The organism is Thauera sp. 28, assembly GCF_000310145.2.
GTDB lineage: Bacteria > Pseudomonadota > Gammaproteobacteria > Burkholderiales > Rhodocyclaceae > Thauera > Thauera mechernichensis.
In genome coordinates this window covers 112951-167268 of the sequence record NZ_AMXA01000006.1, presented here as the reverse complement: position 1 = coordinate 167268, position 54318 = coordinate 112951, and the positions used below count along the sequence as shown (strand labels likewise).

Sequence of the window (54318 nt, the reverse complement as noted above, 5' to 3'; positions counted from 1 at the left end):
TTGCGGGGGCTCCCGAAAGGCTCGCGGCGGGCGCCGCTCCTACAGCGGCGGATGCGGCGGATTCGAGCTTGATCAGCACGGTGCCTTCGGCAACCTTGTCGCCGATGCCGACGAGGATTTCCTTGACCACGCCTGCGGCGGACGACGGCACATCCATCGTGGCCTTGTCGGACTCCAGTGTGGCGATCGCGTCATCGATGGCGATGGTGTCACCGACCTTCACGAACAGTTCGATCACCGGCACAGCGTCGAAGTCGCCGATATCCGGGACCTTCACTTCAATGAGTTGGCTCATGTTCTTGTCTCCTTGCGCGCTCAGACCGACATCGGGTTCGGCTTGGACGGGTCGAGGTTGTACTTGACCATCGCCGCGGCGACCTTGTCGCGGCCGATCACGCCGTCATCGGCCAGCGCCTTCAGCGCAGCCAGCGTGACCCAGTGGCGATCCACCTCGAAGAAGTGGCGCAACTGCTCGCGGGTGTCGGAGCGGCCGAAGCCGTCCGTGCCCAGCGTGACGTAGCTGCGGTCGAACTGCGAGCGGATCTGCTCGGGGAACATGCGGATGTAGTCGGTGGCGGCGATGACCGGGCCTTCGAAGCCGGCCAGCTTCTGTTGCACGTGGGTCTTCTTCGGCTCTTCCATCGGGTGCAGCAGGTTCCAGCGCTCGATGTCGTGGCCGTTGCGGGCCAGTTCGTTGAAGCTGGGCGCACCCCAGATGTCGGCTTCGACGCCCCAGTCGGCCTTGAGCAGCTCGGCGGCGGCGATCACCTCGCGGAAGATCGTGCCCGAACCCATCAGCTGCACGCGCGGTGCCTTGGCTTCGGCGCCCTTGCGGAACAGGTACAGGCCCTTGAGGATGTCGCTTTCGGCGCCGGCGGGCATCTCGGGATGTTCGTAGTTCTCGTTCATCACCGTGATGTAGTAATAGATGTCCTCCTGCTCGGCGAACATCCGGCGCATGCCGTCCTGCACGACCACCGCGACCTCGTACTGGAAGGTCGGGTCGTAGCTGATGCAGTTCGGGATCATGTTGGCCATCAACAGGCTGTGGCCGTCCTCGTGCTGCAGGCCTTCGCCGTTCAGCGTGGTGCGACCGGCGGTACCGCCGATCATGAAGCCGCGGGTGCGCTGGTCGGCTGCCGCCCAGCACAGGTCCATGGTGCGCTGCAGGCCGAACATCGAATAGAAGATGTAGAACGGCACCATCTGCACGCCATGCACGCTGTAGGCGGTGCCGGCGGCGATCCAGTCAGCCATGGCGCCGGCTTCGTTGATGCCTTCCTGCAGCACCTGGCCGGTCTGGCTTTCCTTGTAGAACATGAGCTGGTCATGGTCTTCCGGCACGTACTTCTGGCCTTCCTGGTTCCAGATGCCGTACTGGCGGAACATGCCTTCCATGCCGAAGGTGCGGCTTTCGTCCGGCACGATCGGCACGATGTGCTTGCCGATCTGCTTGTCCTTGAGCAGCGTGTTCATGATGCGCACGATGGCCATCGTGGTCGACAGCTCGCGGCCTTCGCCCGAGGCCTTCAGCAGCGCGGCAAAGGCATCCAGCGCGGGCACGGCCAGCGGCGCGGCCTTGGTGCGGCGCTGCGGCAGGAAGCCGCCCAGGTCCATGCGGCGCTGCATCATGTACTTGTATTCGGGCGAGCCTTCCTCGAACTTCAGGTAGGGCAGCTCTTCGAGCTTGTCGTCCGGCACAGGCAGGCCGAAGCGGTCGCGGAAGCGGCGGATGGCGTCGACGTCCATCTTCTTCTGCTGGTGCGAGATGTTCATCGCCTCGCCGGCCTGACCCATGCCGAAGCCCTTGATGGTCTTGGCCAGGATCAGCGTGGGCTGGCCCTTGTGCTCGGAGGCGGCCTTGTAGGCGGAGAAGATCTTGAACAGGTCGTGGCCGCCACGGTTCAGGTTCCACACCTGGTCGTCGGTCCAGTCGGCGACCAGGGCGCGCAGCTCGGGGGTGTTGAAGAAGTGCTCGCGCACGTAGGCGCCGTCCTTGGCCTTGAAGGTCTGATACTCGCCGTCGCACAACTCCATCATGCGCTGCTTGAGGATGCCCTTCTTGTCGCGCGCAAAGAGCGCATCCCAGGCCGTGCCCCAGATCACCTTGATGACGTTCCAGCCCGCACCGCGGAAGCCCGATTCGAGCTCCTGGATGATCTTGCCGTTGCCACGTACCGGGCCGTCGAGGCGCTGCAGGTTGCAGTTGATGACGAACACGAGGTTGTCGAGCTTCTCGCGGCCGGCCATGCCGATCGCGCCCAGCGACTCGACCTCGTCGGTCTCGCCGTCACCGAGGAAGGCCCACACCTTGCGCTGCTCGGCGCGCGTGGCGTCGATCATGCCGCGGCTGGCCATGTACTTCATGAAGCGCGCCTGATAGATCGCGCACAGCGGGCCCAGGCCCATCGATACGGTGGGGAACTGCCAGAAGTCGGGCATCAGCCAGGGGTGCGGATAGGACGAGATGCCCTTGCCGCCCACTTCCTGGCGGAAGCTGTCCATCTGCTCTTCGCTCAGGCGACCGAGCATGAAGGCGCGTGCGTACACACCGGGGACCGAGTGGCCCTGGAAGAAGATCATGTCGCCGTCGTGCTGCTCGGAGGGCGCATGCCAGAAGTGCGAGAAACCGACGTCGTAGAGTGCGGCGGCCGAGGCGAACGAGGCGATGTGGCCGCCGACGTTGGTGTTCTTGTTCGCGCGCACGACCATCGCCATCGCGTTCCAGCGGATGTAGGAGTGCAGCTTGATCTCCATGTCCGGATCGCCCGGGTAGGGCGGCTGCTGCTCGGCGGGAATGGTGTTGATGTACTCGGTGGTGGCCGAGTAGGGGATGTTCACCCCTTCCTGGCGCGCGGTGGCGATCAGGGTCTCGATCAGGTAGTGGGCACGCTGCGGGCCTTCGTGTTCGACGACGGCCGCGAGCGCTTCCAGCCATTCCCGCGTTTCCTGGGCATCCGTGTCGGGTTGCTGGAGCGCGTTGCTGATTCCGGTCATGGTTTGTCTCCTCATGACGTTCGGTTGGCGATGACTGCCTGGTAAGGCAGGACGATTTTGCTTGCGAGCGAGACCATGCCGATTGCCGCACGGCCATCTTTTCGAACTATAAAACGGTATTTCGCAATGTGCAATATGATTTCAGAAATTCGGTGAATCAGGCGGTGGCTCCTCATGCTTCGGTTGGAGGGGGCACAATCCGGGGCGCAGCAGGTGGCTCGATTGCCTGCACCACCCGCCCGCCGCGCACCTCGCCGAGCAGGATCTGTCGCGCTGTGTGCAGCGATTCGTGGTTGTCGCGCGAGAACGGTGTGCGGTAGGTCATGACCACGCCGTCGATCTCCTCCCGCAGCGTTTCCAGGGCGGTGCGGATGGATGGCCCCTCAAGGTTGCCGGCCTGCCGGATCGCAGCGGCCAGCAGCAGCATCGAGTCGTAGCCCTGCGCGGCGGCTGGCGGTACGGGAATGCGGTCGCTGCCTGTCGCCTGCACCCAGGCATCGAGAAATGCTTGCTGGCGTGGTGTGCGTGCGCCCTGGATGAAGGTCTGCGGCATGCGCGCCCCCTCTGCATTGCGGCCGGCGATCTCGATGAAGTTCGACATCGCCAGTGTCCAGCTGCCGATGATCGGCACCGGCCAGTGCATGTCTGCGCGACCGTTTGCGATATGGGCGAGTTCGGGGCCGATGCCGTAGGTGAGCAGGGCCTGGGCGCCGGCGGCGCGGGCGCGCTCCAGCATGGGTTTCATGTCCGTCTGCCGCAACTGGAAGCGTTCCAGCGCCACCGCTGCGATCCCGCGTTGCGCGAGCGCGGCCACCAGGTCCTGGCTGCCGAGCACGCCGTAGTTGGTGGCGTCATGCAGGATGGCGAGGCGGGTCAGGCCGCGGCGCAGCACGGCCTCCTCGACGATGACCTGAGCCTGTAGCGTGTCGTTGGCCGAGACACGGAAAACGTAGTTGTCCGGGTGTTCCGGGGGCAGGAACTGGCGGGTGATCAGCGAGCCGGTTGCCACCGAGGTGATGACCGGCACGCGTGCAAGCTGGTAGTGGCGCTGACAGGCAAGCGCGACGCCGGTGTTGACGATGCCAAGTCCGGCGACGATGCGGTCGCGGTTGATGAACTCGCGCACGATGCGTGCGCCGAGCGCGTTGCTTGCTTCGTCGTCGCCCTCCAGGAGCTGGATGCGGCGCCCCAGGATGCCCCCCGTGGCGTTGAGCTCGGCTGCGGCGATACGGATGCCGGTGCGCATCGACAGGCCCATTGGTGCGGAGGGGCCGGTAAAGGGGCCTGAGACGCCGATGCGGACGGGTTCGCGCTCACCTCCCGGGGTGCTGCGCAGGGGCGCCGCGGGCGCGGCGGCCAGGCAAGCGCCGACGCCCGCCCGACCGAGCGAAAGCAGGACTAGTGCACGGGCGAGAAGGGCGCGCCGCTTTTGCGCGATCGGCAAACTCATGAACTCACTGTAGGCAGTGCGCATCGGCGGACAAATTGGCGAAAACCCGGACGGTGGCGGCGCAGTCGCGATCCGCCTTGGCGGTTGCAGTGGTGGGCGCAGCGTGGGTAAGGGTTAGACCGGATGACCACTGGGGCGCCAATCGACAAGAATGCAGGATTCATCCCACGTGCGTTGCACCCGTCCAGTCCCATGCATGCTCCGCCGTCCGACCCCGCGCCGCCACGCTGGTACTGGGCTGTCCCCTATGTTGTCGTGACGCTGTTCGCGGTATCGATGCTCGCGCTCGTGTGGTTGCTGCAGCAGCGCGAGTCCGATGTCGAACGCGGTGCGTTGGCACGCGACCTGCAATGGACGGAGCAGGCCATCCGTCGGGTGGTGCTCGGGACGGAGGAGTTCCTGGGACAGCTGGCACGAGACATGGCAGCCGGCACGCTTGAGCACGACGGCTTCCAGCAGCGCGCGAACGAACATCTGGCGGTCAACCCTGCGCTCACCAACATCGCCTGGGTGGGCCGTGACCAGGCGGTGAGGTGGACGGCGCCGTTCGACGCGCTCGACTGGCTTGCCGGTGACACGCTGCTCGGGCCGCAGGTGCAGGGCTTTCAGCACAGTGCGCTGTCGTCGCGGCTGACCTACGGGGCGGCGTATCGGAACGCGCGCGGGGACGCCGTGCTCGAGGTCTTCGTGCCCGTGCATCGCCAGGGCGAGTTCTTCGGCGCTCTGGTTGCGGCCTACTCGGTCGAGCGCATGATCAGCCGGCTGGTGCCGGACTGGTTCACCGAGAAGTACCGGCTCGCCGTGCTCGATACCGATGGTGTTGCGCTGGCACTCAGTTCTGCGTTGCCGGATCGCGAGCATCATCTTGCGCTCGAGCTCGTCCTCGAGCCGCCACGCAACGGCATGCGCTTGCAGGCCATGGCCTTCAGGCCGGGTGGCGACGTGATGCACGCCTTGCCCGCGGTCATCATCGTTGGCCTGTCGCTGCTTGTGCTCTGGGGTCTCTGGATGCTGCGCGGCCATATGCAGCGCCGCGTCCAGGTGGAGCGCGAGCGCGACCGCTTGTTCAACCTGTCGCTCGATCTGTTGTGCATCGTCGATCTCGAGGGGCGCTTTCGCCGCTGCAATCCGGCTTTCGAGCGCGTGCTCGGGCATGATCCGGCGACGCTGCCCGGCGCCCTGATGATCGATTTCGTGCATGCCGAGGACGTGGCGTCCACACTCGACAACATGCGCCGGCTTGCAGGAGGCGAGCCGGTGAGCTTCGAGAACCGTTGCCGTTGTGCGGACGGCAGCTACAAGTGGCTGGCGTGGAGCGTGAACCCGGTACGTGGCGAGGGCCTGGTATATGCGGTGGCCCACGACGTGACCGGCCGCAAGGCGGCCGAGGATGCGCTGCGGGCCGAGTCGGCGTTCCGCAAGGCGATGGAGGACTCGGTCGTCACGGGCTTGCGCGCCATCGATCTGAGCGGGCGCATCATCTACGTGAACTCGGCGTTCTGCCGCATGGTCGGCTTCGCGGAGAGCGAACTGGTCGGCACGGTGGCGCCGTTCCCGTACTGGCCGCCCGAGCAGCTGGCGATCTGCGAGCGCAACCTGGCGATGACGCTGTCCGGGCAGGCGCCGCGCAGCGGTTTCGAGATGCGCATCCAGCGCAAGAATGGCGAGCGCTTCGATGCCCGCTTCTACCTGTCGCCGCTGATCGACCTGACGGGCCGGCAGACCGGCTGGATGGCATCGATCACCGACATTACCGAGCCCAAGCGCGTACGCGCCGCGCTCGAGGCCGCGCATGAGCGCTTCGAGGCGGTGCTCGATGGCCTGGATGCGGCGGTGTTCGTTGCCGATGCCCGCACCGACGAGATCCTGTTCGCCAACCTTGCCTTCAAGCGTATCCACGGTTTCGACGCCGTGGGCCGCACGGTGCGCGGAGTGGCAGTGCCGCAGCCCGAGCGCGGTGACTACCGTGTCGATCCGCGCAACCTGGCGCCGGCCGACTTGCCGCGCGAACTCTTCGACGGCGAACTGCAGCACCCGCTGTCGGGGCGCTGGTACCACGTGCGCGAGCAGGCCACGCGCTGGGTCGATGGGCGGGTGGTGCGCATGGGCATTGCCACCGACATCACCGACCGCAAGCAGACGGCGGAGGTGGCCCGTCAGCAGGAAGAGCGCCTGCAGCGCACCTCGCGCCTGATCACCATGGGGGAAATGGCGTCGACGCTGGCGCACGAGCTCAACCAGCCGCTATCGGCGATCGCAAATTACTGCGCCGGTTCGGTGACCCGCCTGCAAGCGGGCAATGCGAAGCAGGAGGACATCCTGGCGGCAATGCAGAAGGCCAGCTTCCAGGCCGAGCGCGCGGGCAAGATCATCCGCCGCGTGCGCGAGTTCGTTAAGAAGAGCGAGCCGCGGCGCGCGGCCGTGAGCATCGTCGATATCCTCGAAGACGCCATCGGCTTTGCCGATATCGATGCCCGCCGCACCGGCATCCGAATCGTGACGGCTGTCGAACCCGGCCTGCCCGCGGTGTACGCCGATCGGATCATGATCGAGCAGGTGCTGCTCAATCTTGTCCGCAACGGCATCGATGCGATGGCTGACGCGCTGCCCGAACGCCGCGTGCTGACGGTGCGCGTGCGTGGTTGCGGGCCGGGGCAGGTCGAAGTGGCCGTCATCGACCAGGGCCACGGCATCAGCGAGGAGGGGCGCAGCCGCTTGTTTACCCCCTTCTACACGACCAAGGCCGAGGGCATGGGCATGGGGCTGAACATCTGCCGGTCGATCGTCGAGTTCCACGATGGCCGCTTGATTGTCGACGACAACCCCGAAGGCGGTACCATATTCTCCTTTATCCTGCCCACGGAGATCGCGAGTGAGCGAGTTGCCCGCAGCGCCTGACCAGATTGTCCACATCGTCGATGACGACGAGGCCTTGCGCGATTCGCTCGTCTGGATGCTCGAGGCCAATGGCTACCACGTGGTCGCCTACGAGTCGGCCGAGTCCTTCCTTGCGGCATGCGACCCCGACATGACCGGCTGCATCGTGCTGGACGTGCGCATGCCAGGCATGAGCGGCCTGGAACTGTTCGAGGAACTGGGGCGTCGCCGCTGTGGCTTGCCGGTGGTGTTCATCACCGGCCATGGCGACGTGCCGATGGCGGTGTCGGCGCTCAAGAAGGGGGCAGTCGATTTCATCGAGAAGCCCTTCGGCGAGCGCGACATGCTGCGTCTGGTCGAGCAGTGCCTGCAGCTCGAGCGCGACAGCCGCGGCAAGCGCCGTCTCGAGGCCGATACCTCGCGTCGGCTGCAGCACCTGACTCAGCGCGAGCGCGAGGTGCTCGAGCTGATCATCGTCGGCAAGCTCAACAAGCAGATCGCCGACGTGCTCGGGATCAGCATCAAGACGGTCGAGGTCCATCGCGCGCGCGTGATGGAAAAGATGGGGGTCAACTCGCTCGCCGAGCTTGTCCAGCACGTTGTCTCGGTAGATTCTTTAGCTCCGCGCTGAACTCTGCGTTGAGAGGCTGCTCAAAGCAGCCCCCGAGATGGTGCGCATAATGACATGCGAGTGATGTCTGCGGCTCGCTGGCCGTAGCCTCTTGGCCGACCCCCATACATAACTTAACCACTGGCTGTCCGAATGACCGGCATCAACGCACTCTTCCTGCTCACCGGCCTGCTGCTGTTCATCAGCGTTCTGGCCAGCACCGTGTCGGCTCGCCTCGGCCTGCCGCTGCTGCTGCTGTTCCTGGGGGTGGGGATGCTGGCCGGCGAGGATGGGCCGGGCGGGATCGTCTTCGAGGACTTCTTCTTTGCGTCGATGATCGGACAGGCGGCGCTTGCCGTCATCCTGCTCGATGGCGGCCTGCGCACGCGGGTCAGCAGTTTCCGGGTCGCGCTCAAGCCGGCGGCGGTGCTGGCGACCTGGGGGGTGGTTGGCACGGCGGCACTGCTTGGCGTCTTCGCGACCTGGCTGCTCGATGTGGATTGGCGCCTGGGTTTGCTGCTTGCGGCCATCGTGGGTTCGACCGATGCGGCTGCGGTGTTCGCGTTGCTGCGCAATAGCGGCGTACGCCTCAACGAACGCGTGCAGGCAACGCTCGAGATCGAGTCCGGTGCCAATGATCCGATGGCGATCCTGCTCGTGACCGCCCTGGTCGGCATGTTGCTGCAGCCGGAGTCGGCCAGCGTCGGTGGTTTCGCCTGGTTGCTGACGACCCAGCTTGGGCTCGGCGCGGTACTGGGTCTGGCCGGGGGCTGGGTGCTGTCGCGCTTGATGGCTCGACTCAGTCTCCCCGAGGGGCTGTATGCGCTGCTGATCCTGTCTGGCGGCATGCTCGTCTTTGCGGCGACCAACCTGCTCAACGGCAGCGGCTTCCTGGCTGTCTATCTCGCCGGGGTCGTGGTCGGCAATCGGCGCAGCCACGCTACCGAGCACGTGCTGCGTGTCATGGACGGCCTGGCCTGGCTCGCGCAGGCGGGCATGTTCGTGGTGCTGGGAATGCTGGTGGTGCCGTCCGAACTGCTCGATCACGCATGGGAGTCGGTGGCAATGGCCGTCTTCCTGATGCTGGTGGCGCGCCCGCTGGCGGTTGCCATTGGTTTGTGGCCGTTCCGTTACAAGCGCAACGAGCTTGCGTATGTAAGCTGGGTTGGCCTGCGCGGTGCGGTGCCGGTCGTGCTGGCGATCTTCCCTGTGGTGATGGGGGTGCCGGATTCGCGCCTGCTGTTCGATGTCGCCTTTGCGGTCGTGTTGCTGTCATTGCTGGTGCAGGGGGCGACGGTGCCGATGGCGGCGCGCTGGCTCAAGGTGGAAGTGCCGCCGCGCGATGAGCCGCGCGACAAGCGCGAGGTGTGGGTCGATGAGGAGGCTGCAGTCGACCTGCTGGAGTACCGCGTCGCTGCAGGCTCGCGTGCCGAGGGTAGGCATCCGGACGAGGTCGCCGACGACTTCGAGGGCATCGGTGTGCGCTGCGTTGCACTCGTGCGCAGCGGGCATCTGCACCGGCTCACCCTGGATACGCGCATGATCCCGGGTGATTCCGTGTGGTTCGTCGCACCCGACGAACTGGCCGAGCGCATCGCCAGGGTGTTCGGGGGCACGGGCGGCGAACTGTCGGCCAATGCCAGCTTCTTCGGCGAGTTCGTCGTCGATCCGTCCTGCCTGGCGAGCGATCTGGCCGATGCCTATGGGCTCGACATCGGCGCCGACGAGCGCGTGAAACCGGTGGGCACTTTGCTCGAACACCGCCTTGGCCGCGCCGCCGTGGTCGGCGACCGGGTGCAGATCGGCGCCTTCACACTGACCGTGCGCGAGATGACGGACAAGGGCGTGATCACCGCAATCGGCCTCAAATGCCCCGCGCTGGGCCTGATACGCTGAGAAGTCAGCGCACTCGCCAGTCCGAAGACGCTGGGCAGGCGAGCGCGGGCGGCGCGTGATGCTGTAAAATCCCCGGTTTTTTAGGGGCTCTACCGATGACCGCTCGCATCATCGACGGCAACGCGCTCTCGGCGCAGGTTCGTGGCGAAATCGCTGAACGCGCTGCAGCATTGACGGCGCGTGGTGTGCAACCTTGCCTGGCGGTCATTCTGGTAGGAGGGGATCCGGCCTCCGCAGTCTATGTGCGTAACAAGGTTGCGGGTTGCGAGAAGGCCGGCATCCGCTCGCTGCGCTTCGATTACCCCGAAACGGCCGCCCAGGACGAGGTGATGGCCAGGCTCGCCGAACTCAACGCCGACCCGTCGGTGCACGGCATTCTCGTGCAGCTGCCGCTGCCCAAGCATCTGGATGAGACTGCCGTGCTCGAAGCGATCGATATCAAGAAGGATGTCGATGGCTTCCATGCGGAGAACGTTGGCCGCCTGTCGCAGAACCGCGAAGCCTTCATTCCCTGCACGCCGCATGGCGTCATGAAGATGCTCGAGAGCACCGGCACGCCGGTGCAGGGCGCAGAGGCCGTGGTGATCGGACGTTCGAACATCGTCGGCAAGCCGATGGCGATGCTGCTGACCAACGCTGGTGCCACTGTCACCGTCTGCCACTCGAAGACGAAGGATCTGGACTTCCACTCCCGCCGCGCCGACATCCTGGTCGCGGCCATCGGCAAGCCGCGCTTCGTCACTGGCGACATGGTCAAGCCTGGCGCCACCGTCATCGACGTCGGCATCAATCGCCTGCAGGACGGCCCCGACGCCGGCAAGCTGTGCGGCGACGTGGATTTCGACTCGGCCAAGACCGTGGCCGGTGCCATCACCCCGGTGCCGGGCGGCGTGGGCCCGATGACGATCACCATGCTGCTCGAGAACACCGTGATTTCCGCCGAGCGCGCCGCTGGCAAATAAGGACAGTGAGATGAGCGAAACCAAACCCGTCGTCGGCATCATCATGGGCTCCAACTCCGACTGGCCCACGATGAAGGCGGCTGCAAAGATGCTGGAAGACTTCGGCGTGGCCTACGAGGCCAAGGTCGTCTCCGCCCACCGCACGCCCGACCTGATGTTCGAGTACGCCGAGGCCGCGCGCGGCCGCGGGCTCAAGGCCATCATCGCCGGCGCGGGCGGCGCGGCCCACCTGCCGGGCATGGTTGCGGCCAAGACCACGCTGCCGGTGCTCGGTGTGCCGGTGCAGTCGAAGGCGCTGTCGGGGCAGGATTCGCTGCTCTCCATCGTGCAGATGCCCAAGGGCATCCCGGTCGCCACCTTCGCCATCGGCGAGGCGGGCGCAGCCAATGCCGGTCTGTTCGCGGTGGCGCTGCTCGCGGTCGAGGACGCCGTGCTGGCGCAGAAACTTGCCGACTTCCGTGCCCGCCAGACCCAGGCGGTGCTCGACATGACCCTGGATTGAGAGTCGCATCATGATCCTCCCGCCTGCCACCCTTGGCATGCTCGGCGGCGGCCAGCTCGGCCGCTTTTTCGTTTCGGCCGCGCACGAGCTGGGCTACAAGGTCTGGGTGCTCGACCCCGACCCTCACAGCCCGGCCGGCCTCATCGCCGACCGCCACCTGGTCGCCGCCTACGACGACTACGTCGCGCTCGACACGCTGGGCAGCGAATGCGCCGCGGTGACCACCGAGTTTGAGAACGTCCCCGCCGACACCCTGGACTACCTGACCAAGTTCATCCCGGTGCACCCGGCGGCGAGCGCGGTGGCGGTATGCCAGAACCGCATCGCCGAGAAGAGCTTCCTCGCCGACACCGGCCTGCCACATGGTCCCTTCGCCGCCATCCGCAGCGAGGACGACATCCGCAACGCCAACGCCGGGCTGTTCCCGGCCGTGCTCAAGGTGGCGCGCTTCGGCTACGACGGCAAGGGCCAGGCCCGCGTCGCCGACCGCGACGAGGCGGTGGCCGCCTTCCAGCACTTCAAGGGCGAGCCCTGCGTGCTGGAGAAGATGCTGACACTGGACTTTGAGGTGTCGGTGGTGCTGGCGCGCGACGAGGCGGGTAACGTGCGCTGCTTCCCGACCGGCGAGAACCGCCACCGCAACGGCATCCTCGACGTCACCATCGCGCCGGCGCAGGCGTCGGCCTGTCTGAGGGACAACGCCCAGGAAATCGCCGAGCGCATCGCCGACAAGCTCGGTTACGTCGGCACGCTCGGGGTGGAGTTCTTCGTTTGCCGCGGCGAACTGTTCGTCAACGAGATGGCGCCGCGCCCGCACAACAGCGGCCACCACACCATCGACGCCTGTGATGTCAGCCAGTACGAGCAACAGGTGAGGGCGCTGTGCGGCTTGCCGCTGGCCGCGCCGCGCCAGCATTCCGCGGCGGTCATGGTCAATCTGCTTGGCGAGCTGTGGTACGAGGATGGCAAGGGCCACGGCACCTACCGCGAGCCCGACTGGTCGGTGCTGCATGCCGTGCCCGGCCTGCGCCTGCACCTGTATGGCAAGCATCATGCCCGCCCGGGGCGCAAGATGGGCCACTTCGTGGTGACGGGGGCCAATACCGAGGCCGTACTCGGGCACGCCCTCGCCGCACGTGCCGCGATCGGCATCCGCGACGAGTGAGCACGGGCCGATGACCACGTCCGGGGCTGGGCCGCGCGGCCGTATCGAGTCCGCCACGGCGGCGTCGATTGCCGAGGCTGTCGCGCTGCTGCGCGCAGGTGACATCGTCGGCATGCCGACGGAAACCGTCTATGGCCTGGCGGCCGATGCGCTCGACGTGCAGGCCGTCGGCAGGATCTTCGCCGCCAAGGGACGCCCCGCCGATCATCCGCTGATCGTGCATCTGCCCTCGGCCGATCACCTGCCGCAATGGGCTGCCGCGATCCCCAAGGACGCGCTCGCGCTCGCGCGTGCCTTCTGGCCCGGCCCGCTGACCTTGATCCTCAAGCGTTCGCCGGACGTGCCCGATGAGGTCACTGGTGGTCAGGGCACGGTCGGCCTGCGTGTACCCTCGCACCCTGTGGCGCTTGCGCTGCTGCGTGCTTTCGACGGCGGTTTGGCTGCGCCCAGCGCCAACCGTTTCGGCCGCATCAGTCCGACCACCGCGGCACATGTGCGCGAAGAGCTGGGCGAACGTGTGGCCATGATCCTAGACGGTGGCGCCTGCGAGGTCGGCATCGAATCCACCATTCTGGACTTCTCGCGCGATGTGCCGGAGATCCTGCGCCCAGGGGCGATCGGCCCCGAGGATATCGCGCGCGTCATCGGCCGCCGGCCGCGGGTGCGGGGTGAGGCCCTACCGGAGGCCGATGAGACGGCTGCCGGGCATGAACGTGCAGGTGCTGTAGCTGTCGTGGGCAATGACGTGGTTGCGCCTGCCTCAGCCGATGCCGCCAAGCCCGCCCCGCGAGTCTCTGGCGCGCTCGCCGCCCACTACGCTCCGCGCACCCCGCTGCGCCTGGTCGAACCCGCGCTGCTCGCCGACGAAGCCGCCGCACTCGCCGGCGAGGGTAGTCGCGTCGCCGTGCTCGCCCACTCCACGCTCGACCCGCGCGATGCCCGCCTGACCTGGCGCAGCCTGCCGGTCGAACCTGCCGCCTACGCCCAGGGCCTGTACGCCAGCCTGCGCGCGCTCGACGCCGTCGGCGCCGATTTCATCCTGATCGAGGCGCTGCCCGGCGGTCCCGGGTGGCGCGCTGTCGCCGACCGCCTTGGCCGCGCGGCAGTTGGCTCTGGCGGCGCCGAGACGTAGGCGCGAGCCCGCTCCGCAGGTCGCGGCGGAAAGGTCGTGGAGCCCCCATGGGAAGCAGGGATGGGGCTTCCATTTCGATCGTCCGCTCTCTATAATGCCGGCTCTTCTAGGGCCGATAGCTCAGCTGGGAGAGCGCTGCGTTCGCAATGCAGAGGTCGGGAGTTCGATCCTCCTTCGGTCCACCAAAATTCAGCGCCCAACTGTTCTCAGTTGGGCGTTTTCATTGTGCGCCCAGCATGGGCGCACTCCTGCGGGTGCAAGTCCCGCCGTGAGTTGATCACAGCGAACGAAGTGAAGCGCAACTGCGTGAGGGCGACCGAGCGTGGGAAGGAAGCGTGGAGCATAAGCTGCGAGCCGATGAACAAGAACCGGATAGAAGGCGCTGCCGAGCAGGGCGAGCGGGCAGTGAACCGCGAAGCTCTCGTGATCAAGGCGAAGTGGCGTAAATTCGGCGGTTGTGCAGCGAAGGAGTGCGTTCTTACCTGGGGAGATCTCGCCTAGTGCCTGAAAGGGCGACGGTGTTGAGCTGGAGCGAGAAGTCAGCAGAGGCCGTAGTAGTTGGGGCTGGGCCGGCGAGACCGAACCCCCCGATGAAGGGCCGAACGAGTAGGAGGGCCGAAGGCCGTGTCGCTCGGAGGTGCAGTGCATCAGAAGCCTGGGAAGCTGGGGCGCAACGCGGGAGGGCGAGGTGAAGCCGAGCCCAAGGCGGTGCGTGATGAAGCACGGACGGCGCGTCATGCAACTGGAAGCCCGGGGCGAGAGGACCTGCTTGCGCAGGCGCTCGCGAGCGCGAACATGGAGGCGGCGTGGAAACGCGTCAAATCCAATCGCGGCAGTGCTGGGGTGGATGGGTTGTCGATTGCCGGGACGGCGGACTACCTGAGAACGCACTGGCCTCGGATTCGGGAGTCCTTGCTGGATGGCAGCTACCGGCCCCTGCCGGTGCGCCGCGTCCAGATTCCGAAGCCCGACGGCGGGGTGCGCGAACTGGGGATTCCGACGGTGACGGATCGGCTGATCCAGCAAGCCCTGCTGCAAGTCTTGCAGCGCAGAATTGATCCGACGTTCTCCGACCATAGTTATGGCTTCCGACCGGGACGCCGTGCGCATGACGCGGTGCTCGATGCACAGCGGTTTGTGCAGGACGGTTACCGGGTGGTGGTCGATGTGGATCTGGAGAAGTTCTTCGACCGGGTCAATCACGACATTCTGATGGAACGGCTGGCGAGGCGAATTGACGATAAGGCCGTGTTACGGCTGATCCGTCGTTACCTTGTGGCCGGTATCATGGATGGCGGTGTGGTCATGGCGCGCTACGAGGGGACGCCGCAAGGTGGTCCGCTGTCGCCGCTGCTGGCCAATGTGCTACTCGACGAGGTGGATCGGGAACTGGAGCGACGGGGCCACCGCTTTGTTCGTTACGCGGACGACTGCAACGTATATGTGCGCAGCCGCCGGGCGGGTGAAAGGGTGCTGGCGGGCCTGACCAAGCTCTACGAACGACTCCATCTGAAGGTCAACGAGGTCAAGACGGCAGTGGCATCGGCGACCGGTCGCAAGTTCCTGGGCTACGAGTTGTGGCGCAGCGCAGGTGACCGGATCAAGTGTGCGGTGGCCCGAAAGGCCTTGGACACCTTCAAACAACGCATCCGACAAATGACACGTCGCTCGGGTGGGCGTAGCCTACCGGAGATTGCCGAACGACTGCGGACTTACATGCCGGGCTGGAAGGCGTACTTCCAGCTTGCGCAGACGCCCAAGGTGTTCCGTGAGCTTGACGAGTGGCTGCGTCACCGGCTGCGTGCGGTGCAGCTCAAGCACTGGCGTCGGGGAACGACGATGTACCGCGAGTTGAAAGCGATGGGTGCCTCGGAGGCGGATGCCCGTAAGGTGGCCGCGAACAGTCGGTGCTGGTGGCGTAACAGCCGTATGCGACTGAACCGGGTCATGCCTATCGCCTACTTCGACCGGCTCGGCGTACCCCGGCTCTCATAACCTCAACTGCTCGAACCGCCCGGTGCGGACCCGCATGCCGGGTGGTGTGGGAGGGGTCGGTCAGGTAAGCTGACCGCCCCTATCCCGATTGTGCTGCCCGCATGACCGAGCTACCTAGCAGCCTGTCGGACTTGAAGCCGGCGGACGGCGTACCGGCAGGCGGGTTTTCATGATGTGAAAAATAATCGGCATTTCAGAGCCGAAAGCGCCTTTTTCGCGTGAAATCGCCATGCTCCTGTCGTTTCTTCTCACTGCAGACGCAATACGGCCATGCGCTTGAAGTTCCACGCGAGGCAGACCAGCGTCCATTCGTTGCGCACGTTGCCAACACCGCGCAGCAGGAACTGACGGAAACCCATCACGGACTTGATGATGCCGAACACCGGCTCGACGGTCTGTTTGCGCAGCGCGTAGGCGGCGCGACCGGTCTGGGTCTTGAGGGCGTGCTTCATCTGCTCGACGTGGGAGGTGGGCGTCTCGAGCGGTGCGGGCTCCTCGAAGCGGCTGCGCCAATCCGGATGATGCGCATCGCGCCCCACTGCGATCAGCGGCTCGACCCCGGCGTCGTGGCAGTGCTGGACGTTGCGTTCGCTGTAAAAGCCGGTGTCGGCCAGCAGCCGCGCGGGTTGATTGAGCCCATCGGGCAGTGCCTGGATGCACTCGAGCATCGGCGCGACCTGCTCCTTGTCGTTACCGGCGGTGGTGATGTGGGGCGCCACCACCAGCATCGATTCGGTATCGACCACAGCTTGCGCGTTGTAGCACTGCTCGAAACCACCGCCCGCCACCTTCATGATGCGCGAGTCTTCATCGGTCAGATTTATCTGATCCTCGGCCTGTGGCCCCGTCTGCGGGGGCTTGGGGGGCTTGCCACCGGGCTTCTTGCCCGTGCTCGCCTGCTTGGCCTTGCGCTTGGCCATCTTCGCCTCGTACTCGGCTTGCTCGCGCTCGAAACGTTCCTTCGCGCGGGCCTCGATCTTGGCTTTGGCCGTCGCGATGGCCGCCAGACGGTCTTCGCGCCGCTTGATCTCCGCCGGCAAATCCACCCCCTCAGGCACATTGCCTTGATCGGCGGCCTCGGCCAGCTTGAGCATCTCCTGCACCTCGGCTTTGAGCTGCGCTTCGATCTTCTGCGCGTGCCCGTAAGACAGCGCACTGTGCCGGGAGGCGTTGGCGTGCAGCTTGGTGCCGTCCAGGCTGACCGTGCCAAAGCGTGAGAGCTGGTTCTCGCGTGCGACCTGCAGCACTTGCACGAAGAGCTCGGCGAACTGTTCGCCGAAGCGGCGCCGGAAACTCGCCAGGGTGTCGTGGTCCGGGTGCTGGTTGCAGGCGATGAACCGAAACGCCAGCGAATCGTATGTCGCCCGCTCGATCCGGCGGCTCGAATGCGTCCCCGTCGCGTAGCCGTAGATCAGCAGCGACAGCAGCATCGCCGGGTGGTAGGCATCGCTCCCACGCCCCGCATACGCCCGCTCCAGCGCCGACAGGTCCAGCGCCTCGACCACGTCGACCACATAGCGCGCCAGGTGCGTTTCGGGCAGCCACTCCTGTACCGAGGGCGGCAGCAGGTAGTCCGTCTGGCGGTCGATCGGGCGGAAGCGGCTCATGCTCTTAGGATCCGGGGGCGATGGGGCATTTTACAGGGGGTAGTCCGACAGGCTGCTAGTATGGGTTCGGTGAGCTAAAGCGTGACGTACGGGGACACGGAGTGCGGCTACATTTTCTTTCCCTCGCGTTTTGAAGTGATTTCAGCGTCCTGACGAACCTGTGGCCTTGATGGTGATTGCAATGATTGCGGTGCTCGCTAAAATGCGCGCATTGCAATCATCAGGAGAGCGCGATGGCGACTAATCTTGTCGTTCGTAACATCGAACCTTCGGTCGCGCAGGCTTTGAAAGAGGCTGCGGCGCGGCACGGTCGAAGCGCTGAGGCGGAGCATCGGGAAATCCTGCGGGCAGCGCTTGCGCGACCTGCGCGGCGGACCTTCAAAGACGTTCTGGCCAGCATGCCGGACGTGGGTGCCGATGAAGACTTCAACCTCAGGCAGGGCTGATGTACCTGCTCGACACCAACATCATCAGCGAGCTGCGAAAAGGTGGGCGTGCCAATCCGGGCGTGACCGCCTTTTTCGCCACCCTGGCCGCGGAGGACATCTATCTGTCGGTCCTGACAATCGGTGAGATTCGCCGGGGCCTAGAGAACATCCGTAACCGCGGTGACCGCGAGCAGGCCGCGCGACTCGAAGCCTGGCTGGATATGGTGGTCGCTGACTATGGAGACCGTATTCTGGGCTTTGACCTCGACTGTGCTCAGCTCTGGGGCCGACTGATTTCACCGAGTCCTCAGCATCCCATCGACAAGCAGATTGCAGCCATCGCCCTCATCTACGACCTAACCGTCGTTACGCGCAACACGGAAGACTTCAAGTCGACCGGGGTGCGGTGCATCAATCCGTTTAGCCCGCCCTTGGTGACCTGAGAGGCGAGCGGCCGCGTTCCACTAGCCTCGGTGCCTAGCCTCAGGAGCGCCGAGAGTCGGGAACCTTGCTCGTCGGCAGACCTTCGGGAGTGGTGTCTCATGCCACCGAGTGCCGAAAACGGCAAAAAGTGCCTGAGGTTCCGCGAGATTCTTTTGGCCACGAATTGCTTTATTTCGTGCTGTTTGGCCAAGAAATGCTTTTCTGGCTGCAGCGGACGGCTGGAAGAGGCGTCCGTACGAACAGGCGTGATTGCCGAAGCGGATACCTGCCGCGAGTCGTCACACCCTGGCTGATCGAGGCGGGTTGGGGGGAGCGGCTCCTCATGTGATCGGCGAGTAGCGGACCTTCACCAACGGCCGCATCGTCGTGGCGGGCGGCAAGGCGCAGCGAGGCGAACAGAAGCGGGCCGACTACCTGCCGTACTTCTGTCGCGATTTTCCGCTTGCCGTGGTCGAGGCAAAGGCCGCAGGGCTGCCCGCGGAGACAGGGGTGCAGCAGGCGCGTGAATACGCGGAGATCCTCGGGCTTAAGTTCGCGTCGTTGCGCCTGTCGCCGATCGGAATCATGATGCTTCGGATCTGCAGCGACTGCCTTCCGAATGCCCTTATCCTGCCCGAGCGATGACCTCCCGCTTCCCCCTTTCTCCTGACGAGATCGAGATCACCGCGATTCGCGCGCAAGGCGCGGGCGGACAGAACGTCAACAAGGTGTCGAACGCCGTGCATTTGCGCTTCGACATCACTGCATCGAGCCTTCCGGAGGACATCCGCGCGCGACTGCTCGCCCTGCACGACCATCGGATCAGCAAGGAAGGCGTGGTGATCATCAAGGCGCAGAAGTTTCGCAGCCTGGAGAAGAACCGCACCGAGGCGCTGCGCCGGCTGGAAGAGTTGATCGAGCGTGTCGCGGCGCCCCCAAAGGCGCGCCGTGCGACCCGGCCGACGCGTGCGTCGGTCACCCGCAGGCTGGAGGGGAAGGCGCAGCGGGCGTTGATCAAGGCCGCGCGCGGAAGGGTGAGCGACTGATCGGCTTGTCCCGTCGAGGCTCAGTCAGTGTCCCGCATCAATCAGCGTCCAGCACGCGTGCGCACTCGCCCATCATCGAGCGCGCCAATTCCAACGCCGGCTTGCTTTTCGGCATCACCGATGCAAACGCGGCGCTTCAGGCTGGCGTGAGAGCCCTGGCCTCCGCGTCGCAGGGGTCGCCCCCGTCAGTCCCTTGCCCCACGGGGGTGAAGTCCTCCCGTTCGGCGATGAAGTTGGGACGTGGCTCCAGTCCGCAGAAGGGGGCGACTGGCGTGTTGTTCACGCTGTTGAACACCATGAACAGGTTGCTGCGCGGCAAGGGGGTGATGTTCGAGCTGGATCCGTGCATCACGTTGCACTCGAAGAAGGTGACCGCGCCCGCTGGGCCGGTCGGCGCGACGATGCCGAAGTCCTCGACCAGCCGACTCAGGCTGGTCTCGTCCGGCACGCCGATGTCCTGCTGCCTGAGCGAGGCCTTGTAGTGGTTCTCGGGCGTGGCGCCCACGCAGCGCACATAGCGATGGTGGGAGCCGGGGATGATCATCAGCGGGCCGTTGTGCGGCGTGTTGGCCGTGAGCGCGATCGAGCAGCTCACCATGCGCATGGCAGGGATGCCATCCTCCACGTGCCAGGTCTCGAAGTCGGAATGCCAGTAGAATTCCTTGCCCCGAAAGCCGCCCTTGTAGTTCACGCGCGACTGGTGGATGTACACCTTGCTGCCGAGCAGCTGCTCGGCGATCGCAACCAGCCTGGGATGGTTGGCCAGGCGTGCGAGCACTGCGCTGCTGCGATGCACGGCGAAGATCGAGCGCAACTCCCGGCTGCCGGGCTCGATCACCGCTTCATCGCGGCCCTTGACCGACTCGTCGGTGCGCAGGCGCGCAAGCTCATTCAGGCAGTCCTGCACCTCGCCGGCATCGAGCAATTGATCGAAGTGCAGATAGCCGTTCTCTTCGTAGAAACGCAGCTCTTCGGCGTTCAGCGGCCCCGCAGTGGCATGCGGGTAGGCCACCGGATCCAGGCGCGGGCCGATCTGCGGCTCGGGGTCGAAGCGCGAGGGGTAGCGGTCATCTGCGCGCGGACGCGTCAGCGCGGGGCGGGCGGCGTTCATGCCGGTCATGCTCATCATGGCCTTGCCCATCCACTCAGTCGGCGAGCGCGTAAGCGCCGGTCTGGTCATGCACCTCGCGCCCGGTCAGCGGCGGATTGAACACGCACACCATGCGCATGTGGCTGCCCTTGTTGGCGCGCAGGACGTGGCGGTCGTGCTGGTTCAGGCAGTACAGGGTGCCGGGGCGGATGGCGTGGGTCACGCCAGTGGCAAGGTCGATGATCTCGCCTTCGCCTTCGATGCAGTACACCGTCTCGAAGTGGTTCCGGTACTCGAACTCATGCTCGGTGCCGGGCTTGATGATGGTGTCGTTGATGGAATAGCCGACACCAGCATCCTTGTAGATCAGGCGACGGCTGTTCCAGCCTTCGGTATCCACGTCAGCGGCTGTGCCGATGACGTCGTCCAGGTGCTTCACGATCATTGGGGTGTCCTCGCATGTAGGGTGCGCCCCGCCTTTTAACGGGGCGCGGGAGGTGAAAGAAGGGGGCAGGGCTGCCGGTAGCCTCAGGCCGCGGCTTCGATCGCCGGCGAGGCGTTGTCGACGCTCAGGGCTTCGCGCAAGCCGGCTTCGATCACATCCAGACCGTGGCGCAGTTCTTCCTCGGCGATGGTCAGGCTTGGGAGCAGCTTGAGCACCTGGTCGTCGATGCCCGCAGTCTCGATGATCAGCCCGCGCTTGAAGCACGCCTGCGAGATGCGCGCCGCCAGTTGGGTGTCATCGAACTCGATGCCCCAGATCAGCCCGCGCCCGCGCACCCGCGCACCGGGAGCATGCTTTGCGACGATGTCGGTCAGGCGCTTCTCGACCAGCCCGGCCTTGCGTGCCACATCCTCTGCGAGCAAGCCGTCCTGCCAGAACCTGAGCGCGGCAGTGGCGGTGACGAAGGCCGGGTTGTGTCCGCGGAAGGTGCCGTTGTGCTCGCCCGGCGCCCATTGGTCGAGTTCGGGCTTGATCAGCACCAGCGCCAGCGGCAGGCCATAGCCCGACAAGGACTTGGACAGCGTGACGATGTCAGGCACGATCCCTGCCTCCTCGAAGCTGAAGAAGGCTCCGGTGCGGCCGCAGCCGACCTGGATGTCGTCGACGATGAGCAGAACGCCATGTTCTTCGGTGATGCGGCGCAGACGCTGAAGCCACTCGACGCTGGCGACGTTCACGCCACCCTCGGCCTGCACGGTCTCAACGATGACCGCGGCAGGCTTGTCCATCCCGCTGCCCTCGTCCTTGAGCAGCGCCTCGAAGTAGTCGAGCGTGTCCGTGCCTTCGCCAAGATAGCCATCGAACGGAACGGAGGCGGTGTGGCCGAGCGGCACGCCGGCACCGGCGCGCTTGAACCCGTTTCCGGTCACCGCCAGCGCGCCCAGCGTCATGCCGTGGAAGGCATTGGTGAAGCCGACCACCTGCTCGCGTCCGGTCACCTTGCGCGCCAGCTTGAGCGCAGCTTCGACCGCATTGGTGCCGGTCGGTCCGGGAAACTGGAACTTGTAGCGCAGGCCCCGCGGTTGCAGGATGACGTCGTTGAAGCGGGCGATGAAGGCTTGCTTCGCCTCGGTGTACATGTCCAGCGAGTGCGTAATGCCGTCGCGCATCAGGTAGGCCAGCAGGGCCTGCTTGATCTTGTCGGGGTTGTGACCGTAGTTCAGCACGCCCGCGCCGCAGAAGAAGTCGAGATAGCGGCGGCCCTCGGCGTCTATCATCCACGCGCCCTTGGCGCTGGTGAACATCGCGGGAAAGCTGCGGCAGTAGCCGCGGACTTCGGATTCGTACTGTTCGAATGTGTTCATCATGAGATAACTCCTCTGGTCGAAATGGGCGGGTCTGCGCTCGATATAGGACGAGCGATATCCGGGCGCTCGCGCCTGCGAGTGCCCTGTACGGCACGAAGCCGGTCAGACCGGAATGGGGTTCTCGAGCTGGGACTGAACGCCGCGGGCGGGCGTATGGCGCGCAATCGGACCCACGCGCAGCATCGGCTCGGCGGGGTGGCCTGATGGAAACAGGTCGGCGGTGAAGTGGGGGGTCACCTGGCAGCCGGTGTCATGTTCGCGCGCCAGTCGTTGGAACAGGGCACGCGAGGCCTTGTTGTCGTCCGCTACCGTGGCTGTCACCCAGCAGCAGCGGGCGTTGGCCGGCAGGCTCAACCATTGCTGCAGCAGCTGCAGGCCGAGGCCCTGGCCGCGCTGCTCGGGCAGCACCCCCACCTGCCAGACGAAGGCGGTGTCGGCCTCGCGCGGCGGATGAAAGCCGATGACGGCGCCGACGATGCGGCCGTTCTGCTCGGCCACAAGGCAGGTGTCGCCGAAGTCGGCGGCGAACAGAACGTAGAAATAGACCGAATTCGGCTCCAGCGTGCCGGTGGACTGGACGAATTGCCAGAGAGCGGTGCCATCGCTCGGGCGCGTGCTACGGAAACGGATGCGGGATTGGGGGGCGGAGCGGATGGGCGAAGGCGTGTCGGTACGGTTCATGTCGTGGGTTGTTCTGGTGGCATGCCGCACCCACAGCGGGGTGAAGTGCGACATGTCAGACCACGTCAGCGCCTTGGGGCGGGCACCGCGGTCGGTCGGCCCAAGTGAGGGCCCTCAAAAAACTCAAGCGACGCATTGGCCGTTGAACGATCGCCCGCTGCACGGCATGAATGGCCGATCAATCGGCCCCTTGAGCAGCGGGAGGGATTTAGTGCATTTGCGCAAATCCTTTTTTACCTTACCTGAGCATCCCGTTCACATCAAGCCTGCGATGTCGGGCGAATGCAGTCGTTGGACCAGAGCATGGAATCGGTGGCCGTCGGCTTCGAATATCGGCCTGTCCGTGGCAAGTGATGCCCGCAAGCTCCGTCCGAGCCTGTCGCGCTTGTCCCCAGCCGATGGGGACAGGGTTGTGGGAGGAGTTGTGGATAACCCGGCTGAGCCCTTGAAACTCGGCCTGATTCGAGCGCTGCCCAATTTTTGAGCGACACCCGAGATCGAGGCCCGTCGAGGTCGGCGGTGTCGTGCCTGCGGCTGATTCCGAGCGTGATCAACCGCCGTTTCGCCACGGCAGGGGCGGTGCAACGAGTCGCGGTGCCTGGCCGTCGCCGATCATTCCGAATCGGACGGCTCCTTGTTCCCACTCGGTCTGTGCCTGCGCGATGTCTTCCTTGCTGAAGCCCACAAAATTCCACCACATCAGCACTGGTTCCTCGAACGGCTCGCCCCCCAGGAACAGCACCCGAGCGCCTGCGGGTAGCGCAAGCTGAAGTTCGCTGCGTCCCTTGCCGAGGTAGGCGAGTTCGTCGGCGCTGATGGTTTCGCCGTCGACCATTGCGTCGCCCACGAGGGGCATCAGGCCGTACTCGAAACCGGGGTCCAGTTGGAGCGTGATGCTGCTGGTGCTGTCGCAGGCGATGTCGATGCCGACCAGCGGGGAGTGGATGCGCGCCGGTGCGGTTCGCTCACCGTAGCGGCCGGCGAGTAGGGTCAGTTCTGCGCTGTCTTCGCGCCAGTGCGGCAGTTCGGCGTAGTGATCGAAGGCGGGCGGGCAATCCTTATGCTCCGGCGGCAGGGCGATCCACAGTTGTGCCGCGTGCAGCCGCTCGCCGTCGTGCAGCGAATCCTCGGTGTGGGCGATGCCATGTCCAGCGGTCATCAGATTGACCTGGCCAGGGCGGATGATCTGCTCGTTGCCCAGGCTGTCGCGGTGCAGGACCTCGCCCTCGATGAGCCAGGTGAAGGTCTGCAGGCCGATGTGCGGGTGCGCGCCGACGTGCATGCCCTTGCCGGGCTCGAACCGCACGGGGCCGGCGTGGTCGAGGAAGCACCACGCGCCAACCATGCGCTGCTGGCGATTGGGGAGCGCACGGCGCACGAGCATGCCATCGCCGAGGTCGGCGCTGCGCGGTTGGATGCGGACGATCGGATTCATGGTCGGTGTCCTTGATGGTGAGCCTGCCGAGCGCTGGCGAAAATTCTAACCGCTGAAGTGATGCCGGCGCTTGGCTGATGCGCGAGTCGATGCAATGTGCTGTCTTGGCGGGTTGCGCTGGACAGCTCCGGCAGTGCTTACTCTGCCTATAATCCGGCCCGGTCGCCAAGGTGCGCATGCCCTCATGCGCCACGGCCTGAAAAGGTGCTGAGCATGGAAGCGGTGGCAGTGATTGATTTCGAGACCACGGGGTTGTCGCCCGCACAGGGTGACCGCGCAACGGAGGTCGCAGCGGTCATCGTGGAGGATGGGCGTGTGGTCGATCGCTACCAGAGCCTGATGAACGCGGGAGTCCGGATTCCGGCCTACATCGAGGCGCTGACCGGCATCACGAACGCGATGATCCGCAGCGCGCCGGCGGCGGGCGAGGTCATGCGCGAGGTGTCCGATTTCGTCGGCAACATGCCGATCGTCGCCCACAACGCCTCGTTCGACGCCAAGTTCTGGGATGCGGAGCTGGCGCGCATCGAGCGCAGCAGGGGGCAGGACTTCGTATGCTCGCTACTGCTGTCGCGGCGCCTTCTGCCCGCTGCGCCCAGCCATAAGTTGGGCGTGCTGGTCGAGTACGCCAATTTGCCGGTTGCGGGGCGTTACCACCGTGCGCTGGCCGATGCCGAGATGGCGGCGAGCCTGCTGCTTAGGCTGGAGGATGAACTGCGGCTTCGCCATCAGGTGCCAAGGGTGTCGGTCGATCTGCTGCGGCAGATCCAGCGCACGTCGAAGGCGCAACTGCCTAGATGCCTGGCGGCTGCACGCGGCAAGGCCAGCGGCTGACGGGCGGTGCTGGCGCTGGCTGGAGAGCGGGCGGCTCGAGCAGGCTGCCATGACCTAGCGGTCGGCGCATGCGCGCGCGGCTGCGGCCAAGAGCCCTCGCGACTGCTCGGCCCGCCTCCCCAGGCGATGCAAACCTTGATACGATGCAGCCATGCTCCGCAGCAATCTCGTTTCCCGCGTTCGTTATTACGGCTACCGCTTACCACGGCGGTAGCGGCGCGCGCGCCCAGTCCGCCCGAGGCGGACTGGTTGAGCTGATTGGCGGTCTCCCTCGGGCTATTTGCCCCGTCCTCATCAGGAGACCCCATGCATCACGATACTTTCGACGTCTTCCACCTTCTGGAAGAGCGCGGTTTCATCCATCAATGCACCGACGCCGACGGCCTGCGTAGAACGCTGGCCAGTGGGGCGCGCAGCATCTATCTCGGGTTCGACGGTACCGCAGACAGCCTGCACGTCGGCCATCTGCAGGGCCTGATGCTGATGCGCTGGATGCAGCGCGCAGGGCATCGGCCAATACTGTTGATGGGCGGTGCCACGACTCGTATCGGCGATCCGAGCTTCAGGGACACGAGCCGGCCGATGCTCGACGCGGCGACCATTGCGGCCAATTTTCGCGGTATCAGCACGGCCTTCACCCGGTACTTGCGGATGGACGACAGCGCCGACGGCGCGCTCGTGGTCGACAACACGGAATGGCTCGATGGGCTCGGCTACCTGGATTTTCTTGGCCGAGTGGGGCGGCATTTCAGCGTGAATCGGCTGTTGAGCTTCGACGCGGTGCGTACTCGCCTGGCGCATTCGCTGAGCTTCCAGGAGTTCGGCTATACCTTGCTGCAGGCGTTCGACTTCACTCAGTTGGCTGAACGCTACGGCTGCACGATCCAGGTCGGTGGCGCCGACCAGTGGGCGAACATCATCAACGGTGTAGAGCTCTCACGGCGGCAAGGCGGAGGCGAACTGTTCGGGCTGACGATGCCGTTGCTGGTGACTGCGGACGGACGCAAGATGGGCAAGTCCGCCGCGGGTGCGGTGTGGCTCAACGCTGACCGGCTGGCACCGTTCGAGTTCTGGCAGTTCTGGCGCAATGTGGATGACCGCGATGTTGGCCGCTTCCTCGCGCTGTTCACCGAGCTCCCCATGACCGAGGTTCGACGCCTGGGGGGGCTGCAGGGTGCAGAACTGAATGAGGCGAAAGTCCTTCTCGCCACGGAGGCGACGCGGCTTGCGCACGGCGATGGTGCTGCCGAGCGCGCCGCAAGGACCGCTGCGGGGCTTTTTGGTGGCGGTAAAAGCGACGACGGGCTCGCTACCCTGGTCGTCGATCCGGTCCGCGTCAGCGCTGGGCTCACCCTTGCCGAGCTTGCGGTGGAGGGTGGGCTGACGCCGTCCCGCAGTGCTGCCCGGAGACTGGCGGTTGGAGGCGGTTTGCGCCTGGACGGCATCCAGGTCATGAATGCGGACCTGCCTTTGCCCTTGACCGCAGGTGAGTGGCGCCTGGCCGCCGGACGCAAGCAGCACCTGCGTATCGTCGTGTCTGCCTAGCAGACGGGGTCGAGCCTGTCCTTGGTTGTTGCGTGCGGCGCTGAGGACGGGCTTGAGCTGTCGCAAGTTGCTGACGCGGTGGTCGGTGCATGATGCGGGAACAACGAGGTTTGCGAATGAGGTCGTCTATGAAACGCGTGGCAGTCATCGTGCTTGGCATTTGGGTTTGCCTGTCGGCGGGCGTTGCCCGGGCAGAGACCCCGCCGGAGCCCGCGGCAAGGACAAGCGAGCAGGTGCCCGTTCAACAGAATGGGCAAGAGGCCAAGGATGGCGCGGGTGCGATGCAGGCTAGCCCGGACAATCGGGCCTCCTTGTTGTCGATCGTGCTCGTTGCCGGGGTGATGATCGTGGTGGGAAGAGCGGCCATCGCCTTCGCCAAGAACAAGATGGACGCGGAGTTGCTGGCTGCCAAGGCACAGGCCGATCTCGACCAGGCGGACCGGGACGCGCAGGCAAAGGGGTGACTGGCGCTGTGCCTGGATGCACGAGTGATACCCGGCCCGGCGCGCCTATAATGCGCCCCCTGTCATGAATACAGTGATGCCGCCATGCGCCACAACCTGAAGGTTCCGTTCGCAGAGAAGGACGAGGCGAAGAAGCTGGGCGCGCGCTGGGATGCTGCGCGCAAGCTCTGGTACCTTGGCGACGGCGTCGATGTGGCGCCGTTCTCGCGCTGGCAGCCGACGCCCCACGACGCATCGTCTCCGCCACCGTCGCCTGTGCCGCGCCGTGATCCGGCTTCATCTCGGACGCAGGAGGGCAAGGTGCAGGTAGGCAGCCGCTATGTTGCGCTGCCGCGGGTGTGTGACTGCCTGCCTTGGGACGACTGCGAGAAGTGCCGCTTGCAGACGTGGCCCGAACCCCAGCGCGGGCGTTGAGCGGGACAAGGCTGTTGCGTCGCCGAGTACGCGTGCAGCGGCGATAGACGCTTGCGCGGGGTGGATCAATGGCTACCGCCGCGGTTCGCCGCTGACCCTGCGAACCGGCTTGATCCGCAGCGCGGACAGGACGCCGGCGAGGACGAGGCCGATGCCGGTCAGCGTCAGGGCGTCCGGCCACTGCTCCTTCCAGATGAATGCATAGGTCAGTGCCGCGAGCATCTCGAAGACGATGAGTTGCCCCACCACTGCGGTCGGCATGCGCTGGCTGGCTTCGTTCCAGCACAGGGTGCCGAGCCAGGATGCGAACAGGCCGATGCTCACCATCAGGCCAATGAACACTTCCGGACGTGGGCCGAAGGGCATGGGCATGGGGTTGCCATCGATGATGAGCCAGGTCCAGAAGCCGATGTATCCGGTCAAGGCCAGCGGCAGGGTGACGAGGCCCTGCGCCGTTGCCCAAGCGCGCGGGTTGCGATCCGGATGCGCACGTAGCCAGTCGGCGTTACGCAGCGGGTACCAGGTCCAGCAGGCGACGGCGCCGATGGCAAGCGCGGCGCCGCTCAGGTAGCGCGTGTTGCCGTCGCTGCCTTGCGCGGTGAGCGCGGACATTTCCACTTGATTCACACAAGCCAGGCCTAGGGCGATGAGGATGAGCGCTGGCGCAAGCCGCGGCCAGGGCAGCATGCCGTCGCGCTCGCGGTTGCGCCAGTTGGCGCTGATGGCGATGACCACCGGCAGGGTGCCGATGATCATGGTGGGCAGGGGGGCGCCTGCACGCTGGATGGCACTTGCAAGAAACAGGTAATAGAGCAGGTTGCCGATGAGTGCGAGCTTGAGCGCCTCGATCCAGTCGCTGCGGTGGAGACGGCCCAGTTCGCCGCGGTCGAGCCAGGCCAGGGGCAGGGCGATCAGCCCGAAGGCGAGGTAGCGCCCGAACGACTGCAGGGCCGCCGGATAGTCGGGCAACAGCAGTGGGCCGACGAACACCAGACCCCAAAGCATGCCCGCCGCAAGCGCGAATCCGATACCCACCCACATGAAACGTGCTCCCGATGACGATGCGGGAGTTTCATCGCCCGCCCTGATGCGTGTCTTGTACCATCTTGCGCCTGCCGGGGGCTCAGGACCGGACCTGGCGCTGGTAACGTGCGGGGGTGACACCGTAGCGGCGCGCGAAGGCGCGTGTCAGGTGGGCCTGATCGGCGAGGCCGACGTCAGCCGCCACCTCGGCAGGTGCTTTGCCGGCAGCCAGGCCTTGCTTGGCCTCGAACAGGCGGAGTGCCATCAACATCTGCTGCGGGGTGACATGGTGCTGATCCCGGAAGCAGCGCAGGAAATGAAAAGGGCTGAGTCCGGCGACGCTTGCGAGCGCCTCGAGCGTTATGCGCTCGCCCAGATGCGCGCGCATGTAGTCGATGACGCGGTTGAAGCAGTGGGCTTTTTCGGCGCGCGCCGGCGCAGGTGAGCGGGCATGGGGCTGCAGCTCGCGTACGAGCAGCAGCAGCAGGCTGTCGATGGCGAGCGGGTCGGCCTCCCGCCACAGTGCATGAAGCAGTGCGGTGAGGCGACGCGCGCGTACAGGGTCGTCGTCCACGACGGCACTCGAGAACCACCACTGCGTGTCGCCGCTTGCTCGCGTTAGAAGGTCCGGATCGATGTAGATCATGCTGTAGGCCCAACCCTGCTCGGTCTCGGCGCGGCCCGTGTGCAGTGCGTCGGGGTTCATCAGCACAATGGAGCCGGGAGCCGCGAGGTGATCCGAGCCGGCGAGACGAAAGCGCTCGACCCCATGCTCGATGACGCCGAAGCCATACGCCTCATGGGTATGGGCGTCGAAGTGGTGGCGAACGATATGGGCGCGATACAGCTCGATGCCCGCTCTGCCCGGTGGACGGCGGAACTCGGCCTTGTCGGTGATGTGTTCGAAGTGTTCGGGGACGCCTTGCATGGGAGTCGTCAGGGCCGGGAGGCACGGGCCTGAAGTCTAGCCGCATGCCCCGTGTTTGCGGGGGGGGGTGGATGGTGGCGCGGTGGGCCGCGGCTGACTGCTGCGGGGTCCGATGCGATTGGGCGCGGTAACCCACTGCCCGAGAACGGGGTGCGCCGAGTATGATGGCGACCCCGTCTTCCGAAGAGCTTTCCAATGTCGATCGACCTGACCGAGCACTCCCTGCAAGAGTTGGAGGCCATGCTTGTCGAGGTCTGCAATGAGATCTCGGTTCGCGAGGAGCGTGCCCGGTGCGATGAAGCCGTCGTGGAGGTCGTGCCTGAGCCTGTCGTGCCGCCCGAGCCGACCCAGGGGGCCGAGGCGCTTGCTTCACCCGCACAGCCAGCCAGCGTCGCCGAAGAGGTGACGATTCGCTATGTGCATCCGGCCAGTCGTTCCCTGTGCTGGTCCGGCGAGGGCGCGGCGCCGGAGTGGGTAACGGCCTATCTCGCGCATGGCGGATCCTGGAGTGCGATGGAGAACGCGGCCGAGCAGCTGCTGCGCAGCCGGCTGAGACGAAAGTTCTGAACTAATGGTGCTGAGGTAGAGGAGCTGGGGCAGGGGCGCTGAGGCGACCCGGCGGGTACGCGCTCAACTCCCCGTGATTTCTTTTTCGGTGGGCGCCGGCGCTACCACGACGCGATTGCGACCTGCCTGCTTGGCTTGGTACATGGCGCCGTCGGCGCGATCGAGCGCGACCTCGAATGCTTCTCCCGGCAAGAGCGGGGTCACGCCGGCGCTGAAAGTGATGACGACCTTCTGGTGGTCGGCCATGAAGAACTCCCGCGTCAGTTCGCGCTGCAGGCGCACGAGCGCCTGATAGGCCTCATCGTCCGAGGTTTCCGGGAGCAGGATGACGAACTCCTCGCCGCCGAAGCGCGCGAGCACGTCCTGCGGGCGCAGGTGCTGTCTGACGATGCGCGACAGGTGGACGAGGGCGTCGTCGCCTACCTTGTGGCCGAGGCTGTCATTGAGCTTCTTGAAGTGATCGATGTCGAGCAGGGCCACGGCTAGTCGCGTGCCACGGCGCACTGCCCGTGCGGCCTCCTTCTGGAACATCTCGTCCAGGCCTCGGCGGTTGAGGGCACCGGTGAGCTGGTCGTGGCGCATGAGCCGGCTCGACTCATCGAGTTCGGCCTGCAGGGCGGTGATACGCGCCTGTGCGGCGCTGGCCTCCTCGCGTGCGGCGAGCAGTTCGCTGCGTGATCGGCGCGCCTCGTCCTGCATGCTGCGGGTTTCCTGCATGACCTCGTCGAGCAAGGGGCCGATCTCCGCGATACTGCCAGCTTGGGCGATGCGTTGGGCGCAGGTGCCGATGCGGTCGTGGTAGGTGCCTGTGCTCTCGGAGAAGCGCGCCAGCTGGTCGACGAAGCCCGCCAGCATGTCGCGCAGGTGGCGTTGGCTGGCAACCAGGTTGCTCTTGAGCTGGCCTTGCTTGGAGATCAGTTCGCGCAGACGCTGTCCTGCGTCGTCTATCTTGCGGGCGTCGGGTTTGCTCTCGGTGATCTCGCGCAGCATCTCGACCTGGCCGCTGAGCCAGGTGTCGTCGAGGACGAGGTCGTCGATGTTGCGAAGGAGCAGGCGGAGCAATTCGAGCAGGCCGCTGCGCACTTCGGCGTCGTCGGCGGCGGTGATCTCGATCTCGTGCGTGAGCTTGCGCAGACGGTCGCGCAGTTGGGTGAGTGCTGGGGTATCGAGCTGTTCGCCGAGTTCTGATGCGATCGATCTCGCCTCGGCGGCCAGATCGGCGTGTTCGGTCAGCAGGGCGGGGATGGCCTGGTGCAGGCTCAGCTCGAGCAACTCGCGTACAGCGTCCAGGTGTCCATGTCTGGACTCGTCGTGGGCCGATACGGGGTCCGCCTGCTCGAGCGGATATGGTGCGTTCGCCGCTGGGATTGATGCGAGGGGGCGAGCCGAGGGGCGCTCCTGGGCAAACGCGTCCTGAGTGCCGTGCATGCTGTCAGCGTCGGAGTCGGTTCCGGCCTGGGTCCAGCCGCGCAGAAGCCCCTGCAGGCGGCTGTAAAGCGTGGCGGCGTCCGAGGCGTTGAGTACCCGGTCCAGGGCCTCGCGCTTGCGTGCAGTCGTCCAGCCGTTCTGGCGCGCTTCCCACTGGCGGACCAGATTTGCGATGACCTCGTTCCAGGCCGGTTGCTCGGACTGCTTCAGGCCGTCCAGGTAGCGCTCCAGGGCCGCGTCTGCCGCCTTGGCGTCATTCTCCGCGAGCGCCTGATCGAGCTGGCGCAGATGTCGCTGGCGTTCTGGCGTATCCCGTGGGAGGCGACGGGCGATCCTGCGCAGATCGGACTCGGGGGGGGCATCCTCCGAGGTGCTGGTGCCTGCGATTTCGTGATAGAGCTTGCGGTAGTTGTCTGGCGTCGGAGCAACGCGCCGCATCGCCAGCTGGCGTAGAGTCTCACGGGCGATTTCGGACGGGTTGCCATTCGTGGTCATGTCGAGGAGGGCCTGAGCTGCGCAAGGATGCAGCCCGATTATAGGCTCGCCCGGATATCACGAGCGAGCTGGTGGTGAGCCTCTTTCGAGCGCGAGCAGGCTTTTGTCTGTTTCCTGTGTTTCGGGGCCTCAGCGTGGGTGGTTCTCGTCTGGAAGGTCGTATCGGTCTGCGATATACGCCGGTCCCTTCATGACGAAGACGATGGTGCACCCAATGGCTAGGGTGAGCATGACCGTCCAGTGCAGCACGACTGCCGCGATCACCCAGATGTCGATCATCTGCAAGGCACGGGCGGTTTCGATGCTGGTGTCACCCCACCACAACAGCCTGGCCAGCAGGGATGCGGCGATACAGCCCATCGTTCCGGCAAGCGTAACCATGGGTAGCCGGCGCAGTATGGCGCGCTCTACGCCGGCAGGGGCAGTCTGCGAGCCGGGCAACCGTTTCCAGCGCTTGAGCGTCATGATGGTGGTCCTCGCGGTGATGGTGGTCCAGCTGTTGCAAATGCGTCGCAGGGGCAGGTCGATGCAGCGGGCGGGCGGACTGCTTCAATCGCGACGCGTTAGAATGCAAGCTTTGCGGTGTGAAGCGGGCCTGACGTCGGCTCACTCCGCTCCGCTTACCTGCACGCGTGTATAGACGCGTGCCGCTTATTCCGAGTTCTCAAGCTGATGACTTCTGCGCAAACACCCCCCGCCACCACGATGCCCGAGACCGGGCTGGACGCCACGCCCGCCCAAGCGAAGCCCGGCATCGAGCCACGTGCGATGATCAAGCGCCTCGAGGCGGAGTGTGCCGCATTTCGTGACTGCAAGCCGCTCGCGCTGCGCATTGACAACGCGATTCTCGAGCGTTTCCCTGAGTTCGAACGCAAGGTGCTGCGTGTCGCGTTGAGGATGCATACGGCCTCGACGCGTTACCTCAAGGCGGTTGAGCGCAGCGCACAGCGCTTCGATCTGGATGGCAACCCGGCGGGCGAGGTCACCGACGAGCAGCGCGCGCACGCTGCGCAATTGCTCAAGGAGCGGTTTGCGGCGGTTGCCAAGCAGCAGCGCGAGAAGCGCGAGGCTGAGGAGGCTGAGCGGCGCAAACAGGAAAAGCTGCAGCAACTGATGAGCAAGTTTGGCCGTTGAGTGTGCCGCCCAGGCCTAGCCTGGGTCGTGGTCGGCAGTGCCAGCTCGTGCGAGCCAGGCCGCCGCAGTCGCCGCAACCGACACGGCGAGCCCGCCGCCGATGTGACCAGTGCCGATCATCAGTCCCGAGATCAAGCCGAGGGCCAAGAGTGCGCGCGTACCAATCGTTGCCATGATCCATGCTCCTCGTTGTTTGTTTTGAGGACTGTATATTTAAACAGTTATTGGCGCAAGCGCCCAACAGCAGCGTTGCGGCTGCGCTTGGGCTATAATCCGCGTCCGTTGCCGGCATAGCTCAGTTGGTAGAGCAGCTGATTTGTAATCAGAAGGTCGTGGGTTCGATTCCTATTGCCGGCACCAAGTCTTTCCTGCAGTCGCGGCTTACACGGTCAGAAGTTTTGCAGTGCAAAAAACTTTGACTTTCCCGCTGCGATTGTTTATAGTTCTGTTTCTCCGACGCGGGGTGGAGCAGTCTGGCAGCTCGTCGGGCTCATAACCCGAAGGTCGCAGGTTCAAATCCTGCCCCCGCAACCAAACAAACGAAAAGGCCCACGTCCGCGTGGGCCTTTTCGTTTGTGTTTCCGATATCAGGGGCCGGCATACAAGCCGGCCAAGCCATTCATGCTGTCCGCTGCCTACATCGGCTTGTTCGTTGCCGCCTTTGGCGCGGCCACACTGTTACCGCTGCAATCCGAGGCGGTGCTCGTCGGCTTGTTGGTCAATGCGGCTCATCCGCCGTGGGCGCTGGTTATCGTTGCCAGTGCTGGCAATGTCCTGGGCTCTGTCGTCAACTGGCTGCTGGGTCGCTACCTCGAGCGCTGGCGTGCGTATCGCTGGTTTCCGGTGCGTTCAGATCAGCTCGAGAAGGCCCAGGCGCGCTACCATCGCTATGGGCGCTGGTCGCTGCTCCTGAGTTGGGTTCCTGTCATCGGGGACCCGCTTACAGTGCTCGCCGGGGTAATGCGAGAGCCGCTGTGGAGCTTCGTTCTCATCGTCGCCGTGGCGAAGGCGGGGCGCTATATCTTTATCGCCGCGCTTACGTTGGGTTTGCGGTGAGCGTTGGCGAGTACGCTTGACGGACGATGTAACACGCAGGAGGTTGGCCAGCGATGGCTGGGTACTTGCGGCAACCAGAACATGTGTCCCGCGCGCTCGGCGAGCGTATCGAGATCGTGCCTTACGATCCCGGCTGGCTGCGCGCGTTCGAGGAGGAGGCTGCGCGGCTGCGGGCCTGCCTGCCACCAGGCATGATTGGGCGTATCGAGCATTTCGGCAGCACCGCGGTGCCGGGGCTGCATGCCAAGCCTATCGTCGATATGCTGGTGGAGGTGCGTTCGATGAGCGACGTTGCGCAGCATATTGCGCCGCTATTGCAGGCGCAGGGTTGCGAGTTCTTCTGGCGGGCGAGCCAGCCGGGTTTGCCCGGCATCGAGTACGCATGGTTCATTCGCCGTGACGCCAGCGGACGGCGCACGCACCACATCCACTTCCTTGAGAGGGGGTCTTCGGAATGGGAGCGCCTGCTGTTTCGCGACTACCTGCGCGCGCATCCCGAGGCTGCGAGGGAGTACGGTGCGCTCAAATGCCGCATCGCTGCCGCCTGCCCGGACGATCGCAGGGCTTACGCGCAAGCCAAGGGTGATTTCATCGCCCGCATCATGCGTGCGGCGAGGGCGGGGCGGGAGGACTGAATCGATACCGGCAGAGGGCGCGCTGTCGTGCCCTCTGCCGGTGTGGTCTTACATCCCCTGGTAGATCGGTCCTTCGCCGCCCTGCGGCACGACCCAGTTGATGTTCTGGGTCGGGTCCTTGATGTCGCAGGTCTTGCAGTGCACACAGTTCTGGGCGTTGATCTGCAGGCGCGGCCCGGCCTCCTCATTGACGATCTCATACACCCCGGCCGGGCAGTAGCGCTGCTCGGGGGCGTCGTACTTGGCCAGGTTGATTGCGATCGGCACCGCGCCGTCCTTCAACTGCAGGTGGCAGGGCTGCTCTTCCTCGTGGTTGGTGTTGGACAGGAACACCGAGGACAGGCGATCGAAGGTGAGCACGCCGTCGGGCTTGGGGTAATTGATCTTCGCGCATTCGGCCGCCGGCTTGAGCTTGTCATGGTCGGCGCTGTTGCGCAGCGTCCACGGCGCCTTGCCGCGGAACACCACCTGGTCGATGCCGAACAGCAGCGAACCCAGGTACAGGCCCTTCTTCATGTAGGGCTTGAAGTTGCGCGTCTTGTGCAACTCGGCGTACAGCCAGGAGTCGCGGAAGGCGGCCGGGTAGGCGGTGAGCGCGTCGCGCTCGCGTTCCTTGGCGAGCGCCTCGAAGGCGGCCTCGGCGGCGAGCATGCCCGACTTGATCGCGGCGTGGCTGCCCTTGATGCGTGCGGCGTTGAGAAAGCCCGCATCGTCGCCGACCAGCGCGCCGCCCGGGAAGATCAGCCGCGGCAGGCTCTGCAGGCCGCCGGCGGCAATGGCGCGCGCGCCGTAGGCCAGGCGCTTGCCGCCTTCGAGATACTTGCGGATCTCGGGGTGCGTCTTGTAGCGCTGCATCTCCTCGAAGGGCGACAGGTGCGGGTTCTCGTAGTTGAGGCCGACCACGTAGCCCACCGCCACCAGGTTGTCCTCGAGGTGATAGACGAAGCCACCGCCGTAGGTGGCGTTGTCCATCGGCCAGCCGGCGGTGTGCACCACCAGGCCCGGGCGATGGTTCTCGGGCCTGACCTCCCACAGCTCCTTGATGCCGATGCCGTAGGTCTGCGGGTCGGCGCCCTCGCGCAGATTGAACTTCGCCTCGAGCTGCTTGCCCAGATGGCCGCGACAGCCTTCGGCAAAGAGCGTGTACTTGGCGTGCAGTTCCATGCCCGGCTGGTGGTGCGGGCCGGGCGTGCCGTCACGGTTGAGGCCCATGTCGCCGGTGGCCACGCCCTTGACCGCGCCCTTGTCGTCGAACAGGATCTCGGCGCCGGCAAAGCCGGGATAGACCTCGACGCCGGCCGCCTCGGCCTGCTCGCCGAGCCACTTCACCACGTTGCCCAGGCGCACGATGTAGTTGCCGTGGTTCACGAAACAGTCGGGCAGCAGGCCGTTGGGGGCCTGGCGGGCACCGGTCTCGGACAGGAACAGCACGCGGTCTTCGGTGACCTCGGTGTTGAGCGGGGCGCCCTGTTCCTTCCAGTCGGGGATCAGCTCGGTGAGCGCCTTGGGGTCCATCACCGCGCCCGACAGGATGTGGGCACCGATCTCGGCGGCCTTCTCGATCAGGCACACCGACAGCTCCTGGCCCTTGGCCGTGGCGAGCTGTTTCAAGCGGATCGCCGCCGCCAGCCCGGCCGGGCCGCCGCCGACGATCAGCACGTCGAATTCCATCGATTCTCTTTCCATCCTGTTCTCCTGTTCCCGTGTGGGAGGTGGCGCCCCTCTTGTGTGGCGATTGTATACCCTTGCGCTTATGCAGACGGCTGGCCGGCAGTCTGCACAACATACGGATGCGTATGTTACATTAGCTCGCTGCACATACAACAGCAAACTACAACAGGAGACTGCGGCATGAACGAACGTGCGAAGCTCATCCATACCAGCCGGATCCCCGTGCGCTGGGGCGACATGGACGCCTACGGTCACGTTAACAACACGGTATATTTCCGCTACTTCGAACAGACGCGCGTTGAATGGCTCGAGGCCATGGGATGTCGGGTCAGCGTCGAAGAGGCCGTCGGGCCGGTGATCATCAACGCCAGCTGCACGTTCCTGGCGCCGGTGAACTACCCGGCAACCGTCGTCATCAAGATGTATGCCGGTGAGCCAGGGCGCTCCAGCGTGATGACCTGGTACGAGTTGTTTGTCGAGGGCGAGGACAGGCTCTATGCCGAAGGGGCGGCAAAGACGGTGTGGATGGACACCCGCAGCGGCAAGTCGTCGCCGATGCCCGATTTCGTTCGTGCCGTGTTCGAATAGCGAACGCGCTGATTCAATCGTCACAAAAACAAACGGGCGCGCCGTCGGGCAGTCGGCGGAGCGTCGATTGATGGAGAGGAGACAACGTGAATTCTGCTGAACAGAGCCCGCTGTGGACACCGTCGCCCGAGCGCGTCGCTGCCGCCAACGTGACCGCTTTTCGCCTGGCCGCCGAGCAGCGCTGGGGCGTGAGCCTGCCTGACTATGAGGCCTTGTATGCCTGGTCGGTGGCGCACCCGGAGCAGTTCTGGGTGAGCGTCTGGGAGGGTGACGGCATCGGTGGTGGCGTCATCGGCAGCCGTGGCGAGCGCGTGCTCGTGGACGCCGAGCGCATGCCGGGTGCGAAGTGGTTCCCCGATGCGCGATTGAACTTCGCCCGCAACCTGCTGCGTTCGCGTGACGCGCATGACGCGATCGTGTTCTGGGGCGAAGACAGGGTGAAGAACCGCATGAGCCACGGCGAGCTGTATCGCGCTGTGGCCCACTTCGTCGCTGCGTTGCGCGAGATGGGTGTGGGCGAGGGCGATCGTGTTGCCGCCTACATGCCCAACATGCCGGAGACGGTGGTCGCGATGCTTGCCGCGGCGAGCATCGGTGCGATCTTCACCTCGGCCTCGCCGGACTTTGGCGTGCAGGGCGTGCTCGATCGTTTCGGCCAGACCGAGCCCAAGGTGCTCATTGCCTGCGACGGCTACTACTACGGCGGCAAGACGGTGGACGTGCTGGGCAAACTGGGCGAGATCGTTGGCCAGCTGCCTTCGATCAAGCGCGTGGTCGTCGTGCCTTATGTGCACGCCGAGCACGATCTCTCGCACGTGCCGCATGCGCGCATGTACGCCGATTTCATCGCGCCCTACCATTTCGTCGATGACATCGAGTTTGCCGAGCTGCCCTTCGACCACCCGCTCTACATCATGTACTCCTCGGGAACCACTGGCGTGCCCAAGTGCATCGTGCATTGCGCCGGCGGCGCGCTGCTGCAGCACCTGAAGGAGCATCGCCTGCACAGCGACGTGAAGCGCGGCGACCGCGTGTTCTACTTCACGACCTGCGGATGGATGATGTGGAACTGGCTCGTGTCGGCGCTGGCCGCCGAGGCCACGCTGCTGCTGTACGATGGCTCGCCCTTTGCCGGCGATAACCAGATTCTGTTCGATTACGCCGACGCCGAGCACATGACCCACTTCGGTACCTCGGCCAAGTTCATCGACGCCGCGGCGAAGTTTGGCTTGAAACCCAGGGAAACCCACCGGCTCGACACCGTGCGCGCCATGATGAGTACCGGCAGCCCGTTGGTCCCGGAAGGCTTCGAGTACGTCTATCGCGATATCAAGGCCGACCTGCAACTGTCCTCTATTTCGGGCGGAACCGACATCATCTCCTGCTTCGTGCTTGGTTCTCCCGTGCTTCCGGTGTGGCGCGGCGAGATCCAGTGCCGCGGCCTGGGCATGGCGGTGGATGTGTGGGACGACGATGGTAAGCCGGTGCGCGGCGAGAAGGGCGAGCTGGTGTGCAGCAAGCCGTTCCCGGTGATGCCGATCGGTTTCTGGAACGATGCGGACGGCAGCAAGTACCACGCCGCCTATTTCGATCGCTTCCCCAATGTGTGGTGCCATGGCGACTTCTGCGAAATCACCGCTCATGGCGGGCTGATCATCTACGGCAGGTCGGATGCCACGCTCAACCCGGGCGGGGTGCGCATCGGCACGGCCGAGATCTACCGCCAGGTCGAGAAGTTGCCTGAGGTGGTTGAGTCCCTGGTGATTGGCCAGGACTGGCCGCCGCAGAACCCGAACGACGTGCGCGTGGTGTTGTTCGTCAAGCTGCGCGAGGGGGTTGCGCTCGACGATGCGCTCGCCAGGCGCATCCGCCAGACGATCCGCGACAACACCACGCCGCGCCACGTCCCGGCCAAGGTGTTGCAGGTGGCGGATATTCCGCGCACCAAGAGCGGAAAGATCGTCGAACTGGCGGTGCGCAACGTGGTGCATGGGCGCCCGGTCAAGAACCAGGAGGCGCTCGCCAACCCCGAGGCGCTGGCGCATTTCCGCGACCGTGCCGAACTCGCAGACTGAATGGGCAAGCCATCATGCTGATGAACCGTGACAAGTCCGTGCTGTTGATCGTTGATGTGCAGGCCAGGTTGGCGCCCTCCATACATGACAGCGACAAGGTCGCGGCCAGCTGCATCTGGCTCGCCCGGGTTGCCGAGCGCGTTGGCGTGCCGGTGGTGGTCACCGAGCATTTCCCTGCCAAGATCGGAGGCACGCTCGATGCACTGCGGGCGGTTACGCCCGCTGCCGAATATGTCGAAAAGCAATGCTTCTCGGCGCAGGCGGACGGTTGCCTGAAAGGCACTGCGGTCGAGGCGCGTCGGCAGGTGATCGTGTGCGGCACCGAGGCGCATGTCTGCGTACAGCAGACCGCGCTCGATCTGCGCTGGGCGGGGAAGGAGGTCTTTGTCGTGGCTGAGGCCTCGGGGTCGCGCGATCCGGCCAATCGCGACCTGGCCTTTGCACGCATGCGCAGCCATGGTGTCGAGATCGTGTCATGCGAGATGGCGGCCTTCGAGTGGCTCCAGCGAGGTGGTACCGAGCTCTTCCGCGAGATCAACCGCGACTTCATCCGCTGACATTGAGCGGCAGCGCCGTTCGCGGCGCTGATCCACGCGCTGGAGCAGAATACGCGGGGGACGGCTCAGGCCGTCCCCCGCGCTCGTTTCAGGGCTCGATGGCCATCCCACGCAGGCGTTCGCCGCTGCCTACCGGGCCGAGCACACGCGCCGCACCGGTGCCGAGGTCGATGTGATGGAGCGTGGCTGCAGGCATGGTGGTGGTGGTCAGTACCGCGAGCGCGGTGTTGCTGACGTCAGAGATGTCGAAGTGCGCATCTTCGATGCCCTCCACGCCGAGTTGGCCCACGGTATGAAGCTGACCGCTGTTCGGCGAAACGACGGGCTGGGTACCTTCGATCGAACCCTGGCGAACCAAGCTCGCACGCCCCGCGTCAATGGCGAAGTTGGTGGTGAGCTTCTCATCCTGCTGATTGTAGGTATATGCCGCGGCGATCACGTATGCGGGCTTTTCTGCGGCAGGGTCGCCCGCAGCGTATGCGAGGCGGCCGTCGGCCTGGACGCCGTCCTGATCGGGAGAAAAATCGACCAAGGTGCCGGTTTCCGGATGCGCACGCAGGTTCTGACCGGCGTCGGAGACGATGCGAATGCGGTCGGCAGCCGGGTTGAAGTCGAAGCCGAAGCGTTTTCCTTCGAGGGCGAGCGCGAAGACTTGCGTGCCGACCGGGGTGAGGGTGCCGGTTTCCACGTCGACCGTGAATAGCCGACCCGATGAGCCCAGTGCGTACATCACGCCGTAGGCGACCCGGTAGTCGATGCCCAGGATGCTCTCATCGCTGCCGAGGCCGACCAGCTTCACGCTGCGGATGATTTTATGCGGTTCGGCCGCTGAAACCGCGATAAGCTCATGCGACTCCGTGACGGCATGGATCCTGATTCTCTCCAGTTCGGCGGCGGCGTCTGCAGGCGAGGCAAGGCCGACCGCTAGCGCGGCGGTAAGCAGCGCATTGAGCGGCAGGTGGCGTGGCAGCTTGGGCTGGGGCATGGGCATTCCTCTCGGGGCGGGCTGGGCTTCGTGGATGAGCAAAGATAGGACAGCATGCGGATTTCGTACGTGATCGATTTGGCAGCCAGACGCGGGATGATTCTCGCTGCGATTGGCTGCATCGTTCCGGCGCCGGCGGTGCTCGCGGACAGCCTCACCGTCAGGGTTGTCGATGAGCACGGTGCTGCGTTGCAGGACGTGGCGATGGCGCTCAAGCCCTTGGTGGGCGTACCAGCCATGCGGGCTGCAGAGTTCGAGATCGTGCAACGGGACAAGCGCTTCATCCCGCTGATGACCGCGGTGCCGACGGGTGCCTCGATACGGTTTCCCAACCACGACACGGTGCGCCATCACGTCTATTCGTTCTCGCCGGCGAAGACCTTCGAACTCAAGCTCTATCTCGGCACGCCTGCAGCGCCGGTTGTGTTCGACAAGCCTGGCGTGGTCGTGATGGGCTGCAATATTCATGATCACATGGTGGCCTACGTGGTGGTGTTCGATTCGCCGTGGGTCGGTGTCAGTGACGAAGCTGGCGAATTGCGCCTGCAGGGCGTGCCTGCTGGCGACTACAGGCTCGAGTACTGGCACCCGCGCTGGGTCGGTGCCGACAATTCGGTAGCCGGCACGCCGGTGCGTATCGATGGTGATGCGCGCTTTACCCTCGTCGTCGGGGCGCAACCCTGATGCGCTTCGGCTTCCGGCGCCTGCAATGGCGGATTGCCGCCTGGACGGCGATGATCCTGCTGTCGGTCCAGATTGGCGGCCTGTTCCTGTTCGAGCATGTTGGGCGCAGCAGTGCGCTGCAGGAGGTCAAGGTGCAACTCGACACCGGCGACCGCGTGCTCGATCGCCTGCTCGAACAGCGCAGCGCCCAGTTGGCACAGGCGGCGCGAGTGCTCGCGGCCGACTTCGGCTTCCGTGAGGCTGTGCTGACCGGTGACGCCGACACTGCAGCCTCTGCGCTCGAGAACCACGGCTCCAGGATCGGTGCCAGCCTGATGTTGCTCACTGGGCTGGATGGCCGCGCGCTCGCCGCTCATCCCGCTGGGGGCGACGCTTTTGCGCAGCGCCTTGCGCGCTTCATCGCCGATGCGCAGGCGCGTGGCGCGGCGACGGGTTTCCAGGTCGTGGGCGACAGCGTTTTCCAGTTGGTCGTGGTGCCGGTCATGGCGCCGGTGCCGGTCGCCTGGGTGGCGATCGGTTTCGTCGTAGACGAGGCGCTTGTGCACGACCTCAAGCGGGTAATCGGGCTAGACGTGAGTCTGGTGCGCGGTCGTGAGCTTGAGGCAGCGCTGGTGGCCAGTACCCTGCCGACAGACGTCGACGCTGCGCAACTGCTTGCCGATGCGGGGCATGGCATGCTTGTCGGCGGCTTCGAGTACGCCGGCCTGGTGCGCGACCTCGATCCACTTGCCAGCGAGCGTGTCTTCGCCGTGCTCCAGGTCTCGCTCGAGCGTGCGCTCGAACCCTGGGAGCGGCTCTATCGCGAGTGGTCCGGGCTGACGGTCGCAGCTACTGTCGCCATGCTGCTGGCCAGCATGTGGATGGGGCGCACGATCGCGTCGCCGGTGACCCGGCTTGCCGAGTTCGCCCGGCGCGTCCGTGTCGGCGAGTATGCCGCCCCGCCCATGGTGCGGCGCGAGGACGAGATTGGCCGACTCGCCACGGCCTTCGCCCTGATGACGGAGGCCATCGCCAGCCGCGAGGCGCGCATCTCCGAGCTGGCCTACCGTGACGTGCTGACGGGGCTGCCCAATAGGGTGCAGTTCGTCGAGTCGCTCGATCGCTTCGTGCGCAGCTTCGGGGAGCGTGGTGAGCGTCTCGCCGTGCTGACCCTGGATATCGACCGCTTCAAGCTCATCAACGATTCCCTGGGCCACGATCTGGGCGACCAGGTGCTGCAGGAGGTCGGTCGTCGCCTGCAGCATGCAGGCATGCGCCGGCGCGACCTCGCGCAAGGCCTGCAGGACGAGGCCAACGCATGCGCGCGGCTGGGCGGAGACGAATTTGCGGTTCTCGTGCCCGGGGCGGACGCCGTGGCTGCCAGGGTTGTGGCCGAGCGTATCGCTGCCTTGCTCGAAGCGCCGATGAACGTGCAGGGACAACTGGTCGATGTGCGCGCGAGCATCGGTATCGCCCTCTACCCCGATCATGGCAACGACGCCGGCGAGTTGATGCGGGGTGCGGATGTCGCCATGTACAAGGCCAAGCAGGCCCATGCCGGTCATGCCATATACGACCCGGCGCATCATGGCCGCAATGCCGCCCGCCTGTCCTTGCTCACCGAGTTGCGCCAGGCCGTCGAGGGCGATGAACTGGTGCTCTACTACCAGCCCAAGCACGCCTTCCGCTCATCAGCCATGCTCAGTGTGGAGGCGCTCGTGCGCTGGGTTCATCCCAAGCGTGGCTTCGTGCCGCCGATGGAGTTCATCCCGTTTGCCGAACAGACTGGCTATATCAGGGCGATCACGCTGTGGGTGCTCGAACGCGCAGTGCGCCAGTGCGCAGAGTGGCGGCGCGCGGGGAGGGCAGTGCATGTCGGCCTCAATCTCTCGGCTCGCGACTTGCTGCATCCTGAACTGCCGGATCAGTTCCGCGCCATGCTTGAGCATCACGGCTGCGAGGCGCGCTGGATAACGCTCGAGATCACCGAAAGCGCGGTGCTGGACGATCCGCGCAAGGCGCTGGCGACGCTCGAGCGCCTGCACGCCACCGGCTGCCAGCTTTCGATCGACGACTACGGTACGGGTTACTCATCACTCTCCTATCTGCGTCAGATGCCGGTCCAGGAGCTCAAGATCGACCGCAGTTTCGTCATGAATCTCACCACCCGGCCTGGCGATGAGCTGATCGTGCGCTCTACGATCGAGCTCGCGCACAGTCTGGGGCTGGTGGTGACGGCGGAGGGCGTGGAAACCGAGGAGATCCTCGTGCGTTTGGGCGAGCTCGGTTGTGATCTGGCGCAGGGCTATTTCGTCTCCAGACCGGTTGATGCCGCAGGGCTCGAGGCCTGGATGGACCATTCGCCTTGGGCGCGTGGCGACCATTCGTCCGGCACTGAGCCGACGAATTACGCGTGACCCGCAGGTCTCCCACCTAGGGAAAACGTGGCTTAACCTTTTGCTTCCGTTGGCATAGCCTCGGCCTTTGTCCTACGGCGCAGCGAAACGGAACACCGGCACGCCTGCCGTTGTACTCCGGCCATGGCCTTCGCTGCGTCCAGTCCAATGAGCGGGGGGATAGACATGGAAAAGCGCGAGCAGAGCAGGCTGGGCGGATTGATCGACGCGGTCGTCGAGCAGATCGATGCCCGCCTGCCAGCGGATCAGGCCGCGGCGGTAGGCACCTTTGCGGCGCGCTTCTTTGCGCAGGTGGATCCGGACGATCTCGAGGACCTGCCGCTCGCCGACCTCTACGGCGCGGTGCTCAGCCAGTGGCACTTCATTTCCCAGCGCACCGGGGGCAGCAGGGTGCGGGTATCGAACCCGCGACTCGATGAGCAGGGCTGGGAATGCCCGCACACGGTAATCGAGATTGTCGGTGAGGACATGCCCTTCCTGGTGGACTCGATCACCATGGAGGTGGCGCGCCAGGGGCTGACGCTGCATCTCATCATTCATCCGGTCATGAACATCCAGCGCGATGCGCAGGGGCGACTGCAGCACGTGCGCGAACGTGGTGAGCAGGGTGAGGGCGCATGTCTGGAATCGATCATGCACCTCGAGGTGGACCGGCGCAGCGACCCGGCGGACCTCAGTGCGCTGCAGCAGGGTTTGGAGCATGTCCTGGCCGACGTCCGCGCTGCAGTCGGCGACTGGCCGGCGATGCGTAGCCGCCTGGGCGAGATCATCGACGGGCTGGCCGCTTGCCCGGCAAGCGTGGACGCTGCCGAGGTCGATGAGGTGCGTGCATTCCTCGAGTGGCTCGCTGCGGACAACTTCGTGCTTCTCGGGTGCCGCGATTACAGCCTCGTAGGCGGTGACGACGGCCATGAACTGCATGTGGTGGCAGGTTCGGGGCTGGGGCTGCTCCATGGAGACGGCGAGGAAGGCGCCTCGCGCTCGTTTGCCGCACTGCCTCCACAGTTGCGCGCGCAGGCGCACCTGCCCAAGCTGCTTACACTGACCAAGTCCAACTCACGCTCGACCGTGCATCGACCGGGTTACCTCGACTTCATCGGCATCAAGGCCTTCGACGCCGAGGGGCGGGTGACGGGCGAGAGGCGGGTCATCGGCCTGCTGGCGTCCACCGCCTACAGCAGCAGCCCCCGGCAGATCCCGCTGCTGCGGCGCAAGATCGACGCGGTGTTCGAGCGTGCCGGCCTGCTACCCGGCGGCCATGCGGCCAAGGCATTGATGACCTTGCTCGAGCGCTACCCGCGCGACGAACTGTTCCAGATCTCGCCCGACGAGCTCTACAGCCACGCAATGGGCATCCTGCGCCTGGGAGAGCGCCTGCGCACCCGCCTGTTCGTGCGTTGCGACCCCTTCGCGCGCTATGTGTCCTGCCTGATCTACGTGCCGCGCGAGCACTACAACACCGACCAGCGCAAGCGCATGCAGGCGGTGCTCACCGAGGCCTTCAACGGCGTGTCGTCCGAGTTCGACGTGCAGTTCTCCGATTCGGCGCTGGCGCGCATCCTGATCACGGTGCGCACCCCCGACGGCATCATCCCGCCCTTTGACACCAGGGAGCTCGAGCAACGCCTGATCCGTGCCTCGAGGCGGTGGGAGGACGAGCTCCAGCAGGCGCTTGTCGAACAGTGCGGCGAGGAGCGCGGGCTGGCACTGATGCGCCGCTACGGTCCGGGCTTCCCGGCCGGATACCGCGAGGACTACTCGCCGCGCATGGCAGTGTTCGACATCGAGCAGGTCGAGGCCCTGGCCGACGGCGATGCACTCGGGCTCAACCTCTACGTTCCGCTCGAGGCGCCGGTAGGCCGCCTCAACCTGCGCCTGTACCGCCTGGACGGTCCGGTTCCGCTGTCACAGAGCCTGCCCATGCTCGAGCGCATGGGCGTCAAGGTGATGGACGAGCGCCCGTCCGAAATCGAACGCCAGGACGGGCGCACGGTCTGGCTGCACGATTTCGGCCTTAACTACGTTGGCGCCGAGCGCCTGGATATCCATGTCGTACGCCCGCTGTTCCAGGACGCTTTCCTGCGCGTCTGGCGGGGAGAGGTCGAGAACGACGACTTCAATCGCCTTGTCCTGCTCGCCGGGCTGTCGTGGCGTGAAGTTGCCGTGCTGAGGGCCTACGCCAAGTACATGCGACAGGCCGCATTCACTTTCAGTCTCGCTTACATGGAGCAGACGCTTGCCGCCTATCCGCAACTTGCACGCGCCCTGTTCGAGTTGTTCCGCATGCGCTTCGACCCGGTCGCGACAGCTGACCGGGATGAGCGCTGCGCTGCGCAGGTCGCCGCCATCGAGACCGGCCTGGCCAGTGTCGCCAACCTCGATGAGGACCGTATCCTGCGTCAGTTTCTGGCGATGATCCTGGCCACGCTGCGCACGAACTGGTTCCAGCGCGGCACGGATGGGCAGCCCAAGTCCTACACCGCGTTCAAGCTGTTGCCGGCCAGGATTCCCAACCTGCCGCAGCCGTTGCCGATGTTCGAGATCTTCGTGTACGCGCCCCGCTTCGAGGGCGTGCACCTGCGTGGCGGCAAGGTGGCGCGCGGCGGCCTGCGCTGGTCGGACCGCATGGAGGACTTCCGCACCGAGATCCTCGGTTTGGTCAAGGCGCAGATCGTCAAGAACGCGGTGATCGTGCCAGTGGGGTCCAAGGGTGGCTTCGTGGTCAAGTGCCCGCCGGCCGAGGGTGGGCGGGAGGCGCTGGTGGCCGAGGGGGTGGCCTGCTACCGCAACTTCCTGCGCGGGCTGCTCGATGTCACCGACAACCTGGTGCAGGGCCAGGTCGTACCGCCGGCCGAGGTGGTGCGCCACGATGAGGATGACCCTTACCTGGTGGTCGCGGCCGACAAGGGTACGGCCACGTTTTCCGACTACGCCAACGAGGTTGCGGCCGAATACGGCTTCTGGTTGGGCGATGCCTTCGCTTCCGGCGGCTCGGTGGGTTACGACCACAAGAAGATGGGCATCACCGCGCGCGGCGCCTGGGAGGCTGTCAAGCGCCACTTCCGCGAGATGGGGCGGAACATCCAGGAGGAGCCGTTCACGGTGGCCGGCATCGGCGACATGTCGGGCGACGTGTTCGGCAACGGCATGCTGCTGTCCCGGCAGATCCGCCTGGTCGCCGCCTTCGATCATCGCCACATCTTCATCGACCCCGATCCCGACCCCGCGCAGGGCTGGCAGGAGCGCGCACGCCTGTTTGCGCTGCCACGCTCGAGCTGGGACGACTACGACAGGGCGTTGATCTCGGCCGGTGGCGGTGTCTGGCCGCGCAGCGCGAAGTCGATCCGCCTCACCGAGCAGATGCGCACGGCGCTCGACGTGCAGGCCGAGAGCCTGACCCCGACCGAGCTCATCCGCGCCATCCTCTGCGCACCGCTCGACCTGCTCTACAACGGCGGGATTGGCACCTACATCAAGGCTGCCAGCGAGTCCGATGCGTCGGTCGGCGACCGCGCCAACGATGCGGTACGCGTCAACGGGGGCGATCTGCGCGTCAAGGTCTTCGGTGAGGGCGGTAACCTGGGGGCGACCCAGCTCGGCCGCATCGAGTTCGCCCTCGGTGGCGGGCGGGTCAATACCGACGCCATCGACAACTCGGGCGGGGTGGATTGCTCCGATCACGAGGTCAATATCAAGATCCTGCTCGGCGGCGTGGTTGCCGAGGGCGAACTCACCCTCAAGCAGCGTAACCAGTTGCTCGCCGACATGACCGAAGAGGTCGCCGCGCTGGTGCTGCGCGACAACTACGCGCAGACACAGATCCTGTCGGTGACGCGCAGCCGTGGCGCGGCGCTGGTCGACGAACAGGCGGACTTCATGCGCCGCCTGAGCCACGCCGGCAGGCTCAACCGCAAGCTCGAGTTCCTGCCCATGGATGAGGCGCTGCAGGAGCGCAAGGCCAACCGCATCGGCCTGGTCACGCCCGAGCTGGCGGTGCTGCTGGCTTACAGCAAGATCGAGCTCTACGACGAGGTGCTCGCCTCCGACGTGCCCGAGGATCCGTACATCCGTACCGCGCTCGAACGCTACTTCCCCGTGCCGCTGCGTGAGCGCTTCGGTGCGCAGATCCAGGCCCACCCGCTGCGGCGCGAGATCATCTCGACGCACGTCGTCAACAGCATGATCAATCGTGTCGGACCGACCTTCGTCAGCCGGCTCAAGGCCGAGCTGGGCGCTTGCGCGCCCGACATCGTGCGTGCCTACATGGCGACGCGGGAGGTGTTCGGCCTGGTCACGCTGTGGAGCGATATAGAGGCGCTGGACAATCGCATCCCCAACACGGTGCAGATCGAGCTGATCAACGAGTCCGAGCGCCTGGTTCAGCGCGGCACGCTCTGGTTCCTGCGCCATCGCCAGTGGCTGGTCGATCTGCAGGCGACGCTGGCGCACTTCTCGCCGGGCGTGGCGACGCTCGCCGGCGGGCTGGCCGGCTACGTCGGCAGCGCCTACCGCAGCGAGCTGGAGGCGTCGATCGAGCGCAAGCAGGAGCAGGGCGTTCCCATGGATCTCGCCTGCCGTGTCGCTGCGCTCGACGAACTCTACTCGGCACTGGACCTGGTCGAGGTCGCGGTCGAGAGTGGACGCGAGGAGGCGGTGGTGGCGCGGGTGTATTTCGGCCTGGGTGGAGCGCTGGATCTGCACTGGCTGGGGGGGCAGATCTCGGCCCTCAATGCCGATACACGCTGGCAGACCCTGGCGCGCGGGGCCTTGCGCGGTGATCTTTCCGCGCTCGCGCGTGCGCTGGCCAGCGACGCGCTGCGGCTCGCCCCCGATGAGCAGGAGGTTGCCACGATCATCGCCGCCTGGCAGGCCAAGAACGCAATCCCGCTCGAGCGCTACCGCCACCTGGTCGCCGAGGTGCACGCCGCACCCAGCATCGACATGGCCATGTTGTCGGTGTTGCTGCGCGAGTTGCGTGGCATGAGCTGATCGGAGGCCACCGGCCGCGCATGCGGCCGGTGGCGCGGTGCTGCTGCACGCCCCGACCTGCAAGCAGTGCTTCGTGCGATTGTCCCCTGTCGAGTGCGCCGCCTGCTGACGCGGTTCGGGTGCATCGGTTATCATCGCGCTTTCCCGCAGCACATCTCCCATGACCAAATACGTCTTCGTTACCGGCGGTGTCGTGTCCTCCCTGGGCAAAGGCATCGCGGCCGCCTCATTGGGGGCGATCCTCGAGTCCCGTGGCATCAAGGTCACGCACCTCAAGCTGGACCCCTACATCAACGTCGATCCGGGCACCATGAGCCCGTTCCAGCACGGCGAAGTCTTCGTCACCGAAGACGGCGCGGAAACCGACCTCGACCTCGGCCATTACGAGCGCTTCACCAGCGCCAAGATGAGCAAGCGCAACAACTTCACCACCGGCCAGATTTACGAGTCGGTGCTGAAGAAGGAGCGTCGCGGCGAGTACCTGGGCAAGACCGTGCAGGTCATCCCGCACATCACCGACGAGATCAAGGCCTACGTCAAGCGCGGTGCCGAGGGTGCCGACGTGGCGATCGTCGAGGTCGGCGGCACGGTGGGCGACATCGAGTCGCTGCCCTTCCTTGAGGCCATCCGCCAGATGGGCTTCGAGGAAGGCCGCCATGGCACCTGCTTCATCCACCTGACGCTGCTGCCCTACATCCCGACCGCCGGTGAGCTCAAGACCAAGCCGACCCAGCACTCGGTCAAGGAGCTGCGCGAAATTGGCATCCAGCCCGACATCCTGTTGTGCCGCGCCGACCGTTCGATCCCGGTCGATGAGCGGCGCAAGATCGCGCTGTTCTGCAACGTGATGCCGGAGGCGGTCATCGAGTGCCTGGATGCCGACTCGATCTACAAGATCCCCGGCATGCTGCACGACCAGATGCTCGACCAGATCGTCTGCCACAAGCTCGACATCCTCGCCCGTGCGGCCGACCTGTCGGTGTGGGAGAAGCTCATCCACGCACTCGAGAACCCGAAGCAGACTGTCAACGTCGGCTTCGTCGGCAAGTACGTCGATCTCACCGAGTCCTACAAATCGTTGATCGAGGCGCTCAATCACGCCGGCATGCACACCGAGTCGAAGGTGAAGATCCACTACATCGACTCCGAGGACATCGAGCGCGATGGCTGCAGCGTGCTCAAGGCCATGGACGCCATCCTGGTGCCGGGCGGCTTCGGCAAGCGGGGTACCGAGGGCAAGATCGCTGCGATCCGCTATGCGCGCGAGAACAAGGTGCCCTATTTGGGCATCTGCCTCGGCATGCAGCTCGCGGTGGTGGAATTCGCCCGCGACGTGGCGGGCCTGGAGGGTGCGCACTCGACCGAGTTCGAGCGCGACACCAAGCACCCTGTCATCGGCTTGATCACCGAGTGGAAGGATCGCAGCGGCAAGATCGAGAAGCGCAGCGAGGAATCCGACCTCGGCGGCACGATGCGCCTCGGTGGTCAGGTCTGCCAGCTCAAGGAAGGTACGCTGGCACGCGACATCTACGGCGCGGCGGAGATCATGGAGCGCCACCGCCACCGTTACGAAGTCAACAATACCTTGCTTGCCAAGCTCGAGGACAAGGGGCTGGTGGTGTCGGGCCGTGCTCCCGTCACCGATCTGTGCGAGATGGTCGAGTTGCCTGCCGACGTCCACCCCTGGTTCGTCGGCTGCCAGTTCCACCCCGAATTCACCTCCAACCCGCGCAAGGGCCATCCGCTGTTTACCGCCTACGTCAAGGCGGCAATCGCGCGCAAGCAGGCCGCGGCCTGAAGGAGCGAAGCATGAACCTCTGCGGTTTCGAAGTCGGGCTCGACAAGCCGGTGTTCCTGATCTCCGGCCCCTGCGTGGCCGAGTCCGAGCAGATGTGCCTGGACATCGCCGGCCATATGAAGGAGATCTGTGGCGAGTTGGGCATTCCCTACATCTTCAAGGCGTCCTACGACAAGGCCAACCGCAGCTCGGGCAAGAGCTTCCGCGGCCACGGCATGGACGCCGGCCTGAAGATGCTCGAAGCGGTCAAGAAGCAGCTCGGCCTGCCGGTGTTGACCGACGTGCACACGATCGAGGAGATTCCGGTCGTTGCATCGGTGGTCGACGTCCTGCAGACGCCAGCCTTCCTGTGCCGCCAGACCGATTTCATCCACGCCGTGGCTGCCAGCGGCAAGCCGGTGAATATCAAGAAGGGCCAGTTTCTCGCCCCGGGCGACATGAAGAACGTCGCCGACAAGGCGCGCGAGGCCAATGGCGGTGCAGACACCATCATGGTGTGCGAGCGCGGCGCCTCCTTCGGTTACAACAACCTGGTCTCCGACATGCGCTCGCTGGCCATCATGCGCGACACCGGCTGCCCGGTCGTGTTCGACGCCACCCACTCGGTGCAACTGCCCGGCGGGCAGGGAACGGCTTCCGGTGGCCAGCGCGAGTTCGTGCCGGTGCTCGCGCGCGCCGCAGTGGCGGTGGGCGTGGCGGGTCTTTTCATGGAGACCCATCCGGACCCGGCCAAGGCCTTGTCCGATGGCCCCAACGCGTGGCCGCTGCCGAAGATGAAGGCACTGCTCAGCGTGCTGAAGGACATCGATTCCCTGGTCAAGCGCCAGGGTTTCCTGGAAACCGCTCTTTGAGAACAGGTCTGGAGGGCGTGCGGTATCGCACTTGCTGATGCGGGCTATCGCGCGGTGGTGCCCACGAGGCACCGTTTGCGCGGCAGCATGTTCAGCCCGTGATCAGCGCCCTCTGCCGATCGTACCGAGTATCCCCGTACTGCAACAGGACAAAACATGAGTGCAATCGTTGATGTGATCGCCCGCGAGATTCTGGACTCCCGCGGTAACCCTACGGTCGAAGCCGACGTGCTGCTGGAATCCGGCGTGATGGGCCGCGCTGCGGTGCCGTCGGGCGCCTCCACCGGTTCGCGCGAAGCGATCGAACTGCGTGACGGCGACAAATCGCGCTTTCTCGGCAAGGGCGTGCTGCGCGCGGTCGAGAACGTGAACACCGAGATCGCCGAGGCGATCATCGGCCTCGACGCCGAGGAGCAGGCCTTCATCGACCGCACCCTGATCGAGCTCGACGGCACCGAGAACAAGTCGCGCCTGGGCGCCAACGCCATGCTGGCGGTGTCGATGGCGGTGGCCAAGGCCGCCGCCGAAGAGGCCGGCCTGCCGCTGTACCGCTACTTCGGCGGTTCGAGCCCGATGGTGATGCCGGTGCCGATGATGAACGTCATCAACGGTGGCGAGCACGCCAACAACAGCCTGGATATCCAGGAATGCATGATCATGCCCGTCAGCATGGGCAGTTACCGCGAGGCGCTGCGCTGCGGCGCCGAGATCTTCCAGCATCTGAAGAAGATCGTCGATGCCAAGGGCTACCCCACCACGGTCGGCGACGAGGGCGGCTTCGCCCCCAACGTTTCCGGTACCGAGGAGGCGCTCAACCTGATCCAGGAGGCCATCGTTGCCGCTGGCTACGTACCGGGCCAGGACGTGCTGCTGGCGCTCGACTGCGCAGCCAGCGAGTTCTACAAGGACGGCAAGTACGAGCTCAAGGGTGAAGGCCTGTCACTGAGCGCCGAGGGTTTCACCGACTACCTCGAGACCCTGTGCGACAAGTTCCCGATCGTGTCGATCGAGGACGCAATGGCCGAGGGCGACTGGAACGGCTGGAAGATCCTGACCGAGCGTCTTGGCAAGCGCGTGCAGCTGGTGGGCGACGATCTTTTCGTCACCAACACCAAGATCCTCGCCCAGGGCATCGAACAGGGCGTGGCCAACTCGATCCTGATCAAGATCAACCAGATCGGCACGCTGACCGAGACCTTCGCCGCCGTCGAGATGGCCAAGCTCGCCGGCTATACCGCGGTGATCTCGCACCGCTCGGGCGAGACTGACGACTCGACCATTGCCGACATCGCGGTCGGCCTGCGCGCGATGCAGATCAAGACCGGTTCGCTGAGCCGTTCGGACCGCATCTCGAAGTACAACCAGCTGCTGCGCATCGAGGAAGATCTCGGCGACACCGCCAGCTACCCGGGCAAGCGCGCCTTCTACAACCTGCGCTGAGCAGGTGGCTGACGATGCCGGCGGCGAGTCCGCCGGCTTTTTCATGCGCGCCAGCCGCGGCCGCCCGCATCCTGCGGCAGCGGCCGCGATGCGCCCGATGTTGCATCCATCCCGGTATTCGTTCCGGCCCCCGTTCTCGCAGCCCATCGTGCGTTCCTTCCCGACCTACCGACTCCTTTACCGATGCGCTGGCCGATCCTGATCCTGATCGCACTCGTGGTCCTGCTTCAGTATCCGCTGTGGCTGGGCAAAGGAGGGTGGCTGCAGGTCTGGGAGACCGATCGCCAGCTGCAAGCGCAGCGCGAGGAGAATCTGCGCCTCGAGCAGCGAAATGCCAGCCTCGAGGCCGAGGTCAATGACCTGAAGTCGGGCAACGAGGCGATCGAGGAGCGTGCGCGCTTCGAACTCGGTCTGACCAAGCCCGGCGAAATCTACGTGCACACGCCGCGGCGCTGATGCGCCCGGTGTAGCGGGTGTGCGTCAGCAGCCGGTCACAGCGCAAGCCGGCGCGTCGCTGCGGGCGAGGCGGTCGGGCCCTGAGACGAGTGTGCGCGCACCGTCCACCCGCGCGGCGAAGTAGCGGTTGTCCATTCTGTCCACCCGTACCCGGCCCCGGCTTGAGGGGGCATGGATGAAGCGCCCGTCACCGATGTAGACGCCCATGTGCGAATGGCGGCGCTGCATGGTGTTGAAGAAAACAAGGTCGCCCGGCTGCAATTGACCGAGTGCGATGGGGCGGGTGCTGTCGGCGATCTGCGCCGCGTTGTGGGGCAGGCGATGGCCGCTGATGTTCTCGACGATGTAGGCGACCATGCCGCTGCAATCCAGACCGGCTTCCGGATTGCGTCCGCCGAACTGGTAGCCGGTGTCGAGCAGGCCAAGGGCGAACAGGACCATTTCGCGCGCCTGTTCGTCGTCAGCGAGCGTGAAGAAGCGTGCGTCGGGTACGCTGGGCCGCTGTGGAGCCTGGGCTGCGGGCGGCGGCTTGGTGGCCGTGCCGCAGCCTGCAAGTGCGGCTGCGACAACGGTCATGACGGCTAGCGTCGCAGCGCGCAGGCGCGATGCAGGGCGGGACAAGGTGGCGTGCATGGCGCAAAGATACGCCACAGCCTTGCACCGGGTCCAGCCCAGTTCACGGAATGCGTCAGTCGAGGAGCTCGATCTTTCCGTTCACGTTGATCGAGACGAGGCTCTCGCCGCCCTCCATCGGTGCTGGCGCGGCGTCGGCGAGCATCGCGGCGGCGCGCATGCGTGGCATCACCGGAGGGTAGTGGCCGCTGTCGCCGATCGACAGGCTTGCAATCCGGTAGCGCTTGCCAAAGCTGTTGGCGATCAGTGCGGCGCGGCGCTCGAAGGCACGCAGGGCTGCCACCGTGGCCTCGTCGACCGCGGCCATGCGGGTGTCCGGTGCGGGCTGCATGCTCAGCTGCGAGAGCGCAAGACTGCCCTGAAGGGTGCCGACGAGTTCTGACATCGCCCCCAGATTACGGCTCTCGAGATGGATCTCCGAGCGCATCCGCCACGACTCGATACGGCCTTGTCCGTCCTTTGCGTAGACCGGCCAGGTCGACACGTTGCCCGACTTGCTGGTGACGTCGGCATGGGCGCTGGCGGTCTGCAGGGCCGCGGCAATGTGGCGATTGACCTCGCGTG

At 65.5% G+C, this 54318-nt stretch carries 49 protein-coding genes and 3 tRNA genes (1 of these 52 only partly in view); 34 read left to right on the top strand and 18 right to left on the bottom strand.

What is annotated here, in order from left to right:
• The 3 genes from C662_RS07250 to C662_RS07240 form a co-directional block, all read right to left on the bottom strand.
• A partial coding sequence (locus tag C662_RS07250) for an acetyl-CoA carboxylase biotin carboxyl carrier protein subunit (protein ID WP_002926696.1) occupies positions 1-295 on the bottom strand: 295 nt, incomplete at its 3' end.
• Positions 296-315: 20 nt separating this feature from the next.
• Positions 316-2997, bottom strand: coding sequence for a pyruvate dehydrogenase (acetyl-transferring), homodimeric type (gene aceE / locus C662_RS07245; RefSeq protein ID WP_002926695.1), 2682 nt, complete (start codon positions 2995-2997; stop codon positions 316-318).
• 172 nt (positions 2998-3169) lie between these two features.
• Complete coding sequence (locus tag C662_RS07240; RefSeq protein ID WP_037984255.1) at positions 3170-4447, bottom strand: ABC transporter substrate-binding protein; 1278 nt, start codon at positions 4445-4447, stop codon at positions 3170-3172.
• A 192-nt stretch (positions 4448-4639) separates the two neighbouring features.
• Between C662_RS07240 and C662_RS07235 the strand changes: the two genes are divergently transcribed.
• From C662_RS07235 to ltrA, 10 genes are all read left to right on the top strand, one after another.
• A complete protein-coding gene (locus C662_RS07235; RefSeq protein WP_002926692.1) occupies positions 4640-7345 on the top strand; it encodes a PAS domain-containing sensor histidine kinase in 2706 nt (901 codons plus the stop codon).
• Positions 7320-7955 (top strand): response regulator transcription factor, encoded by a 636-nt coding sequence (locus C662_RS07230; protein ID WP_002926691.1) that lies wholly within the window; start codon positions 7320-7322, stop codon positions 7953-7955. Before C662_RS07235 ends, C662_RS07230 begins: the two co-directional genes overlap by 26 nt.
• A 132-nt stretch (positions 7956-8087) precedes the next feature.
• On the top strand, positions 8088-9830 hold the full coding sequence (locus C662_RS07225; protein ID WP_002926689.1) for a potassium/proton antiporter: 1743 nt from the start codon (positions 8088-8090) through the stop codon (positions 9828-9830).
• A 95-nt stretch (positions 9831-9925) separates the two neighbouring features.
• Positions 9926-10792: a bifunctional methylenetetrahydrofolate dehydrogenase/methenyltetrahydrofolate cyclohydrolase FolD gene (gene folD, locus C662_RS07220; protein WP_002926688.1), complete on the top strand. Its 867-nt coding sequence runs from the start codon at positions 9926-9928 to the stop codon at positions 10790-10792.
• Between the two features lie 10 nt (positions 10793-10802).
• Positions 10803-11294, top strand: a complete 492-nt coding sequence (purE, locus tag C662_RS07215) for a 5-(carboxyamino)imidazole ribonucleotide mutase (RefSeq protein ID WP_002926686.1) — start codon at positions 10803-10805, stop codon at positions 11292-11294.
• Between the two features lie 10 nt (positions 11295-11304).
• Positions 11305-12459 carry a 5-(carboxyamino)imidazole ribonucleotide synthase gene (locus tag C662_RS07210; RefSeq protein ID WP_002926684.1) on the top strand — a complete coding sequence of 385 codons (1155 nt, stop codon included), beginning with the start codon at positions 11305-11307 and terminating at the stop codon, positions 12457-12459.
• A 10-nt stretch (positions 12460-12469) separates the two neighbouring features.
• Positions 12470-13591, top strand: coding sequence for an L-threonylcarbamoyladenylate synthase (locus C662_RS07205; protein ID WP_002926679.1), 1122 nt, complete (start codon positions 12470-12472; stop codon positions 13589-13591).
• Positions 13592-13700: 109 nt separating this feature from the next.
• Positions 13701-13776 (top strand) — tRNA-Ala (locus tag C662_RS07200).
• 172 nt (positions 13777-13948) lie between these two features.
• A complete protein-coding gene (locus tag C662_RS20435; RefSeq protein WP_198291883.1) occupies positions 13949-14092 on the top strand; it encodes a hypothetical protein in 144 nt (47 codons plus the stop codon).
• Between the two features lie 141 nt (positions 14093-14233).
• Positions 14234-15586, top strand: coding sequence for a group II intron reverse transcriptase/maturase (gene ltrA / locus C662_RS07190; RefSeq protein ID WP_232433232.1), 1353 nt, complete (start codon positions 14234-14236; stop codon positions 15584-15586).
• A gap of 248 nt (positions 15587-15834) precedes the next feature.
• On the opposite strand, the gene C662_RS07185 is transcribed toward ltrA, so the two are convergent.
• On the bottom strand, positions 15835-17193 hold the full coding sequence (locus tag C662_RS07185) for an IS1182 family transposase (RefSeq protein ID WP_002926673.1): 1359 nt from the start codon (positions 17191-17193) through the stop codon (positions 15835-15837).
• Between the two features lie 233 nt (positions 17194-17426).
• Between C662_RS07185 and C662_RS07180 the strand changes: the two genes are divergently transcribed.
• The 4 genes from C662_RS07180 (at position 17427) to arfB (ending at position 19090) form a co-directional block, all read left to right on the top strand.
• Positions 17427-17639, top strand: coding sequence for a FitA-like ribbon-helix-helix domain-containing protein (locus C662_RS07180; protein ID WP_002926672.1), 213 nt, complete (start codon positions 17427-17429; stop codon positions 17637-17639).
• Positions 17639-18064: a type II toxin-antitoxin system VapC family toxin gene (locus tag C662_RS07175; RefSeq protein WP_002926670.1), complete on the top strand. Its 426-nt coding sequence runs from the start codon at positions 17639-17641 to the stop codon at positions 18062-18064. Before C662_RS07180 ends, C662_RS07175 begins: the two co-directional genes overlap by 1 nt.
• 367 nt (positions 18065-18431) lie before the next feature.
• Positions 18432-18689, top strand: coding sequence for a hypothetical protein (locus tag C662_RS07170; RefSeq protein WP_002926668.1), 258 nt, complete (start codon positions 18432-18434; stop codon positions 18687-18689).
• Complete coding sequence (arfB, locus tag C662_RS07165) at positions 18686-19090, top strand: alternative ribosome rescue aminoacyl-tRNA hydrolase ArfB (RefSeq protein ID WP_002926664.1); 405 nt, start codon at positions 18686-18688, stop codon at positions 19088-19090. Before C662_RS07170 ends, arfB begins: the two co-directional genes overlap by 4 nt.
• A 136-nt stretch (positions 19091-19226) precedes the next feature.
• On the opposite strand, the gene thpD is transcribed toward arfB, so the two are convergent.
• The 5 genes from thpD to C662_RS07140 all read right to left on the bottom strand — a co-directional run bounded on the left by thpD (position 19227) and on the right by C662_RS07140 (position 24108).
• The gene (thpD, locus tag C662_RS07160; RefSeq protein WP_232433231.1) at positions 19227-20219 is read right to left on the bottom strand and encodes an ectoine hydroxylase; all 993 of its coding nucleotides are present in this window, start codon (positions 20217-20219) and stop codon (positions 19227-19229) included.
• Positions 20220-20235: 16 nt separating this feature from the next.
• Positions 20236-20625, bottom strand: coding sequence for an ectoine synthase (locus C662_RS07155; protein ID WP_002926660.1), 390 nt, complete (start codon positions 20623-20625; stop codon positions 20236-20238).
• 83 nt (positions 20626-20708) lie between these two features.
• Entirely contained in the window at positions 20709-21992 is a 1284-nt protein-coding gene (gene ectB / locus C662_RS07150) for a diaminobutyrate--2-oxoglutarate transaminase (protein WP_002926658.1), read from the bottom strand.
• A gap of 102 nt (positions 21993-22094) precedes the next feature.
• Complete coding sequence (gene ectA / locus C662_RS07145) at positions 22095-22727, bottom strand: diaminobutyrate acetyltransferase (RefSeq protein ID WP_002926656.1); 633 nt, start codon at positions 22725-22727, stop codon at positions 22095-22097.
• Between the two features lie 496 nt (positions 22728-23223).
• Positions 23224-24108 carry a pirin family protein gene (locus tag C662_RS07140; protein WP_002926654.1) on the bottom strand — a complete coding sequence of 295 codons (885 nt, stop codon included), beginning with the start codon at positions 24106-24108 and terminating at the stop codon, positions 23224-23226.
• A 213-nt stretch (positions 24109-24321) separates the two neighbouring features.
• Between C662_RS07140 and C662_RS07135 the strand changes: the two genes are divergently transcribed.
• The 4 genes from C662_RS07135 (at position 24322) to C662_RS07120 (ending at position 27365) form a co-directional block, all read left to right on the top strand.
• Positions 24322-24942, top strand: coding sequence for a 3'-5' exonuclease (locus tag C662_RS07135; RefSeq protein WP_002926650.1), 621 nt, complete (start codon positions 24322-24324; stop codon positions 24940-24942).
• 306 nt (positions 24943-25248) lie between these two features.
• On the top strand, positions 25249-26487 hold the full coding sequence (gene tyrS, locus C662_RS07130; protein WP_002926649.1) for a tyrosine--tRNA ligase: 1239 nt from the start codon (positions 25249-25251) through the stop codon (positions 26485-26487).
• 128 nt (positions 26488-26615) lie between these two features.
• The gene (locus tag C662_RS07125) at positions 26616-26951 is read left to right on the top strand and encodes a hypothetical protein (RefSeq protein ID WP_157354471.1); all 336 of its coding nucleotides are present in this window, start codon (positions 26616-26618) and stop codon (positions 26949-26951) included.
• Between the two features lie 84 nt (positions 26952-27035).
• A complete protein-coding gene (locus tag C662_RS07120; protein WP_002926647.1) occupies positions 27036-27365 on the top strand; it encodes a DUF5710 domain-containing protein in 330 nt (109 codons plus the stop codon).
• A 72-nt stretch (positions 27366-27437) separates the two neighbouring features.
• On the opposite strand, the gene C662_RS07115 is transcribed toward C662_RS07120, so the two are convergent.
• Together C662_RS07115 and C662_RS07110 are read right to left on the bottom strand one after the other, a co-directional pair.
• Entirely contained in the window at positions 27438-28406 is a 969-nt protein-coding gene (locus C662_RS07115) for a DMT family transporter (protein ID WP_002926645.1), read from the bottom strand.
• Between the two features lie 82 nt (positions 28407-28488).
• Positions 28489-29316, bottom strand: coding sequence for an AraC family transcriptional regulator (locus tag C662_RS07110; protein WP_002926642.1), 828 nt, complete (start codon positions 29314-29316; stop codon positions 28489-28491).
• A gap of 195 nt (positions 29317-29511) precedes the next feature.
• Between C662_RS07110 and C662_RS07105 the strand changes: the two genes are divergently transcribed.
• Entirely contained in the window at positions 29512-29883 is a 372-nt protein-coding gene (locus tag C662_RS07105; protein ID WP_002926641.1) for an H-NS family nucleoid-associated regulatory protein, read from the top strand.
• 63 nt (positions 29884-29946) lie between these two features.
• Here C662_RS07105 and C662_RS07100 read toward each other — a convergent pair whose 3' ends face one another.
• Together C662_RS07100 and C662_RS07095 are read right to left on the bottom strand one after the other, a co-directional pair.
• Positions 29947-31806 (bottom strand): GGDEF domain-containing protein, encoded by a 1860-nt coding sequence (locus C662_RS07100; RefSeq protein WP_002926639.1) that lies wholly within the window; start codon positions 31804-31806, stop codon positions 29947-29949.
• Between the two features lie 129 nt (positions 31807-31935).
• Positions 31936-32271, bottom strand: a complete 336-nt coding sequence (locus tag C662_RS07095; protein ID WP_002926637.1) for a hypothetical protein — start codon at positions 32269-32271, stop codon at positions 31936-31938.
• 240 nt (positions 32272-32511) lie between these two features.
• Between C662_RS07095 and C662_RS07090 the strand changes: the two genes are divergently transcribed.
• Positions 32512-32940, top strand: coding sequence for a ProQ/FINO family protein (locus tag C662_RS07090; RefSeq protein ID WP_002926635.1), 429 nt, complete (start codon positions 32512-32514; stop codon positions 32938-32940).
• A 15-nt stretch (positions 32941-32955) separates the two neighbouring features.
• Here the strand turns inward: C662_RS07090 and C662_RS20430 are convergent, their stop codons facing one another.
• Positions 32956-33114 (bottom strand): hypothetical protein, encoded by a 159-nt coding sequence (locus tag C662_RS20430; protein WP_198291742.1) that lies wholly within the window; start codon positions 33112-33114, stop codon positions 32956-32958.
• A gap of 110 nt (positions 33115-33224) precedes the next feature.
• On the opposite strand from C662_RS20430, the gene C662_RS07085 reads away from it, so the two are divergent.
• The 4 genes from C662_RS07085 to C662_RS07070 all read left to right on the top strand — a co-directional run bounded on the left by C662_RS07085 (position 33225) and on the right by C662_RS07070 (position 34631).
• Positions 33225-33300 (top strand) — tRNA-Thr (locus tag C662_RS07085).
• A 97-nt stretch (positions 33301-33397) separates the two neighbouring features.
• A tRNA-Met gene (locus tag C662_RS07080) sits at positions 33398-33474 on the top strand.
• Positions 33475-33561: 87 nt separating this feature from the next.
• Positions 33562-33996 carry a YqaA family protein gene (locus tag C662_RS07075; RefSeq protein ID WP_002926633.1) on the top strand — a complete coding sequence of 145 codons (435 nt, stop codon included), beginning with the start codon at positions 33562-33564 and terminating at the stop codon, positions 33994-33996.
• 83 nt (positions 33997-34079) lie between these two features.
• A complete protein-coding gene (locus C662_RS07070; RefSeq protein WP_232433230.1) occupies positions 34080-34631 on the top strand; it encodes a GrpB family protein in 552 nt (183 codons plus the stop codon).
• Positions 34632-34679: 48 nt separating this feature from the next.
• Here C662_RS07070 and C662_RS07065 read toward each other — a convergent pair whose 3' ends face one another.
• Positions 34680-36317 (bottom strand): electron transfer flavoprotein-ubiquinone oxidoreductase, encoded by a 1638-nt coding sequence (locus tag C662_RS07065; protein ID WP_002926629.1) that lies wholly within the window; start codon positions 36315-36317, stop codon positions 34680-34682.
• A gap of 165 nt (positions 36318-36482) precedes the next feature.
• On the opposite strand from C662_RS07065, the gene C662_RS07060 reads away from it, so the two are divergent.
• From C662_RS07060 to C662_RS07050, 3 genes are all read left to right on the top strand, one after another.
• A complete protein-coding gene (locus tag C662_RS07060) occupies positions 36483-36890 on the top strand; it encodes an acyl-CoA thioesterase (RefSeq protein ID WP_002926627.1) in 408 nt (135 codons plus the stop codon).
• Between the two features lie 86 nt (positions 36891-36976).
• Complete coding sequence (locus C662_RS07055) at positions 36977-38965, top strand: acetoacetate--CoA ligase (protein WP_002926626.1); 1989 nt, start codon at positions 36977-36979, stop codon at positions 38963-38965.
• A 14-nt stretch (positions 38966-38979) separates the two neighbouring features.
• Positions 38980-39522, top strand: a complete 543-nt coding sequence (locus tag C662_RS07050; protein ID WP_002926624.1) for a hydrolase — start codon at positions 38980-38982, stop codon at positions 39520-39522.
• Between the two features lie 88 nt (positions 39523-39610).
• On the opposite strand, the gene C662_RS07045 is transcribed toward C662_RS07050, so the two are convergent.
• Positions 39611-40507 carry a DUF4394 domain-containing protein gene (locus C662_RS07045; protein ID WP_002926622.1) on the bottom strand — a complete coding sequence of 299 codons (897 nt, stop codon included), beginning with the start codon at positions 40505-40507 and terminating at the stop codon, positions 39611-39613.
• A 96-nt stretch (positions 40508-40603) separates the two neighbouring features.
• On the opposite strand from C662_RS07045, the gene C662_RS07040 reads away from it, so the two are divergent.
• From C662_RS07040 to ftsB, 7 genes are all read left to right on the top strand, one after another.
• A complete protein-coding gene (locus tag C662_RS07040; RefSeq protein ID WP_232433229.1) occupies positions 40604-41191 on the top strand; it encodes a methylamine utilization protein in 588 nt (195 codons plus the stop codon).
• Positions 41191-43587, top strand: coding sequence for a bifunctional diguanylate cyclase/phosphodiesterase (locus tag C662_RS07035; protein WP_002926619.1), 2397 nt, complete (start codon positions 41191-41193; stop codon positions 43585-43587). Before C662_RS07040 ends, C662_RS07035 begins: the two co-directional genes overlap by 1 nt.
• A 165-nt stretch (positions 43588-43752) precedes the next feature.
• Complete coding sequence (locus C662_RS07030; protein WP_002926617.1) at positions 43753-48576, top strand: NAD-glutamate dehydrogenase; 4824 nt, start codon at positions 43753-43755, stop codon at positions 48574-48576.
• A 160-nt stretch (positions 48577-48736) separates the two neighbouring features.
• The gene (locus C662_RS07025) at positions 48737-50374 is read left to right on the top strand and encodes a CTP synthase (protein WP_002926615.1); all 1638 of its coding nucleotides are present in this window, start codon (positions 48737-48739) and stop codon (positions 50372-50374) included.
• 11 nt (positions 50375-50385) lie between these two features.
• Complete coding sequence (gene kdsA / locus C662_RS07020) at positions 50386-51225, top strand: 3-deoxy-8-phosphooctulonate synthase (RefSeq protein ID WP_002926613.1); 840 nt, start codon at positions 50386-50388, stop codon at positions 51223-51225.
• 156 nt (positions 51226-51381) lie between these two features.
• Complete coding sequence (gene eno / locus C662_RS07015) at positions 51382-52665, top strand: phosphopyruvate hydratase (protein ID WP_002926611.1); 1284 nt, start codon at positions 51382-51384, stop codon at positions 52663-52665.
• A gap of 183 nt (positions 52666-52848) precedes the next feature.
• Positions 52849-53121 carry a cell division protein FtsB gene (gene ftsB / locus C662_RS07010; RefSeq protein ID WP_002926610.1) on the top strand — a complete coding sequence of 91 codons (273 nt, stop codon included), beginning with the start codon at positions 52849-52851 and terminating at the stop codon, positions 53119-53121.
• 24 nt (positions 53122-53145) lie between these two features.
• On the opposite strand, the gene C662_RS07005 is transcribed toward ftsB, so the two are convergent.
• Together C662_RS07005 and C662_RS07000 are read right to left on the bottom strand one after the other, a co-directional pair.
• Positions 53146-53754: a C40 family peptidase gene (locus C662_RS07005; RefSeq protein ID WP_002926608.1), complete on the bottom strand. Its 609-nt coding sequence runs from the start codon at positions 53752-53754 to the stop codon at positions 53146-53148.
• Between the two features lie 55 nt (positions 53755-53809).
• A protein-coding gene (locus C662_RS07000) for an SIMPL domain-containing protein (protein ID WP_002926607.1) crosses the window boundary here: on the bottom strand, positions 53810-54318 show its 3' portion. The gene runs 283 nt beyond the window's last position; only the last 509 of its 792 coding nucleotides appear in the window; its start codon lies beyond the right edge, outside the window; its stop codon occupies positions 53810-53812.

Bases quoted from the DNA above. Each gene is read 5' to 3' on its own strand.
- aceE (WP_002926695.1), bottom strand. From the start codon at position 2,997: ATGACCGGAATCAGCAACGCGCTCCAGCAACCCGACACGGATGCCCAG.
- C662_RS07240 (WP_037984255.1), bottom strand. From the start codon at position 4,447: ATGAGTTTGCCGATCGCGCAAAAGCGGCGCGCCCTTCTCGCCCGTGCA.
- C662_RS07235 (WP_002926692.1), top strand. From the start codon at position 4,640: ATGCATGCTCCGCCGTCCGACCCCGCGCCGCCACGCTGGTACTGGGCT.
- C662_RS07225 (WP_002926689.1), top strand. From the start codon at position 8,088: ATGACCGGCATCAACGCACTCTTCCTGCTCACCGGCCTGCTGCTGTTC.
- folD (WP_002926688.1), top strand. From the start codon at position 9,926: ATGACCGCTCGCATCATCGACGGCAACGCGCTCTCGGCGCAGGTTCGT.
- purE (WP_002926686.1), top strand. From the start codon at position 10,803: ATGAGCGAAACCAAACCCGTCGTCGGCATCATCATGGGCTCCAACTCC.
- C662_RS07210 (WP_002926684.1), top strand. From the start codon at position 11,305: ATGATCCTCCCGCCTGCCACCCTTGGCATGCTCGGCGGCGGCCAGCTC.
- C662_RS07205 (WP_002926679.1), top strand. From the start codon at position 12,470: ATGACCACGTCCGGGGCTGGGCCGCGCGGCCGTATCGAGTCCGCCACG.
- C662_RS20435 (WP_198291883.1), top strand. From the start codon at position 13,949: ATGAACAAGAACCGGATAGAAGGCGCTGCCGAGCAGGGCGAGCGGGCA.
- C662_RS07185 (WP_002926673.1), bottom strand. From the start codon at position 17,193: ATGAGCCGCTTCCGCCCGATCGACCGCCAGACGGACTACCTGCTGCCG.
- C662_RS07180 (WP_002926672.1), top strand. From the start codon at position 17,427: ATGGCGACTAATCTTGTCGTTCGTAACATCGAACCTTCGGTCGCGCAG.
- C662_RS07175 (WP_002926670.1), top strand. From the start codon at position 17,639: ATGTACCTGCTCGACACCAACATCATCAGCGAGCTGCGAAAAGGTGGG.
- arfB (WP_002926664.1), top strand. From the start codon at position 18,686: ATGACCTCCCGCTTCCCCCTTTCTCCTGACGAGATCGAGATCACCGCG.
- thpD (WP_232433231.1), bottom strand. From the start codon at position 20,219: ATGATGAGCATGACCGGCATGAACGCCGCCCGCCCCGCGCTGACGCGT.
- C662_RS07155 (WP_002926660.1), bottom strand. From the start codon at position 20,625: ATGATCGTGAAGCACCTGGACGACGTCATCGGCACAGCCGCTGACGTG.
- ectB (WP_002926658.1), bottom strand. From the start codon at position 21,992: ATGATGAACACATTCGAACAGTACGAATCCGAAGTCCGCGGCTACTGC.
- ectA (WP_002926656.1), bottom strand. From the start codon at position 22,727: ATGTCGCACTTCACCCCGCTGTGGGTGCGGCATGCCACCAGAACAACC.
- C662_RS07140 (WP_002926654.1), bottom strand. From the start codon at position 24,108: ATGAATCCGATCGTCCGCATCCAACCGCGCAGCGCCGACCTCGGCGAT.
- C662_RS07135 (WP_002926650.1), top strand. From the start codon at position 24,322: ATGGAAGCGGTGGCAGTGATTGATTTCGAGACCACGGGGTTGTCGCCC.
- tyrS (WP_002926649.1), top strand. From the start codon at position 25,249: ATGCATCACGATACTTTCGACGTCTTCCACCTTCTGGAAGAGCGCGGT.
- C662_RS07125 (WP_157354471.1), top strand. From the start codon at position 26,616: ATGAAACGCGTGGCAGTCATCGTGCTTGGCATTTGGGTTTGCCTGTCG.
- C662_RS07120 (WP_002926647.1), top strand. From the start codon at position 27,036: ATGCGCCACAACCTGAAGGTTCCGTTCGCAGAGAAGGACGAGGCGAAG.
- C662_RS07115 (WP_002926645.1), bottom strand. From the start codon at position 28,406: ATGTGGGTGGGTATCGGATTCGCGCTTGCGGCGGGCATGCTTTGGGGT.
- C662_RS07110 (WP_002926642.1), bottom strand. From the start codon at position 29,316: ATGCAAGGCGTCCCCGAACACTTCGAACACATCACCGACAAGGCCGAG.
- C662_RS07105 (WP_002926641.1), top strand. From the start codon at position 29,512: ATGTCGATCGACCTGACCGAGCACTCCCTGCAAGAGTTGGAGGCCATG.
- C662_RS07100 (WP_002926639.1), bottom strand. From the start codon at position 31,806: ATGACCACGAATGGCAACCCGTCCGAAATCGCCCGTGAGACTCTACGC.
- C662_RS07095 (WP_002926637.1), bottom strand. From the start codon at position 32,271: ATGACGCTCAAGCGCTGGAAACGGTTGCCCGGCTCGCAGACTGCCCCT.
- C662_RS07090 (WP_002926635.1), top strand. From the start codon at position 32,512: ATGCCCGAGACCGGGCTGGACGCCACGCCCGCCCAAGCGAAGCCCGGC.
- C662_RS20430 (WP_198291742.1), bottom strand. From the start codon at position 33,114: ATGGCAACGATTGGTACGCGCGCACTCTTGGCCCTCGGCTTGATCTCG.
- C662_RS07075 (WP_002926633.1), top strand. From the start codon at position 33,562: ATGCTGTCCGCTGCCTACATCGGCTTGTTCGTTGCCGCCTTTGGCGCG.
- C662_RS07065 (WP_002926629.1), bottom strand. From the start codon at position 36,317: ATGGAAAGAGAATCGATGGAATTCGACGTGCTGATCGTCGGCGGCGGC.
- C662_RS07060 (WP_002926627.1), top strand. From the start codon at position 36,483: ATGAACGAACGTGCGAAGCTCATCCATACCAGCCGGATCCCCGTGCGC.
- C662_RS07050 (WP_002926624.1), top strand. From the start codon at position 38,980: ATGCTGATGAACCGTGACAAGTCCGTGCTGTTGATCGTTGATGTGCAG.
- C662_RS07045 (WP_002926622.1), bottom strand. From the start codon at position 40,507: ATGCCCCAGCCCAAGCTGCCACGCCACCTGCCGCTCAATGCGCTGCTT.
- C662_RS07040 (WP_232433229.1), top strand. From the start codon at position 40,604: ATGATTCTCGCTGCGATTGGCTGCATCGTTCCGGCGCCGGCGGTGCTC.
- C662_RS07035 (WP_002926619.1), top strand. From the start codon at position 41,191: ATGCGCTTCGGCTTCCGGCGCCTGCAATGGCGGATTGCCGCCTGGACG.
- C662_RS07030 (WP_002926617.1), top strand. From the start codon at position 43,753: ATGGAAAAGCGCGAGCAGAGCAGGCTGGGCGGATTGATCGACGCGGTC.
- C662_RS07025 (WP_002926615.1), top strand. From the start codon at position 48,737: ATGACCAAATACGTCTTCGTTACCGGCGGTGTCGTGTCCTCCCTGGGC.
- kdsA (WP_002926613.1), top strand. From the start codon at position 50,386: ATGAACCTCTGCGGTTTCGAAGTCGGGCTCGACAAGCCGGTGTTCCTG.
- eno (WP_002926611.1), top strand. From the start codon at position 51,382: ATGAGTGCAATCGTTGATGTGATCGCCCGCGAGATTCTGGACTCCCGC.
- ftsB (WP_002926610.1), top strand. From the start codon at position 52,849: ATGCGCTGGCCGATCCTGATCCTGATCGCACTCGTGGTCCTGCTTCAG.
- C662_RS07005 (WP_002926608.1), bottom strand. From the start codon at position 53,754: ATGCACGCCACCTTGTCCCGCCCTGCATCGCGCCTGCGCGCTGCGACG.